Genomic DNA, 55,606 nt, shown 5'->3' on the forward strand with positions numbered 1-55,606 from the left:
GCCGAGCAGCGGGACACCCTCACCGCGATGACCACCGCCTCCGACGGCCTCGCCCCGCTCCGCCAGGCGGTCATCACCCGCTCCCTCGGCTGGGACGCCGCGGTCGAGCGGTACACCGCCGCCATCGAGCCCTCGTTCGCCGTCGAGTCCGCGCTCACCGCCCTGCAGGCCGGCCGGCTCGCCCGCGAGGCCCAGGTGGTCGTGGAACTCGTCCGGGTGCGCGAGTTCGTCTCCCGCGAGGACGCCCTCGGCTCCGGCGCCCGGGCCGCCGGGTCCTTCACCCCCGCCCAGTTCCGCGCCTTCGCCGCCGTCGTCGAGGACCGGCGGGTCTTCCAGCGCACCTACGTCGCCGCGCTGCCCGCGGACTCCCGGGCCGGCTTCGACACCTTCGCCGCCGACCCGCGCTACACCGCGCTGACCGCCGCCGAGGACGGCGTCCTGGACGCCGGCGCCGACGCCGCCGGCCGCGCCGTCGACCGCAACGGCTGGCGCACCACCATGGACCCGGTCGTCCACCGCTACATGGAGCTGTGCAAGGAGGCCGCCCTCAACTCCGCCGCCCGCGGCCGCGCCTACGCCGGCGACCAGCTGCTGAAGGCCGGCCTGGCCGGCGGCGCCGGCCTGCTCGCCGTGGTGTTCTCCGTCTGGTACTCGGTGCGCACCGGCCGCCGGATCACCCGCCGCCTGACCCGGCTGCGGGTCGCCGCCGACCGGCTGGCCAACCGCCAGCTGCCGGACGTCGTCCGCCGCCTGGCCGCCGGCGAGACCGTCGACGTGGAGCGGGCAGCCCCGCGGCTCGCCTTCGCCCCGGGCGAGAACGACGACGAGATCGGCGACCTCGGCCGCGCCCTCAACCACGCCCGCCGGGCCGCCGTCGAGGCCGCCGTCGAACAGGCCCGCCTGCGGGCCGGCATCTCCGGCGTCTTCGTCAACATCGCCCGCCGCAGCCAGGCCCTGATCCACCGCCAGCTCAAGCAGCTGGACGCCATGGAACGCCGCGCCACCGACCCCGACGAGCTCGCCGACCTCTTCCGGGTCGACCACCTCGCCACCCGGATGCGCCGCCACGCCGAGGGCCTGATCATCCTCTCCGGCGCCGCCCCCGGCCGGCGCTGGCGCAAGCCCGTCCCGCTGGTCGAGGTGGTCGGCTCGGCGGTCGGCGCCGTCGAGGAGTACGAGCGGGTGGTCGTCCCGCCGATGCCGCAGGTCTTCGTCTCCGGCGCGGCCGTCGCCGACCTCGCCCACCTGGTCGCCGAACTCATCGAGAACGCCACCGCCTTCTCGCCCCCGCACACCCAGGTCACCATGCGGGCCGGCGAGGCCGCCCACGGCTGCGTGCTGGAGATCGACGACCGCGGCCTCGGCATGGACGAGGACGAACTCGCCGCCGCCAACCGCACCCTCGCCGAACAGCAGGAGTTCGACCCCACCCGCACCGAGCGGCTCGGCCTCTTCGTCACCGGCCGGCTCGCCCGGCGCCACGGCATCGAGGTGGCCCTGCGCCGCTCGCCGTACGGCGGCACCACCGCCGTGGTACTGCTGCCGAAGGCCGTCCTCGCCGAGGCGCCCGCGCCGGAGCCGCGACCGGTACCGGTGCCCGAGGCGCCGGCCGAGTCCGAGCCCGACCCGGTCGCCGACGCGCCCGCCGCCGCGGTGCTGCCGATGCGGCGCGCCCTGCCGACCCGGACCCGCCGGGCGCTCCCGGCGCCGGGGCCGCAGACACCGCCGCCCGCGGCCGACACGCCCACCGACACCCCCACCGACACCCCCGCCGGGTCGCCCGAGATCTCGGCCGAGCAGATGGGCGCCGTCTTCGGCGCGTTCCAGCGCGGGCTGGACCGCGGCCGCGGCACCCGCACCCCGCACCATCCGGAGGACGAACGATGAGCGCGACCGACACCACCGAACAGGCCGGCGGCGGCCTGGACTGGCTGCTGGAGGACCTGGTCGACAGCACCGAGCACGTCCGCCAGGCCGTGCTGCTCTCCTCCGACGGCCTGCCCACCGCCGCCTCCACCGGGCTGAGCACCGAGGACGCCGACCACCTCGCCGCCGTCTGCTCCGGCTTCCACAGCCTCGCCCGCGGCGTCGGCAGCCGCTTCGAGGCGGGCGGCGTCCGGCAGACCATGGTGATGCTGGAGGACGCCTTCCTCTTCGTCTCGCCGGCCGGCGAGGGCAGTTGCCTGGCCGTGCTCTGCGGGCCGCAGGCCGACGTCGGCCAGATCGCCTACGAGATGCAGATGCTCGTCCGCCGGGTCGGCCGCCACCTCTCCACCCCGATCCGGGCCGACTCAGACCCGGCGGCCGCCGGACGGGCGGCCACATGAGCGGGCACTGGTACGACGACGAGGCCGGCCCGATGGTCCGGCCGTTCACCCTGACGGGCGGGCGCACCCGCTCCGCCGAGGGCGAGCGCTACGACCTGCTGGCCGCGGTCTCGGCGGTGCCGGACGCCGAGCCCGCCGCCCACCTGGACCACGCCCGCAGCGCCCTGCTGGACCGGATCAGGGCCCGGGCCTGCCCGCTGGCCGAACTCGCCGCCGACGCCGACCTGCCGATCGGCGCCCTGCGGGTGCTGCTCGGCGACCTCGTCCAGGCCGGGCTCGTTCGGGTCGGCCAGAGCGCCGCCGAGGCCGGCCGGCCGGACGTCCGCCTGCTCCGCGAGGTCATCCGGGGCCTGCGGCGGCTCTGACCGGGGACGTCCGTCCGGGGGCGTCCGTCCGGGGGCGGGTGGCCCCCGGTCAGTCCGCGGCCCCCGCTCGGACCAGGCCGTTCTCGTAGGCCAGCACCACGGCCTGGACGCGGTCGCGCAGGCCCAGTTTGGCCAGGATCCGGCCGACGTGGGTCTTCACGGTGGCCTCCGACAGGGTCAGCCGGGCGGCGATCTCGCTGTTCGACAGGCCCTGGGCCACCAGCAGGAACACCTCCCGCTCGCGGTCGGTGAGCGGCTCCAGCACCGGCGATCCGGGCGCCGTCGACGGCGTCGGCAGCACCTGGGCGAAGCGGTCGATCATGCGCCGGGTGGTGGTCGGCGCGACCACCGCGTCGCCGCCGTGCACCGCGCGGATCGCCGCGACCAGCTCGGTCGGCGGCACGTCCTTGAGCAGGAAGCCGCTCGCGCCGGCCTTCAGCGCGGCGAAGGCGTACTCGTCCAGGTCGAAGGTGGTCAGGATGAGCACGTGGGGCGCCCCCGGCAGCGGCGTGCCGGAGTCGTCCAGGCAGATCCGCCGGGTGGCCTGGACGCCGTCCAGCCGGGGCATGCGGACGTCCATCAGCACCACGTCGACCTGCGTCCCGGCGAGCAGCTCCAGCGCCTGCGCGCCGTCGCCCGCCTCGGCGGCGATCTCGATGTCGCCCTGCGACTGCAGGACCATCCGGAAGCCCGTACGCAGCAGCTCCTGGTCGTCCACGAGCATCACGCGGATGGTCACGGTCGGTTCTCCTTCACCTGAGCGGTCGTGCCCCGGCCTCAGCCGGCGGTCTTGAGGGGGAGGACGGCCCGGATCCGGAAGCCGCCGCCCGGCCGCGGGCCGACGTCGAGGCTGCCGCTCACCATGCCGACCCGCTCGCGCATGCCGATCAGACCATGGCCGGGCCCGTCGCCACCACCGTCGATCTGCTCCGCGGTGCTGCCGCGGCCGTCGTCCTCGACCAGCACCTCCAGGTCGCGGTCGCCGAAGTCCACCGCCACCCGGGCCCGGGCGCCCGGACCGCCGTGCTTGCGCACGTTGGTCAGCGCCTCCTGGACGATCCGGTACACCGTCAGCTCCAGGCCGCGCGGCAGCTCCCGCGGCTCGCCCGAGGTGGCGAAGTCCACCGGCAGGCCGGCCGTGCGCACCTGCTCCAGCAGCTCCGGCAGCTCCTCCACGCCGGGCTGCGGGACGTACTCCTCGGCCGTCTCCGAGGTCCGCAGCACGCCGAGCAGCCGGCGCATCTCGACCAGCGCCTGGCGGCCGGTCGCGGCGATCGTGCCGAGGGCCTCCTTCGCCTGTTGCGGTGAGTTGTCCAGCACGTAGGCGGCCCCGTCGGCCTGAACGATCATCACGGAGACGTTGTGCGCGACCACGTCGTGCAGCTCCCGCGCGATCCGGGCGCGCTCGGCGGCCACCGCCACCTTCGCCTGGGCGTCCCGCTCGCGCTCCAGCCGGGCCGCCCGGTCCTCCAGCTCGACCAGGTAGGCCCCGCGGACCCGGGTCAGCCGGCCCCACGCCCAGCAGAGCACGAACGGCGTCGACATCAGCACCGCCACGAACACCAGCTGCCAGGTGCTCGGCCCCGGCGGCGGGGACGGGTCGTCCGGCAGCGGGTCGCCGCTGTTGTCGAACCGCCACAGCGTCAGCGGACCGGCCACCAGACCCACCGCGAGCACCAGCCGGGACGCCCACCGCGAGCCGAAGGCCGCCCCGGTGTACGCGAACACCAGGTAGCCGATGGACGAGGCGCCCGGGGTGACGTCCAGCACGAGCTGGCCCAGCCCGAGCGCGGTGCCCCCGGCCACGGCCAGGTCCGGGTACCGGCGCCGGACCACCATCAGCGCGGCGATCGCCAGCGAGAAGAACAGACCGCCGTAGAGCTGCAGGTCCGACTCCGAGAAGTCGGAGAGCGCGCCGAGCAGGAGGACCACCAGCGCCCAGGCGGAGTCGACCACCATCGGGTGACGGCGGAGCCAGGCGTTGAGTCGATGCACGCTCCAAGCCTAGGCAGTCGCACGGCACCCCCAGGTCCGCCGCGAGAGCGATCCGCCATCCGCCGCAGGGTGGAGACGGACCCCGCCGGGACACCCCCGCCGACCGGTAGCGTCGACCCACGTGACCTGGAAGCGGTGGCGGCCCGCCATGGAAGAGGCGCTGTACGGCGCGGACGGCTTCTACCGGGGACCGGAGGGGCCGGCCGGGCACTTCCGCACCTCCGTGCACGCCTCGCCGCTGTTCGCCGGAGCGGTCGCCCGGCTGCTCGCCGAGACCGACGAGGCGCTCGGCCGCCCCGAGCGGCTCGACCTGGTCGACGTGGGCGCCGGCCGCGGCGAGCTCCTGACCGGCGTGCTCGCCGCCCTCGACCCGGAGCTCGCCGCCCGGGTCCGCCCGTACGCCGTCGAGCTCGCCGCCCGCCCGGCCGGCCTGCCCCCGTCCGTGCTGTGGACGGACACCCTGCCGACCGGGCTGACCGGACTGCTCTTCGCCAACGAGTGGCTCGACAACGTGCCGCTCGACATCGCCGGACCCGACGAGGACGGCGCGCTGCACTACGTCGAGGTCGGCCCCGACGGCGAGGAACGGCCCGGCGGCCCGCTCGCGGCGGCCGACGCCGCCTGGGCCGCCCGCTGGTGGCCGGACGGCGAGCGGATCGAACTCGGCCGCACCCGCGACGAGGCCTGGGCCGCGGCCGTCGCCGCCCTGGACCGCGGCCTCGCCGTCGCCGTCGACTACGCCCACACCGCCGCCGACCGGCCGCCCTTCGGCACCCTCGCCGGCTTCCGCGGCGGCCGCGAGGTCCGGCCCGTCCCCGACGGCGGCTGCGACGTCACCGCGCACGTCGCCCTGGACTCGGTCGCCTCGGCGGCCGCCCCCGTCGTCCACAGCCTGTGGACGACGCAGCGGGCCGCGCTGCACGCCCTCGGCGTGCACGGCGGACGGCCCCCGCTCGCCCTCGCCTCCACCGACCCGGCCGGCTACCTGCGGGCCCTCGGCGGGGCCGGCGAGGCCGCCGAGCTGACCGACCCCGCCGGGCTGGGCGGCTTCGGCTGGCTGGCCCAGGCCGTCCGCATGCCGGTACCGCGGAGCCTGGAGGGACTCCCCGCACCCGCGGGGTGGCAGACTCTGTAGCCATGAGGGAGACCACGGTCGGCATCGGCGCGGGTGCGCAGCAGCTCACGGGCGAGCTGGGCACCAGCGACATGGTGCTCAACATCGGCCCGCAGCACCCGTCCACGCACGGCGTGCTGCGGCTGAAGCTGGTGCTGGACGGCGAGCGGATCGTCACCGCGGAGCCGGTCATCGGCTACATGCACCGCGGCGCCGAGAAGCTCTTCGAGGCCCGTGACTACCGGCAGATCATCATGCTGGCGAACCGGCACGACTGGCTCTCCGCCTTCTCCAACGAACTCGGCGTCGTCCTCGCCGTCGAGCGGATGCTCGGCATGGAGGTGCCCGAGCGGGCGGTGTGGATCCGCACCCTGCTCGCCGAGCTCAACCGGGTGCTCAACCACCTGATGTTCCTCGGCTCCTACCCGCTGGAGCTGGGCGGCATCACCCCGATCTTCCACGCCTTCCACGGCCGCGAGGAGCTCCAGCACGTCCTGGAGGAGGCCTCCGGCGGGCGCATGCACTACATGTTCAACCGGGTCGGCGGTCTCAAGGAGGACCTCCCGGCCGGCTGGCTCGGCCGCGTCCGGCAGGCCGTCGCCGCCGTGCGCAAGCAGCTCCCGGTGTACGAGGACCTCGTCCTCGGCAACGAGATCTTCCGCGGCCGGACGGCCGGGGTCGGCGTCCTCACCCGCGAGCAGGTCCACGCCTACGGCGTGAGCGGGCCGATCGCCCGGGCCAGCGGGGTCGACTTCGACCTCCGCCGCGACGAGCCCTACCTCGCGTACGGGGAGCTCGCCGACCTGCTGACGGTCGTCGTGCGGGAGGAGGGCGACTGCCTGGCCCGCTTCGAGTGCCTGCTGGAGCAGACCGCCAACTCGCTCGACCTCGCCGAGGCCTGCCTCGACCGGCTCGCCGGGCTCGCCCCGGGCCCGGTCAACCTGCGGCTGCCCAAGGTCCTCAAGGCCCCGGAGGGCACCACCTACGCCTGGACCGAGAACCCGCTCGGCATCAACGGCTACTACCTGGTGTCCCGCGGCGACAAGACGCCGTGGCGGCTCAAGCTCCGCTCCGCCTCGTACAACAACATCCAGGCCCTCACCGAACTGCTGCCGGGCACCCTGGTCGCCGACATGGTGGCCATCCTCGGCTCGATGTTCTTCGTCGTCGGCGACATCGACAAGTAGCAGTGTGCCCGGTCGCAGGGCTAGCTGTCCGCGGGGTGCGGGGCGAGCTTCTTGTGGCCCTCGGTGGCGATCCGCTGCTCGCAGAGGGAGGCCAGGACGGCGTACGCCTCGGGCCCCATCAGTTCGGTGAGCTCGGCGCGGTAGCTGACGTACACCGGGTCCGGGGCGTTGTGCGCCTCCGGGCTGCCGGTGCACCACCAGTGCAGGTCGTGGCCGCCCGGCCCCCACCCGCGGCGGTCGTACTCGCCGATGCTCACCTGCAGGTAGCGGGTGTCGTCGGGCCGGTCGATCCAGTCGTAGGTGCGGCGGACGGGCAGCTGCCAGCAGACGTCCGGCTTGGTCTCCAGGGGCTCGCGGCCCTCCTCCAGCGCCAGGATGTGCAGCGCGCAGCCCGCCCCGCCGGGGAAGTCCGGGCTGTTGCGGAAGAGGCAGGCGCCGTCGATCCGCCGGGTCTGCCGGTCGCCGTCCTCGTCGAGCATGGTGATGCCGCCGTCGAGGCGGATCCGGCCCTTGGCGTCGGTGCCGTGCGGGTGGTTCTCCCACATCTCGGGCGTGAGCCGGGCGGCGTGGCCGGCGACCCGCTGCTCGTCGTCCTCGTCCGAGTAGTGGGCGCCGAGGGTGCAGCAGCCGTCGGAGGCGCCGCGACCCTCCTCGATGCCGTGGCAGCCCCGGCCGAAGATGCAGCCCCAGCTGGAGGTGAGCCAGGTGAGGTCGCAGCGGAACACCTGCTCCTCGTCGGCCGGGTCGGTGAACTCGGCCCAGGCGCGGGCGAAGTCCAGCGGGACCTCGGGACGCACGGTCGGCATCGCGAGGTCGACCACCGTCGAGGCCGGCTTCGTGCCGTTCTTCTTCGGCTTCTTGTGCTGTGCGGTGTCTGCTGCTGCCACGCTGCAAGGGTATGGCCTCGGGTGCCGTTTCCCGGCGGCGCCGGTGCCGCACACCGGCGGCGCACCCGCCCCGCACCCGTCCCGCACGGGCCGGGCACCGGCCGTGCGCACCCGTCCGCCGGGTCGTGAAGGCAGGGTGAAGAGGCTCACCGCGGCACGGGCCGTCCCGCCCGCGGGGCCTAGGATGGCGGGCTGCAGACCGCTGCGTACGGGGACGCGACGCGACGACGGGGGACGGGGATGGCCGACAGGGTTCTGTTGAAGCCTTGGGAACTGCACGGCGAGGGGCGGGAGTTCGAGACGGTTTCGAACGACTTCGCGCGGGCGGCGCTCGACCTGGAGAACGGACTGGCCGCACTCGGCACCCCCTGGGGACGGGACGAGCCGGGCCAGGGGTTCGGCGAGGCGTACGAGGGCGCCCGGGAGGGCGTGCTGGCCGGGCTGCAGGGCCTGGCCGACCGGCTCGGCGGCATCGGGACGGGCCTGCACACCATGGCCGACAACGCGGAGCAGAACGAGCAGGGCAACCGCGACGCCTTCCGGGCGATCGACCCGGGAACCGGCGCGGCGCCCACCGCGCTCTGAGTCGACGGACCGTCAAGCCGCACCACCGAAGGGGGACCACATGCCCAGGAACCTGCCCGAGGAGCTGGCCCCGGTCATGGCCCGGCTCGGCCGCCACTGGCCGGAGGCCGACGAGGACGCGCTGCGCCGCGCGGCCGGCCTGTGGCGCGAGTTCGGTGCCGAGGCCGAACGGCTCGGCCGGCGCGGCGGCTCGGCCGCCGAGCGCGTCACCGGCGAGAACTCCGGCCCGGCCGTCGAGGCGTTCGCCGACCACTGGCGCGGCTTCAGCGGCGGCGGCCGCGGCCACCTCGACGACGCGCACGGCGCCGCCGAGTCGCTGGCCGGGGCCTTCGACAAGGCCGCCGCGGCCGTCGACGACTGCAAGGCGCAGCTGGTCGCCGTCCTCACCGACCTCGCCGAGGAGATCGCGCAGGCCGACAAGGCGGAGGCCGCGGCCGCCGCGCAGGTGAAGGCCGCGCAGGCGGAGGGGGTCTCCGGTCTGGTCGGGCAGGTCGTCGGCACGGTGAAGGGCGTCGCCGCCGAGGCCGGCGAGGCGATCGCGGTCGAGACCGCGAAGATCAAGGTCGGTGCGCTGCTCGCGGAGCTCGGCCGGGAGATGAAGGACCGCCTGCAGGCGGCCCTCAAGGAGCCCGCCGTCACCGCCCTGGAGCGGATGGCGCAGGCCGACGGCGCCGGGAAGCACGGACAGTTCCGCACCCTCAGCGCCGCCCGCTCCGGCGGGGGGATCACCGGCGAACTGCTCGGCACCGCCGTCGGCGGGGCCACCGCGGTCGCCGGTGTCCGCGGGGTCTCCGCCGCGCTCAACCCGGACGGCACGGTCGCCACCGACGCGCAGGGCCGCCCGGTGCTGGTCGGTGCGGACGGCAAGCGGGTGCCCGCCGTGGACGGCGTCAGCGTGCAGGTCGGTGCGGACGGCAAGCCGGTGCTCGGCGACGACGGCAGGCCCGTACTGCTGGACGCCGCGGGCGCCCCGGTGGCCGGCCTCGCGCTCGGCGCCGACGGCAAGCCGCTCACCGACGCCCAGGGCAAGCCGCTGACGGTCGGCGCCGACGGCGCGGTCGGCGACACTGGCCTCTCGCTGGCCGTCGGCAAGGACGGCAGGCCCGTCCTCGACGAGCACGGCCGCCCGGTCATGGTGGACGCGGAGGGCAACCCGGCCGCCGGCCTCGCGGTCGGCAAGGACGGCAAGCTGCTCACCGACCCGGACGGCAGGCCGCTGGTCGCCGGGGTGGGCCGGGACGGCCGCCCGCTGGTGGACGCGGCCGTCGGCCCCGACGGCGTCAGGCTCGGCGCGGACGGCCTCCCGGTGGCCGCCGCCGACCTCGGCACCGGACCGGGCCGGCACGGCGCCCCCGGCACCACCGGTGACCCCGACGGCCTCGGCGGCCTCGGCGGCCTCGGCGACCGGTCGGCCGACGGCCCGGCGGGAACGACGAGGAGCGGCCCCGGCCGGACCGCACCGGTCCTGGACGTGGACCTGCAGGCCGCCCCCGCCGCGGGCGTCCAGGTGACCGCCGCCCCGCAGCAGGCCGTCCAGACCCCGCTCGCCGACGGCGGCGGCCACCGTGCCGCGTCCGGCGGCGGCGGCCCGTCCGGCGGATGGGCCGGCCCCTCCGGAGGCCACCAGGCACCGGCGGCGCCGGCCTACGAGCCGGACGGCTACGACCTGCCGCCCGCCGGGCCGCGGCCCGGCCCGATCTCGGTGCACACCGACTCGGTGGCGGTCGCCCCGCCGTCCCCGCAGACCTACGGGCCGCCCGCCGAGGTGCCGACCGGCGGCCGGCACGGCGGCGACTTCGCCGTCCCCGCCGCGCCGGCCAGCCCCGCGGCCGGCTCCGGTTTCCCGCTCGGCCCGGTCGGCGGCGGCCCCGCCGCCGGGGCGGGTCCGGTCGCGAGCACGCCGGCGCCGCCGGTCGCCGGCCCGGTGGGCGGTGCGGCGGGCGGTGCGGCCGCAGCCCCCGGCGCCGCCGGCACTCCGGCCGCCGGCGCCCCCGGTGCGGGCGCACCCGGTGCCCCCGGCACGGCGGCCCCCGGTGCCGCAGGACCCGGTGCGGCGGGGCAGCCCGGCGCGCAGGGCGGCTCGTCCGGTGTGGTCGGCGCGGTCGTCGGCACGCCCGGCGCGGTGCCGCGCACCCCGGCCGGCGGGCCCGCCGCCGGCGCCCCGGGCACCGGGACTCCCGGTGCGGGCGGCACGGCCCCGCTGCCGTTCCGGCCCGGCGAGAGCGGCGACCTCCGCCGCCGTCCCGAGCTCCTCGGCCTGGAGCAGCACACCGGTCCGACCGTCGTCCCGGTGCTGCACCCCGGGCAGGTCGCCGCCGCCTACCTGGCCGCCCGCGCCGGGCGGTCCGGGCAGGAGGCGCCCGCCGTCCCCGTTCCCGTCCGCGGCATCGCCGACGGCCGCCCCTACGGCCTGCCCGGCGGGCTCGGCCCGGTCGACCCGGCGCACCAGGCCGAGGTCGAGCGGCTGGTGCCGCGCCGCCCCGACGGCACGCCCGAGCTGCACCCCGACCCGGCCGGCGGCTGGACGGAGGCGCTCAACGGCGGCGGCCCGCGCGAGCCCGGCCGCGCCAACAACACCGTCGACGTCGCGCTCTCCTCGGTCGACACCTTCTCCGGCCTGCCGGTCTGCTCCGCCCCCCGGCTGCCCGACGGCCCGGCCGGCGAGTACGGCGGCCGCGACCGCGCGGAGCGCGAACTCGGCCGGGAGTTCCACGACACCGGCGCCGGCGAGGGCGCCCTCGCCCGGGTCGCCGAGACGCTGCTGCGCTCGGGCCCCGGCGCGCAGGCGGTGCTGCTCACCCTGGACGGGTTCCGGCGTCCGCACGTCTGGAACGTGGTCAACCACGGCGAGCGGCTCACCTGGCTGGACCACCAGACCGGCCGCAGCGGCCGCGAGCCGCTGTACGACGCCGAGCACGGCCTCTGGGCGATCGCCCTGGACGCCGAGTGCCGGCCGCTGGACATCGTGCCGCCGGCCGCCGTGAAGGCGGACGCCGGAGCCGCGACGGCAGAGGACCCCGCCGGGCCCGGGGCGGCGCCCGTCGCCGCGGCCCCCGCGGAGCCCGCCCCGGAACCGGCCGCCGAACCCGCCCGCCCCGCCGAGCCCGCCCCGCCGCGGTCCCGGCTCCATATCCACCGCACCGCCGCCGGGAGCGCCCGCCGATGACCACCCGCGAGCAGGCCCTGGAGGCCGCCCACCGCTGGATCAACGGCGCGCTCCCCGCGGAGGGCGCCCGCCCGGTGCACAGCCACGAGTTCGAGCACGGCTGGGTGGTGTGGCCCGAACCGGCGCCCGTCCACGTCAACCCGTTCACGGCCGTCCGGCGCGCCCCGGAGGAGATCGGCGCCGCCTGCGCGGTCGTCGACCGGCTCACCGGCGCGCTCACCGTCTGGCCCTCCGTGCCGGTGCCGGACGTCGTCCGGATGTACCGGGACTTCCTCGGCGCCGGCGACTACGACCCGGCGCTGCCGCCCGCCACCGGTCCCGGCGCCCGGGCCGCGCTCCGCTACCGGGACGCCCTCGGCGAGGTGCAGACCCTCGTGGTGCACTCCGCCACCGGCCTGCCGCACCCGGCGCTGCGCGCCGCCGAACGCCTCCGCGAGCAGGGCGTCCCCGCCGAGGACGTCCTCGGCCTGCACACCGACCTGCGGCTCGCCGCGCTGCCCGGCGGCTACGCCGGGCACGCCCTGGCCGCCGCCCTGCCGCACGTCCGGCCCACCCACGACCTGGCGTACGGGCCCTGGTTCGACGGGCGAGCAGAGGCCGTCCGGGCGGTGCCGCCGCAGGAGGGCGTGCGGCCCAACCGGGTGCCGTTCCCGCGTTCCGTGCCGCCGGCCCAGCCGGAGGGCGGCCGGGCGCTGGCGGAGCGCCTCGCGGCCCGGTTCGGACCGCAGGGCGTCCGCCGGTTCGACGCCGGGGCGGTCGAGCACGCCGACCTGCCGGAGGCGGTCGCCCGGCCGCTGCTGGAGGTCGGCCTGCCCGTCGCGGTCGAGGGCTTCTTCGCCCTGCACCACCCGGAGCAGGACGGCGTCCACGACGGCAGCGCCACCGACGCGGTGCTGCCCGACGCCGCCGCCCGCCTCGCCGCCCGCCTCGCCGCCCTCGGCGGAGGCACCCGGGCCACCGCCGACGCCCGGCAGGCACTGCTCGGGCAGGTGGTGCTGGGCACCGACGGCTGGGCGCTGATCACCGTCGACACCCTGCAGGGCCGCGTCCGGGCGGTCGACCCGCACACCGCCGCCGCCCGCTGGTGCAACGCCGACGTGACCGCCTTCGCCCGCTGCCTGGCGCTGCTCGCCGAACGCCTCCCGGCGCTGCGCGGCCTGCACCCCTACGCCGCCGGCCCCGCCGTCGCCGAGCTGCAGTGGGCCCTGGCCGCCGTCGACCGCACGGTGTTCACCGACCCGGAGAACTGGTGGGCGGTGATCGTCGAGCAGCTCTGGCACGGGCTGCTGTGACCGCACCCGGCCGGTGACGGAGGCCTCCGCCGGCGGCCTCGGAGACCGGCACGGGGGATCCCGGCAGGTGGGCGGCCGGCATCGCGTAGCGTGTTCCGCTATGCGACTCGGTGTTCTCGACGTGGGTTCCAACACCGTCCACTTCCTCGTGGTGGACGCGCACCCCGGTGCTGCCCCCCTCCCGGCTTACTCGCACAAGGCCGAACTCCGGTTGGCCGAGCTGCTCGACGAGGACGGCGCGATCACCCCGATCGGCGTCGACCGACTGGTCTCGATGGTGGCGTCCTCGATCGCCGTCGCCGAGGACAAGGGCGTCGTCGAGATACTGCCGTTCGCCACCTCGGCCGTCCGCGAGGCCGCCAACGGCGAGGCCGTGCTGCGGCGCGTCACCGACGAGACCGGCATCGAGCTGCGGGTGCTCTCCGGCCAGGACGAGGCCCGGCTGACCTTCCTGGCCGTCCGCCGCTGGTTCGGCTGGTCCTCCGGCCGGCTGCTCAACCTCGACATCGGCGGCGGCTCCCTGGAGATCGCCTGCGGCCTCGACGAGCAGCCCGACATCGCGGCCTCGCTGCCGCTCGGCGCCGGCCGGCTCACCGCCCGGCTGCCCGGCGACGTCGCCGACCCGGCGGACGTCCGCGAGCTGCGCCGCCACATCCGCGCCGAGATCGCGAACGTGGTCGGCGAGTTCACCAGACAGAACGCCCCCGACCACGCCGTCGCGACCTCCAAGACCTTCAAGCAACTGGCCCGGATGGCCGGTGCCGCCCCCACCGACGCCGGTCCGCGGGTGCCCCGGCGGCTCACCCGCAGCGGCCTCTCCGCCTGGCTGCCGCGGCTCGCCACCATGACCGTCGCCGAGCGGGCCCGCATCCCCGGCGTCTCCGAGGGCCGCGCCCGGCAGCTGCTCGCCGGGGCGCTCGTCGCCGACGCGGCGATGGACCTCTTCGGCCTCGACGAACTGGACATCTGCCCCTGGGCGCTGCGCGAGGGCATCATCCTGCGCCGCCTCGATGCCCTCGACACCCCGGCCGACCGGAGGCCCGCACTCACCCCCTGACGGCCCGCCGCGGGCCGCCCGCCGGGTGAGACGTGGCCCACGCTTCCTCCAGCTCTGCCCCATTCGTCCTCGCCGCCGCATACCCTGTGTCCCGTGGCGGAAGCACCGGACGACGACGCATCGCCGGCCGGCCGCGCGGCCGAGGACGGCGCGCGGCGGGCCTCCGGGCCGCGCCGGGCCGCGGCCGGCACCCCGCCGCGGCGCCCCAGCGACGACCGGGCGGGCACGCTCGGCGAGCGGGCCGCCGCAGCCTCCCGCACCGCCAAGGGCGCCGCCTCGCGGACGGCCAAGGGCGCCGCGACCCGCACCGCCCGCTCCGCGAAGTCCGTGCAGACCGCCACCGCGGCCCGCACCGCCGCCGTCGCCAAGGTGGCCCGCGCGGTCAAGGAGGCCCGCCGCAAGGAGCCGCAGCGCGCGCCCCTGCTGCGCACCACCGACCGGCTGGTGCTGCCGCCGCACCCCGCGGTGCACGTCCCGGACACCAAGGTCGCGCTCTCCACCGCCTCGGTGTACCCGTCGACCACCGAGACCGCCTTCGAACTCGCCGCCCGGCTCGGCTACGACGGCGTCGAGGTCATGGTCTGGAACGACCCGGTCAGCCAGGACGTCGAGGCGCTGCGCCGGCTCTCCGACGCCCACGCGATGCCGATCCTCGCCGTGCACGCCCCCTGCCTGCTGATCACCCAGCGGGTGTGGACCACCGACCCGTGGACCAAGCTGGTCCGCGCCCGCGCCGCCGCCGAGCGGCTCGGCGCGGACACCGTCGTTGTCCACCCGCCGTTCCGCTGGCAGCGGCAGTACGCCCGGGAGTTCGTCGCCGGGATCGGCCGGATGGCCGGCGAGACGGACGTCCGCTTCGCGGTGGAGAACATGTACCCGTGGCGGTACAAGGACCGCGAGATGCTGGCCTACGCGCCGGGCTGGGACGTCACCGAGGAGGACTACCGGCACTTCACCGTCGACCTCTCGCACGCGGCGACCTCCCGGATCGACGCCCTGGAGATGGCCGACCGGATGGGGGACCGGCTCGCCCACATCCACCTCGCCGACGGCTCGGGCTCCGGCAAGGACGAGCACCTCATCCCGGGCCGCGGCAAGCAGCCCTGCGCGGCGCTGCTGGAGCGGCTGGCCCGCAGCGGCTTCGACGGGCACGTGGTGCTGGAGGTCAACACCCGGCGCTCCGCCTCCGCCGCAGAGCGGGAGGCCGACCTCGCCGAGGCGCTCGCCTTCACCCGGCTGCACCTCGCCACCCCCGCCCGGGCGCGCCGGGGTTAGCCTGTCCCGGTACCGAGGGAGGCAGGACATGACAGACCTTCAGCAGCAGGCCCACGCACTCTCGTTCGGGCCGGTCGCGGCGCAGTACGACGCGGCGCGGCCCACCTACCCGGCCGAGCTCTTCGACGAGCTGGAGCGCCTCACCGGGCGCCCGCTCGCCGGGGCCGACGTGGTCGACGTCGGCGCCGGGACGGGCATCGCCACCCGGCTGCTCGCCGCCCGCGGCGCCCGGGTGCTCGCCGTGGAGCCCAGCGGCGGCATGGCGGCCCGGCTGCGGGCGGTGTCGCCGGAGATCCCGGTGGCGAAGGGCGTCGGCGACGACCTGCCCTGCCACGACGACTCCGCCGACCTGGTCACCTACGCCCAGGCCTTCCACTGGACGGACCCGGAGCGCTCGGTGCCCGAGGCCGTGCGGGTGCTGCGCCCCGGCGGCGCGCTCGCGCTCTGGTGGAACGTCAAGGACGAGACCGAGGGCTGGATCGCCGACCAGCAGCAGCGGCTCGGCCGGGCGCTGTCCTCGTACCACGCCTACCGCTCCACGCCGCAGGACCTCGCCGGACCGCTGGCCGCCCACGGCCTGCGGGTGGAGACCGCCCGGCTGCACTGGGCCCGGCGGGTGACGGTGGAGAGCCACCTGGCCGACCTGGAGTCGCGCTCCTACGTCGCGGTGCTGCCGGCCGAGCAGCGGGCGCCGGTGCTGGCCGCCGAACGGGACACCCTGCTGGCCGCCCACCCCGACGGCGTGCTGAACGAGCCGTACGTGCTCGACCTCTTCGTGGCCCGGACGGCGGCCTGACCCGTGGACGCGCTGACCGCATCGCGGACAGCGCGTCCACCGCCCGGACCGGGGGGCGTAACCTCGGTAGGACAGCGGTCCTGCACCCTCTTCCACCAGCGCAGCGGCCGCCCGCAGGCCCCGAAGGAGTGGAGCGCATGCCCGAGCTGAGGTCCCGTACCGTCACCCACGGCCGCAACATGGCGGGCGCCCGCGCCCTTCTCCGGGCCGCCGGCGTAGCCCGGGAGGACTTCGGCAAGCCGATCATCGCGGTCGCCAACTCCTTCACCGAGTTCGTGCCGGGCCACACCCACCTGCAGCCGGTCGGCCGGATCGTCTCCGAGGCGATCAAGGAGGCCGGCGGCATCCCGCGCGAGTTCAACACCATCGCCGTCGACGACGGCATCGCGATGGGCCACGGCGGCATGCTCTACTCGCTGCCCTCGCGCGACCTGATCGCCGACTCGGTCGAGTACATGGTCAACGCGCACTGCGCGGACGCCCTGATCTGCATCTCCAACTGCGACAAGATCACCCCCGGCATGCTGATGGCCGCGCTGCGCCTCGACATCCCGACGGTCTTCGTCTCCGGCGGCCCGATGGAGGCCGGCAAGGCCACCCTGGTCGACGGCACCGTCCGCAAGCTGGACCTGGTCGACGCGATCTCCCAGGCGGTCAACGAGAACGTCTCCGACGAGGACATCGCGATCATCGAGGAGAACGCCTGTCCGACCTGCGGGTCGTGCTCGGGCATGTTCACCGCCAACTCGATGAACTGCCTCACCGAGGCGATCGGCCTCTCGCTTCCCGGCAACGGCTCCGTGCTGGCCACCCACACCGCCCGCCGCGACCTCTACGAGCGGGCCGGCCGGACGGTCGTCGAGATCACGAAGCGGCACTACCACCAGGACGACGAGTCCGTGCTGCCGCGCAACATCGCCACCCGGGCCGCGTTCGAGAACGCCATGGCCCTGGACATCGCGATGGGCGGCTCCACCAACACGATCCTGCACCTGCTGGCCGCCGCCCAGGAGGCCGAGCTCGACTTCGACATGCGGGCCATCGACGCGATCTCCCGCAAGGTGCCCTGCCTCTCCAAGGTCGCGCCGAACGGCTCGTACTACATGGAGGACGTGCACCGGGCCGGCGGCATCCCCGCCATCCTGGGCGAGCTGTACCGCGGCGGCCTGCTCAACGAGGACGTGCACACCGTGCACTCCGACTCGCTCGCCGAGTGGCTGAAGACCTGGGACGTCCGCGGCGGCTCGCCCTCCGCCGAGGCCGTCGAGCTGTGGCACGCCGCCCCCGGCTGCAAGCGCACCTCCGAGGCCTTCGCGCAGTCCGAGCGCTGGGAGTCCCTGGACACCGACGCCGCCGGGGGCTGCATCCGCAGCGTCGAGCACGCCTACTCCGTCGAGGGCGGCCTCGCCGTGCTGTACGGCAACCTCGCCGAGGACGGCTGCATCGTGAAGACGGCCGGCGTCGACGAGTCGATCTGGACCTTCAGCGGCCCGGCCGTCGTCGTCGAGTCGCAGGAGGACGCCGTCGAGGCGATCCTCGCCAAGCGGATCAAGGAGGGCGACGTCGTCGTCATCCGCTACGAGGGCCCCAAGGGCGGCCCCGGCATGCAGGAGATGCTCTACCCGACCTCCTTCCTCAAGGGCCGCGGCCTCGGCAAGGCCTGCGCACTGATCACCGACGGCCGCTTCTCCGGCGGCACCTCCGGCCTGTCGATCGGCCACGCCTCCCCGGAGGCCGCGTCCGGCGGCACCATCGCCCTGGTCGAGGACGGCGACATCATCGCCATCGACATCCCCGGCCGGAAGATCAACCTGGAGGTCTCCTTCGAGGAGCTCCACGAGCGCCGGCTCACGCTGGAGGCCGAGGGCGGCTACCGGCCGAAGAACCGTCAGCGCCAGGTCAGCCAGGCCCTGAAGGCGTACGCGGCGATGGCCACCTCCGCCGACAAGGGCGCCGTCCGCGACATCAGCAAGCTGGGCTGAGGCCGCACCGACGGACCGGAAGGGCGTCGTACCCCGCGGGGTGCGGCGCCCTTCCGCCGTCCGGCGCCCCCGGCCGGGCGACAATGGGTGCCGTGAACCAGCGCACCCCGGGCAGGAAGCCCGCCGCAGGCCCCGAACCCGAGCCGATCCGGTTCTTCGGCACCACCTGGGTCGACCACGGCCGCGGCTACTGGCTCCGCCGGGTGGCGGTCTCGCTCGGCGCCCTGATCTGCACGGCCGCCGCCGCCCTGGTGCTGCGGTTCGCCGTGGCGGGGGTGGCGCTCTCGGACGCCGGCCGCTTCGTCGACGTGCTGCTGGTCGGGGCCGTCGCGATCTGCTCCTGCCTCGCGGCGATCCGCACCTGGAAGACCCTCACCGAGGGCCGCCACAGCCTCGACGGCTGGATGGCCGAGGACCGCTCGCTGGGCGCCGTCTGGCTCATCGGCGGAGCCGGCGCCCTCGCCGCCTACTTCTTCCGCAGCCTGGTCGAGGCCCCGGGGGAGGCGGTCCACCGCGCCGCCTACGAGAAGGCCCGCCGCGGGCGCCGCTGAAGCGCGGCATTGGCAGGGGCGCGTGGGAAGGTGGGGTTCGGATGCGGGTCGTCGTACGGATCACGGCCTGGCCGATGCCGCTACGACGCCCGTTCCCGGACTGCGCAGTTCCCCGCGCCCCTACGGGTGTCCCTACTTGCCGAAGGCGCGGGCGAGGTCGTCGAAGAGGTCCTCGGGCTCTTCCAGGCCGACCGAGAGGCGGAGCAGGGAGGGGTGCGGACGGGCCTCGGGGGCGACCGGGCGGTGGGTCAGCGAGGCGGGGTGCTGGATCAGGGTGTCGACGCCGCCGAGCGAGACCGCGTGGGTGATCAGGTCGCAGCCGGCCGCGGCGCGGGCCGCCGCCTCGTACCCGCCGCGCAGCGAGAAGGCGAGCACCGAGCCGGCGCCGGCCATCTGACGGCCGATCAGGCCCTGCGGGTCGCACTCCGGCAGGCCCGGGTAGTAGACCTGCTCGACCTCGGGGCGGGCGGCCAGCCAGGCCGCCACCTTGGCGGCGTTCGCCGCCTGGTGCCGCACCCGCAGCGGCAGCGTCTGCAGGCCCCGGTGGAGCAGGTAGGCGGCGAGCGGGTGCAGGATGCCGCCGGTCACCGCGCGGACCCGGCGCAGCCGGGCCGCCCACTCGGCGTCGGTGGCGACCGCACCGGCCAGGACGTCCCCGTGGCCGCCGAGGTACTTGGTGGCGCTGTGCAGGACGAGGGTGGCGCCGTGGTGCACCGGCTGCTGCAGGACGGGCGTGGCGAAGGTGTTGTCGACCAGCAGCGGCACGTCCCCGCACTGCGCGGCGACGGCGGACAGGTCGACCAGGTCCAGGGTGGGGTTGGCGGGGGTCTCGACGATCACCAGGCCGGTGTCCGGGCGGATCGCCGCGGCGACCTCGCCGACGGTCGCCCAGGTCACCTCGGTGCCGAGCAGCCCGGTGGCCAGTACGTGGTCGGTGCCGCCGTACAGCGGGCGGACGGCGACGACGTGCCCCTTGCCCTCGGCGCGGGCGGCCAGCAGGCAGGCGGCGAGCGCGGCCATGCCGGAGGCGAAGGCGACCGCCTGCTCGCAGTCCTCGAGTTCGGCGAGGGCCTGCTCGAAGCGGGCGGTGGTCGGGTTCCACAGCCGCTGGTAGACGGCGCTGCCGCCCTCGGGGAGCAGCCCGCCGGTGGCCAGCGCCTCGTAGCTGTCGCCGCCGGTCTCCACGTCGGGGAGGGGGTTGGTGGTGGAGAGGTCGATCGGCGGGACGTGGGTCCCGAGGCCGCGCAGGTCGGTTCTGCCGGCGTGGACGGCCCGGGTGTCGGCGTGGGGCATGGGTGGCCTCCTCGGCGGGGTGGGGGGGTGGCCCCATGGTGAAGAGTCCACGGGTCCACGGCCACAGTTCGGCAGAAGATTCGAATACCCGCCGGTAGGTCTTGCGGATGTTCGAGCCGCCGGACGATCGTGGGCCCCGTGCCGAAGAATCCGCAGCGCGACCTCGCCCCCGTCGACCGGGCCATCCTGCGGCTGCTGGTCGCCGACGCCCGGATGCCCAACAGCGCGATCGCGGAGGCGGTGGGCATCGCCCCGTCGACCTGCCTGGGCCGGATCCGGGCGCTGCGGGAGCGCGGGGTGATCCGCGGCTTCCACGCCGAGGTGGAGCCGGCCGCCGTCGGCCTCGGCATCCAGGCGATGATCGCCGTGCGGCTGCACGCGCACACCAAGGAGCAGATCGGCAGCTTCGCCGGCGGCATACCCCGGCTGCCGGGAGTGGTGGCCGCGTACCACCTGTCCGGCGCCGACGACTACCTGCTGCACGTCGCGGTCGCGGACACCGACGCGCTGCGCGACTTCGTGCTGGAGCACCTGACGGCGCACCCGGCGGTGCAGCACACCGAGACCAGCCTGATCTTCGGGCACGTCCGGGGGGCCGCCGGGGTGGCCGGCGACTGACCCCGGACGGTCCGTCAGCTCCGTGACAGGGTGTCGCAGCCCTCGCGGTCGTCCAGCTTCTGGTTCGGGTCGTAGGGGTCGACGGTCTTTCCGGTGCGCGGCTCGTCGGTGCCGAGGCCGAAGTCGACGCTGAAGTCCGTCTCCAGGTAGCCGCTGCCCGTGGTGCAGACGTTGTTGCCCAGGTAGGCGTACCACTTGTCCAGGAACAGCTTGCCGCGCTGCACCTTGTACCGGGCGGGGTCGTAGAACCGGAAGTCCTGCTGGCGCCGGACGATCTCGCGCTCCACCCGCGGGGCGGCGTCGGCCGTCAGGGCCACCGGTTTGGCCGTGCCGCCGCCGTTGCCGCCGCCACCGGTGCTCTGCCCGGGCCGCGGCACGCCGGCGTCCGGGCCGGGCCGCAGGGCGTACACGAAGATGTAGTCGGTGTGCACCAGCAGGCCGCGGTCGCCGTCGCCCTCGAAGGTCATGGTGCCCCGGGCCTTCACCACGTCGGTGACCGGCACCGCCCGGCGCGGGTCGAAGCGGCTCAGCCAGGTGGTGGCGTCCGCGTCCGCGGTGGGGTGGGCGAGCGCCTTCTCCAGGTCGGCGCGCGAGGTGCGGTCCATCATGGCGAGGGCCGCGGCCGGGGTCTCGCCGTGCAGGGTCTTCGGGTCGAGGTTGGTGAGGACGAGGTACTGCCGGACGCTGTCGAGCATGTCGGCCACCTCCTCCTTGTCGAACACGCCCTGGCCCTTCGCCTCCGGCAGGACCAGCGCGTCCGCCCCGGCCTTCCAGGCGTCGGCGGGCGAACCGGCCCAGGGGTGCTCGACGGTCGGGGTGCCCGGCTCGGCGGTCGGCGGCGCGGTCGTCGCCGGGGCGGGCGCCGGGGCGGTCGCCGGTCCCGTCGCGGGCAGCGCCGAGGACTCCTGGCCGCGGTGGTACCAGCCGTTCAGCCGGTCCACGTTGAGCGCGGCCAGGGTGACGGCGGCGGCGAGCACCACGAACAGCGGGGTCTGCCAGTTGCGCCTGCGGCGCCGGCCCCACGGGTCGACCGGCTTCGGCCGCCGCCCGAAGCGCCGGCGGGCCGGCGCGGGAGCGGGATCGGCGGAGGCCCGCCACGGTTCGGGCTGCGGCGGCTGCTGCTTCCACTTCGCGGCGAGCATCCGGGCACGCCCGGACTGCTCCTTCACCGCGGCGGAGCGCACGAAGTCCTCGTCGAGGACGACGCCCTCGAACGGGTCGTCGGGGCGCGGTGCGGGGTCGTCGGCTATCGGCACGCCGGACAGTATGCAGACGGCCGCCGACACGCCCGACGGCGGGGCGCCCCCACTCCGCGCCGGGGAGCCGGCCGCGCTGAACCGCCCGGACGCCGAACTCGAAGCGGCTGCGCGCGCCCAGGCGTTCCATCAGGTCGGTGGCCGACCGGCGGGCCGTCCGCGGGGAGACGCCGATCCGCTCGGCGATCGCCTCGTCGGTGAGGCCCTGGGCCGGCAGCCGGACGACGGTCGCCTCCCGGGGGGTCAGGCCGGAGGTGTCCCCGCGGCGGGGTGCCTCGCCCGGCGCCTGTGCGGAGGTCCAGGTGTTCTCGAACAGCGCGCAGAGCGCCGTCAGCGTGCCGGCGCCGGTGGTCAGCACCGCGGCGGCGGCCGCGTCCGTGCTGCTGACCGGGACGACGGCGGTCGCCCGGTCGAAGATCATCAGTCGGACGGGCAGCTCCGGCGTGGTGCGCACCTCGCCGCCGAGCTCGGTCGGCCAGGTCGCGCAGGCCACCGTGGGCCGGCTGTTGCGCACGCTGTCCAGGAACAGCGACCGCATCCGCACCCCGCGGTCCAGCAGGCGCCGGTCGTTCGCCTCGGACGCCTCCAGCGTCTCGCCCCCGGTGGCCGCCACCGGGGGCGAAGGCCATCAGGTCGGTCTCCGCGGAGACCACGGCCTGGGAGTGAACCCGGCCCGGGCCGCGCCGGCGGTCCCGGCGGGTGCACGCCGTCAGCCGCGCCGGCGGGCCTGCTTGACCGAGCCGACCACGCCCGCGACCGCCAGCAGCAGCCCGGCCGGCAGCAGCGAGGTGAACAGGGCGGCGAACAGCCCCGAACTGCCGAGCAGGGTCATCGCGAGGGTGTTCAGCACCCACAGCGCGCCGGCCGCCGGCAGCGCCGACTGCCAGGGGTGCTCGTCGGCCCAGCGCTGGAGCCGCCGGTCGCCGGTGTCCCGGCGCAGCCGCCCGCCGACCGTGCCGACGAGGAAGAAGAAGAACAGACCGAGGCCGACCGGGCCGGCCAGGATGTCCATGGACCAGTTCCCGGTGACGATGTCCACCCCGAGGGCGGCGCCGCCGACCACCGTGCCGACGGCCGCGGCCGTCCGCCACGGGCCGAGAGTCGCCGCGGCGACGGCGACCTGACGGCTCTCACTTCGCGACAAATCTCCGTTTCCCATACCTCCACCGTGCTCCCGGGGGTCCCTGGAAATCCATAGGGGTGATCCCCGAGTTTCCCCCGAGGACGGGCCCGCCCGGCCCGCGCCGGACGTGCGGGAGGGGCGCCGTCCGTGAGCGGGTGCTGACGCACCGTCGGCGGTCTCCGGCAACCATATGAACATCATTTGAATACGGTCTCCCGGAGGGGTCCGGCTCCCTATGCTGCGGCCGTCCCGTCCGTCCACCGAGAGACCCCAGATGCTGATCACCGCCGTCCTGCTCCTCCTCGTCGGCGCCGTCCTGCTCGTCCTGCGGTGGCGCAAGGCCACCGACTCCGGCGCGGCCACGGCCGCCGGCCTGGTGTCCGTGGGCCTCGGCCTGCTGGCGGGCCTCGCCACCGTCGTCCACGTGGTCGCGCCCTACGAGGTGGGCGTGCCCACCACCCTGGGCAAGGTCGGCGGCACCTGGCAGCCGGGCCTGCACCTGAAGTCGCCGCTGACCGACGTCTCGACCTTCTCGACCCGGCCGGTCGACCTCGACCTCACCGGCAAGGACACCGTCGAGGTCCGCTCCTCCGAGGGCGGCGTGCTCTACGCCGACATCACCGTGAAGTGGTCGGTCGACCCGAAGCACACCCAGAGCCTGTTCAAGCTGGCTGGCGACACCGACGCCGTCCAGAAGCGCCTGGTCTACCCGGACAGCCGCGAGATCGTCCGCAACGTCTTCGCCAAGCACACCGGCGTCGAGGGCTACAGCTCCGAGCGGGAGGCGATCAGCGCCGAGATCGAGCGGCTCGTGACCGCCCGGCTGGCGCCGCGCGGCATCCTGGTCAACGGCGTCAACCTGCGCAACGTGAAGCCCAGCGACAGCCTCCAGCACGCGATCGACCAGAAGATCCAGCAGGACCAGGCCACCGCCCAGGCCGAGGCCGCCGTCCGCACCGCCAAGGCCGAGGCCGAGAAGCGGAAGATCGAGTCGGAGAGCACCGCCGCGGCCAACACCGCCATCGCCAACTCGCTCACCGACAAGATCCTGATGAGCCAGTGCATCGAGGCCTTCAAGGCCGCCGCCGAGAAGAACCCGGTCTACGCCAGCCCCTGCGGGACCGGCGGCTCGCCGGTCATCGTCGACGGCACCAAGCGCTGACGCCCGGGTGCCCGGGGGCCGCCGCCCCCGGGCACCCGGCCCGGCTCAGAGCGTCCAGTCGACGGTGAGCACCGCACCCGACCCGCGCTGCAGGAAGACGTACGCGGTGGAGGCGAGCGCCTGGTCGAACTGCAGCCGCAGCTGCACCGTCGACCCGGGCCGGATCGCGGCCAGACCCGCCGCGGAGAACCCGCCGGACGTCCCGCTGCCCGAGGTGAACCGGGCCACCGTCGCCGCCGCACCCGCACCCGCGCTCGCCGGCGCCGCCCAGTCGTCGGCCCCGGTGGTGCAGGCCGCGCCGAAGCAGCCGTCGCGGACGTCGACCGTCAGCTGCGCCGCCGCCCACGGGTCCCCGCTGCCGCTGCCGTAGCCCAGGGTCAGCCGCGCCCCGGTGATCGTGGCGCCGGCCGGGACGGCCGAGGTGTCGAAGGAGAGCAGCGCCCGGTTCTGCCTGCCGTCGGTGCCGCGGCCCACCGCGAGGCCCAGGCTGCCGGCGAGGGTGCCGACCGCGGGCGAGCCGCCGTCCGCCGCGGCCTTCACGTAGCCGTCCCGTGCGGTGTCGTCGGTGAGCTGCGTACTGCCCGAGCTGCCGGAACTTCCGGACGGCGACGGGGACGGGGACGGCGACGGCGACGGGGACGGGGACGGGCTGGGGGAGGGCGAGGGAGCCGAGCCGTCCAGGCCCCAGAACCGGCCGATCCGGTAGGAGGCGCAGAGGTTCACGTCCAGCACGTACGCGCCGGCGGTGCCGCACTGCTCGGCGCCGCTGCCCGGGTCCACCGGCTGGCCGTGGTCCATGCCGGTGATCGAGTAGACCTCGACCCGGTCGGCGCCGGAGGCGTCCCGGTACACCTGGTGCGGGTAGCCCGCGACGGTGTCGTTCACCGCGGGCGTCTGGCCGGTGCCGGCCACGTCCGTCCACTGCTTCATCAGCTCGGTGAGGTTCACCGGCTTCACCACCGAGTCCGAGGACCCCTGCCAGAGCGAGACCTTCGGCCGCGCCCCGGTCCACGACGGGTACGCCTGCCGGACGAGGTCGCCCCACTGCTGCGGGGTCTTCGAGGTGCCCGTGGTCATGCAGTTCACCGAGGCCTCCACGGCCGTGGTGGCGCAGTGGTACGGCAGGCCGGCGACCACACCGCCGCCCGCGAAGACGTCCGGGTAGTCCGCCAGCAGCGCGGCCGTCATCGCACCGCCCGCCGACAGGCCGGTCACGTACACCCGGGCCGGGTCGCTGCCGAGGTCGGCGACGGTCTTCGCGACCATCTGGCGGATCGACAGCGCCTCGCCCGCGTCCCGCCCGAAGTCGCCCGGCTGGAACCAGTTGAAGCACTGCGAGGAGTTGTTGGCGGACTGCTGCTGCGGCATCACCACGGCGAAGCCCCAGGCGTCCGCCCAGTGCGTCCAGCCGGCCGCCTCGCCGTACGACGCCGTCTGGGTGCAGCCGTGCAGCGCCACCACCACCGGCCGCCCGGCGGCCAGCCCGGCGGGCGCGTAGCGGTACATCAGCAGATTGCCCGGGTTCGAGCCGAACCCGGTGACCTGGACGGTGCCGGCGGCCCGGGCCTCGCCGTGGCCGAGCCCGAGCACCGCCGCCGCGGCGACGGCGAGCAGCGCGAGCGCAGCCCACCACCGTCTCAAGGGCGTGTCGTACGTCATGGGGGAGCTCCTCTGGGGTGGGGGAGAGGCGACCGTACGGGCGGGGCGCCGCCGCCGGGCACGGTGCGGACGGACACCACGGAAGCTGCCGGGTGGCGGCACGCGCCATTGCAGGCCCCGCCGCGCGAGCGCGCCGGCCCGCCACGGTCCCGGCCCGCGGCCGCCCCCGCCCGGCCGCTCCCAAGGGCTCGTCCGGTCCGGCTGGACGCAACGGTCCAGGGCCCCTTCCGTCCACCCCGGAGCCCTTCCGCCGGCCCCGGGCTGCGACGAAGCTTGTGTTCGCCGGAAGGGGGACCGGCCGGCACCACCGGGAGGACGCGCCACCGCGGGGCGCCGGGCCCGGTGTCCCGCCCGGCGGCCGACGCCGCCGCGCCCGTCCGCACCGCCGACCGCTGCTCCTGCAGGGCAGCCGTCCGCTCCGGTGCGCCGACGAACCTCCGTCAGTGCTCTGACGACCCCTCATGCCTTCGACAGTCAGGAATGCCGCCGTGCCCGCGAACCGCACCTCCTTCGCCCGTCTGGCCGCCGCCGTTCTCGCCGCCTCCGGAGTCGCCGGAATGCTGGGCACCGGGGCCGCCCACGCGGTCGGCACCTCCTCGGTCGACGGCAGCATCACCCGCCCCGAGATCATCGCCCGGGCCCAGAACTGGGTCGCCAGCGGCGACCTGCCCGTGGTCGGTGACTGGGACGGCGACGGCAGCACCGATCGGCGTCTTCCGACCGGGCAATTACACCTTCTACTTCCGCGACGCCGACGGCGCCGTGCCCTCCGTCGCCTACGGCAACTCCACCTCGATCCCGGTCGTCGGCGACTGGGACGGCAACGGCACCGACACCCAGGGCATCGCCCAGAGCCGACCGGACCGGCCACGGCCCGCCGCCCGCCCGGCGGCGGGCCGGGGCCGTCCGGCCCGCTGCCCACCGTTCGGACGGCCCCGCCCGGCCCGTGCCGCCGGTGCGAGGATGGGCGGCAGCACCATACGAAGGAGCGGCTCCATGCCCAGCAGCGCATCCGGACAGAAGATCGCCTTCCTCGGCACCGGCAAGATCGGCGAGGCCCTGCTCTCCGGCCTGCTGCGGGCCGGCACGGACCCGGCCGACGTCCTGGTCACCGCCCGCCGACCGGAACGCGCCGCCGAACTCGCCGCCCGCCACGGCGTCACCGCCGTCACCAACGCCGAGGCCGCGAAGCTCGCCGACACCCTGATCCTCGCGGTGAAGCCGCAGGACATGGGCACCCTGCTGGAGGAGCTCGCACCGCACGTCGCCCCCGACCGGCTGGTCGTCTCGGCCGCCGCAGGCATCCCGACCGCCTGGTTCGAGGAGCGGCTCGCCGCCGGCACCCCGGTCGTCCGCGTCATGCCCAACACCCCCGTCCTGGTGGACGAGGGCATGAGCGTCATCTCCGGCGGCTCGCACGCCTCCGAGGCCCACCTGGAGCGCACCGAGGCGATCTTCCGCTCGGTCGGCAAGGCGATCCGCCTGCCCGAGGCCCAGCAGGACGCGGCCACCGCCCTCTCCGGCTCCGGCCCCGCCTACTTCTACTTCCTGGTCGAGGCGATGACCGACGCCGGCATCCTGCTCGGCCTGCCCCGGCAGGTGGCCCACGACCTCATCGTGCAGTCCGCGATCGGCGCCTCGATCATGCTGCGCGACTCCGGCGAACACCCCGTCAAGCTCCGCGAGGCGGTCACCTCTCCGGCCGGCACCACCATCGCGGCCATCCGCGAGCTGGAGAACCACGGCGTCCGTGCCGCGCTGCTCGGTGCCCTGGAGGCCGCCCGCGACCGCTCCCGCGAGCTCGCCGGCGGCGGCAAGTAGCCGCCGCGGCCCGGCACCGGAGGGCCGGTGCCGGGCCGGTAGGCTCGACCGGGTGAGCTACGACCTGGTGATCTTCGACAACGACGGGGTGCTCGTCGACAGCGAGCCCATCTCCAACCGGGTGCTCGCCGAGTACCTCACCGAACTCGGCTACCCGACCACCGTCGAGGACTCCTACCGGGACTACATGGGCACCGCCGCCCACCGGGTCCACGACGTGATCCTGGAACGGCACGGCGACCAGCTGCCCGAGGGCTTCGACGACCTCTTCCACGGCCGGGTGTTCGCCGCCTTCGAGGCCGAACTCGGCCCGGTCGCCGGGGCCGAGACCCTGCTCAAGACCCTGCAGCAGTCCGGCGTCCGGTACTGCCTCGCCTCCTCCGCGCACCACTCCTGGATCCGCACCGCGCTCGACCTCACCGGCCTGCGCGGGCACCTCGCGGAGGAGCTGATCTTCAGCGCCCAGGACGTCGGCGTCGGCAAGCCCGCCCCCGACCTGTTCCTGCACGCCGCCCGCACCATGGGCGTGCCGCCCGAGCGCTGCCTCGTCCTGGAGGACAGCCCCAACGGCGTGCTCGCCGCCCGCGCCGCCGGCATGGACGTGCACGGGTACGCCGCGCTCACCGACCCCGCCAAGCTCACCGCCGCCGGCGCCACCGGCCTCTTCACGAGCCTCACCGAGGTCCCCGCCCTCCTGGGCCGCTGACCGGTCCCGTTCCGATCGGTCCCACCCCCTCCCGGAACGGGCCGCCAGGGCCTACGCTCGGCCACCACACGTCGGTACCCACCAGTAGCGGGGGCCCATGGCCGAGACCACCCAGCGGCTGCGGCAGGCGCGCGCCGCGCTGGCAGCGAGCTTCCTGCTGCAGGGCGCCACCTTCGCCCTGCTGGTCAGCTGCATCCCGGAGATCCAGCGGCGGTACGGCCTCGACGACTCGCTGCTGCCGGTCTTCCTCGCCGCGGTGCCGATCCTCGCCGGTGCGGGCTCGATCGCCTCCGAGGCGCTGGTGCGGCGCAGCAGCCCGCGCGCCGTCCTGCGGGTCGTGCAGCCCGCCGTCTGCCTCGCCCTCGCCGCCGTCGGCGTCGGCACCGCGCTGTGGCAGCTCGCCCTCGCGCTGGCCGCCTTCGGCCTGCTGGTCGGCGCGCTGGACGCGTCGATGAACATGCTCGGCGTCGGCCTCCAGCACCGCTACGGCCGCAGCATCATGCTCGGCTTCCACGCCGCGTTCAGCCTCGGCGGGATCGCCGGTGCCGCCGTCGCCGGCCTCGGCGCCCACCACGGGACACCGCTGAGCGTGCTGTTCGCCGGCTCCGCGGCCGTCCTGATCCCGGCCGCCCTGCTGGTCGGCACCCGGTTCGCCGGCCCGGCGGAACTCGGCGACGCCGTCGAGCAGGCCGCCCGCGCGGCCGGCCGCGCCGTCCCCTGGCGGCCCCTGCTGCCGCTCTGCCTCGCCATGGCGGTCGCCTACATCGCGGACGCCTCGGTCTCCAACTACAGCGTCAAGTACCTCACCGACACCCTGCACAGCCCCGACGACGTCGCCAAGCTCTCCTACCTCGGCTACATGCTGGCGATGCTGGTCGGCCGGGCCCTCGGCGACCGCGGGGTGCAGCGCTTCGGCGCGGTCGCGGTCGTCCGGGTCGGTGCGGCGACCGCCGCCCTCGGCTTTGCCGCCGCCGCGGCCGCCCCCGCGCCGTGGGCCGGGATCGCCGCCTTCACCCTGCTCGGGCTCGGCATCTGCGCGATCATCCCGCAGGTCTTCGCGGCGGGCGGGCGCCTGATGCCCGCCGACTCGGACGCCGCCGTCGCCCGGCTCAACCTCTTCAACTACGTCGGCTTCCTGGTCGGCTCCCCGCTGGTCGGGGCGATCGGCGACGCCGGTTCCTACCGGGCCGCACTGCTCGCCCCGATGCTGCTGGTGCTCGTCGTGCTGCCGCTCGCCCGCCACTTCGCCCCCGCACCGGCCCGGGAGGCCAAGGAGCCCGTCCAGGCGCACTGAACCCCCTGCGTCCCGCCCCCGCCCACCCACTACGGTGGAGGCATGCCCGACGCCGAGCGCGACGACGCCCCCTGCGGCCTGCACCTCTTCTGGGACGACGCGGTGACCGCGTACGACTTCGGCGCCGGCCATCCGATGGACCCGACCAGGCTCGCCCTCACCAAACACCTGGTCGACGCCTTCGGGCTCGACCGCGGCCCCGGCGTCACCGTCCGCTCGGCCCCCGCCGCCGGGGACTCCACCCTGCGGCTGGTGCACACCGCCGAGTACATCGCCGCCGTCCGCAAGGTCGCCGCCGACCCGGACCTCGCCGACCTGCGGCACGGCCTCGGCACCGACGACAACTGGGCCTTCCCCGGCCTGCACACCGCCTCCGCGCTGATCGCCGGCCAGTCCGTCGCCGCCGCCGAGTCGGTCTGGCGCGGCGAGGCCCGGCACGCCGTCAACTTCGCCGGCGGGCTGCACCACGCCATGCCCGACCGGGCCTCCGGCTTCTGCGTCTACAACGACCCCGCGCTGGCCGTCGCCCGGCTGCTGGAGCTCGGCGCCGAGCGGGTCGCCTACGTCGACGTCGACGTGCACCACGGCGACGGCGTCCAGCAGGCCTTCTGGAACGACCCGCGGGTGCTCACCGTCTCGCTGCACGAGCACCCCGCGACGCTCTTCCCGGAGACCGGCTGGTCCACCGAGTCGGGCGGGCCGGACGCCCCCGGCAGCGCCGCCAACCTGCCGCTGCCGGCCGGCACCGGCGACGCCGGCTGGCTGCGCGCCTTCCACGCCCTGGTGCCCGAGCTGCTCGCCGCCTTCCGCCCCCAGGTGCTGGTCACCCAGCACGGCGCCGACACCCACGTCGAGGACCCGCTCGCGCACCTCGCGGTCAGCCTCGACGCCCAGCGCCTGGTCGCCGAGGCGCTGCACGGCCTCGCCCACCAGCACGCCGACGGCCGCTGGATCGCCCTCGGCGGGGGCGGCTACGCCGTGGTCGACGTGGTGCCCAGAACCTGGACGCACCTGGTCGCCACCGCGGCGAACCGGCCGCTCGACCCGACCGCCGAGACCCCCGAGGAGTGGCGCGCCGAGGTCTACCGCCGCACCCGGCAGCAGGCGCCGCTGCGGATGACCGACGGCGCCGACCCCGACTGGCGGGACTTCCACGACGGCTACGACCCCGCGTCCCGCCTCGACCAGGCGATCATCGCCGCCCGCCGGGCCGTCTACCCGCACCACGGCCTGCTGCCCTGACCTGCGGCCGGGCCCGGCGCCCGGTGCCGCGCCCCGCGCGCCGGGCCGGTGCTCCCGAGCGCCCCGTCGTCCCGGACCGGCCGGTCCGCCTGCGCCATACGCCTTTCGGCTACGTACTGCAATCGGGGGATGCCGCACCGTACAAGGACTCGGCATCCCCCTCTTCCCACTGGTACCACCCATAACTACTCTGGGCATACACGTGTGCCGGTTGAGTCACCGGAGGGGAAGCCGGTGCCTTGCACACGGGTAAGGGTCGGGTGATGGTCATGAGTTCAGGCGAACGCCCCCTGCAGGAAGTCGTCTTCCTGACCGTGGCCGAGGTGGCCTCGGTCATGAGGGTGTCCAAGATGACGGTGTACCGCCTGGTGCACAGCGGTGAACTGCCGGCGATCCGGGTCGGGCGCTCCTTCCGCGTCCCGGAGCAGGCGGTCCACGCGTACCTGAAGGAGTCCTACGTGCGGCTCGAGAGCGCGTAGGCCTGACACGGCAGGGCAGGATTACTGCTTACCCCGGGCGGACGGTAGGCTGGGCCCTCCGTCAGTCGTATGGACACCCGTCTCCCATGGACGGGGTCCGAGTGAGCGAGGTTTGTTCCGTGGGCTCTGTCATCAAGAAGCGTCGCAAGCGTATGGCCAAGAAGAAGCACCGCAAGCTTCTGAAGCGCACTCGCGTGCAGCGTCGCAACAAGAAGTAACCCGCGGCCGGACTACTTCCCGCTCACGCGGGGGGCCAGCCGCTGCACCGACGGCCGCCTCGCGCGCACCAGGTGTCCGAACTGCCCGCCCGGGCCCAGCCCGGGCGGGCAGTGGTGTCTGCGCACCCGGGGGCGGCGCCGCGGGCGTGGCGCCGGTACGGCCCGGAAACATCCGCACGGTACGGTGCAGTCAGGGCGACACGAGGAGGCCGCAGCAGCGTGGGCAGGACCGTACTCGTCACCGGTGTGGCCCGGCACCTCGGCGCCCGGTTCGCCGCCGACCTCGCCCGCGCCCGCGGGGTGGACAAGGTCGTCGGCGTCGACGTCCAGCCGCCCGCCGGGGACCTGCCGCCCGGGATCGACTTCGCCCGGCTCGACCTGCGCCGCCCGGCCGTCGCCCGGGTGATCGCCGAGCACGACGTCGACACCGTCGTTCACCTCAACGTCTCCGCGATGGGCCCCGGCGGCCGTTCCACGGTCAAGGAGACCAACGTCATCGGCACCATGCAGCTGCTCGGTGCCTGCCAGAAGGCCCCGGGGGTGCGCCGCCTGGTGGTGAAGTCCACCACCGGCGTGTACGGCTCCGCCCCCCGCGACCCGGCCGTCTTCCACGAGCGGATGCAGCCCAAGGAGCTGCCGGCCGGCGGCTTCGCCCGGGACGCCGCCGAGGTCGAGGGCTACGTCCGCGGCTTCGCCCGCCGCCGGCCCGACGTCGCCGTCACCGTGCTGCGCTTCGCCAACATCGTCGGCCCGGTCGGGGACACCCCGCTCTGTGCCTGGTTCTCCCTGCCGGTGCTGCCCACCGTGCTCGGCCGCGACCCCCGCCTGCAGTTCGTCCACGAGGACGACGCCGTCGAGGTGCTCCGGCTCGCCGCCCTGGACCCGCGCCCCGGCACCACCAACACCGGCACCTTCAACGTGGCCGGCGACGGCGTCCTGCTGCTCTCGCAGTGCGCCCGCCGCCTCGGCCGGCCCACCGTGCCGCTGCTCAGGCCCGCCCTCGGCGCGGTCGCCGGGCTCGTCCGGCAGACCAGGCTGGCCGACATCTCGCCCGAGCTGATCCAACTGCTCACCCACGGCCGGGTGGTGGACACCACCCAGCTCCGCGAGACCTTCGGCCACACCCCCCGCTTCACCACCGCCGAGGCGTTCGCCGACTTCGCCGCCGCCCAGCGGGCCGGCCTGCTGCCCCCCGAACGGCTCGCCGCCGTCACCGACCGGCTGGCCGCCCTGCTCGGCCAGGACGACCGCCCCACCCAGGAGCCGATGCCGCGATGACCGCAGCCCGCAGGACCGAGCCGGCCGACGCCAAGGTCATCCCGATCGAGTCCGCGCCCAGCTGGCACCCCGGGAGCCCGGACGGCGGCGGCTTCGCCGACCGGCTGGCCGGGGCCGTCGGCGGGGCGCTCGCCGGACAACTCGGCGCCACCGCCACCAAGGTCCTCGGCAAGGGCTGGGAGGACCGCGCCGCGAGCGGCCTGGCCTTCCTGCGGCGCCGGATCACCGGCGACTACGAGGTCGACGAGTTCGGCTTCGACCGGGAGCTCACCGAGGAGGTGCTGCTCTCGCTGCTGCGACCGGTCGCCGAGAAGTACTTCCGGGTGGAGGTCCTCGGCGTCGAGAACATCCCCGCCGAGGGCGGCGCGCTGATCGTCGCCAACCACTCCGGCACCATCCCGCTCGACGCGCTGATGACCCAGGTCGCGATCCACGACCACCACCCGCACCGGCGGCACCTGCGGATGCTCGCCGCCGACCTGGTCTTCGTCCTGCCGGTCGCCGGCGAGCTGGCCCGCAAGGCCGGCCACACCCTCGCCTGCAACGAGGACGCCCAGGCCCTGCTGGAGCGCGGCGAGGTGGTCGGCGTCTGGCCGGAGGGCTTCAAGGGGATCGGCAAGCCGTTCTCCGAGCGGTACAAGCTCCAGCGCTTCGGCCGCGGCGGCTTCGTCTCCTCCGCCCTGCGCGCCGGCGTGCCGATCGTGCCCTGCTCGATCGTCGGCGCCGAGGAGACCTACCCGATGATCGGCAACTTCCGCTCGCTCGCCCGGCTGCTCGGCCTGCCGTACGTGCCGATCACGCCGACCTTCCCCTGGCTGGGGCCGCTCGGCGCGATCCCGCTGCCGACCAAGTGGACGATCCAGTTCGGCGAACCGATCCCGACCGACGGGTACCCGCGGGAGGCCGCGGACGACCCGATGCTGGTCTTCAACCTCGCCGACCAGGTCCGCGAGACCATCCAGCACACCCTGTACAAGCTGCTCGTCCAGCGGCGGTCGGTGTTCTTCTGACCCCGTCGTCCCGGCGCCCACCCCGGCATCCCGGCGCCGACGCCGGAACCGGGAACGCCTGAGCGGCCGTGGGAGCTCGGGAATCCCACGGCCGCTCGGGCGGAGCCGGCCTCAGCCCAGGGTGAGACCCGGCAGCAACCCGGGGATCAGCGGCGGGATCGTGAGTCCCTGACCCTCCGGAGCCCCGGAGGCCGAGCCGCTCGGCGCGGGGGAAGCACCCGATCCGGTCGTGCCGCCGGTGGCCGGTGCGCCGGACTGCCCGCCGCCCAGGCCGCTGGTGAGGCCGTCGACCAGACCACCGACGCCCTGCGGGGCCGTGCTCGGCACGGCGCCGTTCGGCGCGGTACCGGTGCCGTGCGCCGTCGGCGCACCCGAACCGCCCTGGGTGGCGCCCTGGACGGTGCCCCCCGAGGCCTTGCCGGAGACCTGGCCGTCGTCCGACCCCGTGCCGTGCTGGCCGCCCTGACCGGGCTGCTCCAGGTGCAGGGGCGCGACGTCCTCGCTTATGTCGTCGAACAGCTCGTCGACCTTGTCGGCCTGCGGGCCGAGCTGGCCGGGCAGCCGGCCGTGCAGGCGCGTCCACCGGTCGTCCTGGCCCGAGGCGAACGTGGCGAGCTGGCGCATCGGGGCCAGCGAGCCGTTGCTCCGGTACACCGAACGCAGCAGGTCGCGGCCGCGGAGGGCCTCGGCGTGCATGTCGTCCAGTGCCTGCCGGACCTGCTCGACCGTGTCCGGGCTCAGCGTGTCCGGCGAACCGGACCGCTGGAGCAGGGTCTGCGCCTCGTCCAGCCGGGTGGTCGCCTGCTCCAGCAGCAGCGCGCCGCGCTCGGAGTCCGACCCCGCCCAGTCCAGCCGGAGGCCCTCCAGGCCGCGCTTCATGCCGTAGAGGGCGTCACCCGGCAGGGCCCCGCCGCTGGCGGCCGCGGCGCCGGCGAAACCGCCGACCGCGACGCCCGCCACCAGGCCGCCGATCGCGAGGCGGCGGCCCCAGCGGCCGCGGGCCGCCCGGGCGGCCCGGTGCCCGCGCTGCCGCGGTACCGCCGCGCCGCCGCCGCCCTCGGCGAGGGCCTGCTCGAACGCGGCCATCAGCTGGGCCCGTTGGACCGCCTTGGCCTCCGCGGAGAACTCCGGCACCGGCAGTTCCCCGAGGATGTCCGCCACGGCCAGCAGCTCGGCCATCGCGGTGGATCCGGCGCGGTGGGCACCGCCCGGTGCGTCTCCGTCGGAGCCGCCCCCGCCGGGTGAGTTGTCCGTCCGGTGGGCCTCCAATGCCTCGGCGAAGGCCTTCGCCCGCCGGTGCTCCAGCACGTTTGCCGTCACGGGCCGCACCTCCCTTCGTCGTTGTCGACACCGTGGCCAGCCGGGGGGTTGTCTCGGCGGGCCGAAACCACACCATCGGGTGATGCAGTCCGAACCTGCTTGACCGCACGCCCGTTGATGGTTTCCAGGCTGGCCAACGAGCGGTGCCGGGAGTCGGTTACGCACGACTGATCATGTGACCGCGCATTCACCCGCCCGTGTCGGAGCACGGGCCCGGGTGACGGTCCGTCGGCTATGGGCGTCACGGCAGCAGGCTCACCGCGCGTCCGGGGGCAGCAGGCGGGCCAGCGTCCGTACCGCGCGGTACTGCAGGGTCTTGATGGCGCCCTCGTTCTTGCCCATGATCCGCGCCGTCTCGGCGACCGAGAGGCCCTGCAGGAAGCGGAGGTTCACGCACTCCTGCTGCTGAGGGTTGAGCCGCCGGACGGCGTCCCGGAGGGCCGCGTTGGCCAGGGACTCCAGGACGGACTCCTCCGGGCTGCGCTCGCACTCGTTGGAGTCCAGCATCTCGCCGGTGGTGACCTCCAGCCGGAACCGGCTGGACTTGAAGTGGTCGGCCACCAGGTTCCGGGCGATGGTCACCAGCCAGGCGCCGAAGTCCCGCCCCTGCCAGGTGAAGGTGCCGATCCGGCGCAGCGCCCGCAGGAAGGTCTCGCTGGTGAGGTCCTCGGCGGTGGCCCGGCTGCCGACCCGGTAGTAGATGTACCGGTAGACGGTGTCCGAGTACTGGTCGTAGAGCCGTCCGAAGGCCTCGCTCTCGCCGGCCTGGGCGCGCTCGACCAGCTCCATCACCGGGTTGTGCTCGGTCTCGGTGCCGCGGTCGGTGCGCGGGCGGCTGCGGGCCGGGGCCCCGACGCCGCGGCGGGTGCCGGTCGTGGTGCCGCCCGCGGCGGTGCCGCTGGTGGCGGTGGAGCGGAGCAGGGTGCCGGGGGCGGTCGGGCGGGCGGCGAGGGCGGTGCGCGGGCCGGGCGCGACGGGGACGCCGGCACCGGCGAGGACGGGCTGGGGGACGAGCACCTGGAACTCGCGGACGGCGGCCCACAGCCGGTCCAGCCGGGCGCCGGTGCGCAGGGTGGCGGTCGACGGGCTGGAGGTGGTGGGCGCGTCGTTCCGGACGGGTGGGTACACGGGACTCCCAGAGGCAGAACTGTGGACGGGTTCACCTCCGCCTGCGCGGAGAGCACGCCTCCTGCCCCCGCCGGGGGACACGCAGGTGCCGTGCATCCAGGAGAGGATAACGCTTTGTGCAATGACGGCTACACCCTGTGGCGGAACTGGTCGTTTGGGATCCGGATGACGCGTATATTCAGCCGGTACTGATCGTCGGTGGCCGCCGGGATCGCGCTCTGGGTGATCGAATGTCGACGCAGTGTGACCGATTCCAGTGAGGGGCGGGCGCTTTCCCTGCCTCGCGGCCCGGTAACCCACAACTTTCCCGAGGTGTCGAACGATCGGATCCGGTCAACGGTGAAGCGGTGGCGACAGACTGTCGTCCGTACGATGTCGCCCGTAGGTGTGAGGAGTTGACGGGCCGCGGGTGGACGTCCCGGCAACCGCCCCGGACCAGGGCACATGTGACGGCGGGTCGGGTGCCGGCGGGCGCGGCGGCGGGCTCCGGACGGTGCGGTCCCGGCTCCCGTGCGGGTGCGTCCGGCGGCTCAGGCGGTGCGGCGGCGCCGGTGCGCGGCCAGTGCCGCGGCCGTGGCACCCGCCGCGACGCCGAGACCGGCGGCGGCCGGCAGCCCCACCCGGGCGGCCTTGCGGCCCGTCCGGAAGTCGCGGACCCGCCAGCCGTGCGTCCGCGCGTGCCGGCGCAGCGAGGCGTCCGGGTTCACCACGTAGGGGTGGCCGACCAGGCTGAGCATCGGGATGTCGTTGGCGGAATCGCTGAACGCCGCGCAGCGGGAGAGGTCCAGCTGCTCGCGGCGGGCCAGCGCCTGCACCGCGGCCGCCTTGGCCGGCCCGTGCAGCAGCCCGCCCACCAGCCGGCCGGTGTACTCGCCGTCCGAGGTCTCGGCGACGGTGGCCAGGGCCCCCGTCATGCCCAGCCTGCGGGCGATGATCCGGGCGATCTCCTGCGGCGCGGCGGTGACCAGCCAGACCCGCTGCCCGGCGTCCAGGTGCATCTGGACGAGCGCCCGGGTGCCGGGCCAGACCTTGTCCGCGATGACCTCCTCGAAGATCTCCTCGCAGATCTGCTCCAGCTCGGCCGTCCGCTTGCCGGCGACCAGGCCGAGCGCGGTGTCCTGGGCGTCCGCGATGTGCGCCGGGTCCTCCGAGCCGTGCAGCCGGAACCAGGTCTGCTGCCAGACGAAGCGGGCGACGTCGCGGCGGGTGAAGAACCGCCGCCGGTACAGGCCGACGCCGAGGTAGAACATCGCGGCGCCGCGCAGGATCGTGTTGTCGCAGTCGAAGAACGCGGCCGCCTGCGGGTCGCCGGGCGTCGGGGTGTGGTCCTCGGCGGGAGCCTTCCGGCCCCGACCCGCCTTCTCGGCCTTCTCCGTCTTCTCGGCCTTCTCCGACCCGTCCGCCCCGTCCGACCCGTCCGCCCCGTCCGACCCGTCCGCCCCGGTCCCGTCCGTGCGCCCCGCGGTGGCGGCGGCGCCGTTCCGCTCCGCGCGCTGCGCCGCGACGGCGAGCAGGTCGGCCTCGGCCGCGTCGGCGGCGGCCTCGCCCGCCAGCGCGGTCCGCTCGTCGGGGGAACGCCTTGCGAGGTGGAGCCTTCGTAGCGCGGCCATGGACCGAGCATAGCCAGCCGGGACGGGGTTCCCGTGACGCCCGCGTGCAGGACCCGTTAACGGTGCGCATCGGAGCCGTGACCCTTGCCACGGGCGCACAATGGCGGGGTGAGCCTGCTGCGACGCGACAAGAACAAGAAGCCCGCCGACCGGGTGGTCACCCTGATCGGCAAGCCCGGCTGCCACCTCTGCGACGACGCGCGCACGATCCTCGTCCGGGTGACCGGCGAGCTCGGCGCCGCCTTCGAGGAGAAGGACATCACCCAGGACGAGACGCTGTACCACCAGTACGCCGAGCAGATCCCGGTCACCCTGATCGACGGCCGCCAGCACGACTTCTGGCGGGTGGACGAGCGCCGGCTGCGCACCGCCCTCGGCGCCTGATCCGGCGGCCCTCCGCCCCGCCGCCCCGCCGCTGAGCCCACCGTGACCCCCGCCGATCGGCGGGGGGGGCGGGCTGAATCGTTGCCGACCCGATAGAGATCACCCGCCGAATCGGCGAATTCGTCGGCTTACGATCGAGCCTGTTTCGTGTCCGCCGGGGGCCGCAGGCGAAGGAGAGAGCGCGATGGGCGGCTATGCCGTCGTCGACGTCGAGGCCACCGGTCGCAGCCCCTGGCGGCACCGGGTCGTCGAGGTCGCCGTCGTCCTGCTGGACGAGGGGCTCCGCACCGAGGAGGCCTTCTCCACCCTGATCGACCCCGGAGGGCCGGTCGGGCCCACCCACGTGCACCGGATCACCCAGGACGACGTGGTCGGCGCCCCGCGCTTCCGCGAGGTCGCCCCGTACCTGCTCGACCTGCTCGCCGACCGGGTCATGGTCGGCCACCACGTCACCTGCGACCACGCCTTCCTGGAGCGCGAGTACGCCCGGATCGGGGTGCCGCTGCCGCCCGTCCCGCTGCTGTGCACCATGCGCATGGCCCGCACCCGGCTGCCCGCCGCCGCCGGCTGGGGCCTCACCGCCTGCGTCGAGGCGGCCGGCCTCGGCCGGTACCCGGCGCACACCGCGATGGGCGACGCCCGGGCCTCCGCCGACCTGCTCCGCCACTACGCCCTGGCCGGGGCGCTGCCGCCCGCCGACCGCCGGGAGCCGCCGCCGGACGCCGTCCCCGCTCCCTGGCCCCGGCTGGCCCGGGCGCGCTCGCTGGCGGGCGGCGAACTCGTGCCGCTGCCGCGCCGCGAGACCCCGCCCGGCCCGTGGCCGCAGGGTGCGGCCGGATTCGGGGCAGGTGTTCCGGTGGGCCCCGGAACGGCGACGGCCCCGCAGGGAGGCGAGTGATGCGCATCACTGTGGAGGGACAAATCGGACACCATCTTTGTGCACACGTTCACAAACGCATAGCCTGGCTGCCAAAGCCCAGCTTCACCCTCGGGAGCACCGTGGCAATCGGCCGACCCACCCAGAGCAGTTCGCAGGCGCCCGACACCGGCGCCGCGCGCCGACCCTCGCGTGCCCGGGGCATCCCGGAGGCGACCGTCGCCCGCCTCCCCCTCTACCTGCGGGCCCTGACCGCGCTCTCCGAGCGGTCCGTCCCCACCGTCTCCTCCGAGGAGCTGGCCGCCGCCGCCGGCGTGAACTCCGCCAAGCTCCGCAAGGACTTCTCCTACCTCGGCAGCTACGGCACCCGCGGCGTCGGCTACGACGTCGAGTACCTGGTCTACCAGATCTCCCGTGAGCTGGGTCTCACCCAGGACTGGCCGGTCGTCATCGTCGGCATCGGAAACCTCGGCCACGCCCTCGCCAACTACGGCGGCTTCGCGTCCCGCGGATTCCGGGTCGCCGCCCTGCTCGACGCCGACGCCGGCGTCGTCGGCACCACCGCCGCCGGCCTGCCCGTGCGGCACATGGACGAGCTGGAGTCCATCGTCGAGAGCCAGCAGGTCTCCATCGGCGTGATCACCACCCCGCCCGGCGCCGCTCAGCAGGTCTGCGACCGGCTGGTCGAGGCCGGCGTCACCAGCATCCTCAACTTCGCCCCCACCGTGCTGACCGTCCCGGACGGCGTGGACGTGCGCAAGGTCGACCTCTCCATAGAGCTCCAGATCCTCGCCTTCCACGAGCAGCGCAAGGCCGGCGAGGAGCCCGGCGGCGGCGACTCCGTCCTCGACCGGGCCCCCGGCCCGGTCCGCGCCGCGGCCGCCAAGCTGCGCCGCGCCGCCGGCGGCGCCACCAAGTCCGAGCCCGCCAAGGGCGCCGACCGGTCCGTCCAGGGCCGGGCCGCCAAGACCGCGGCCGGCGCCAACCCCGCCGCCGCGGGCGAGGGCGACCTCTCGGCGGTGATGCCGGCATGAGCCTGCTCGTCGTCGGACTGAGCCACCGCACCGCCCCGGTCGGCGTGCTGGAGCGCGCCGCCCTCACCGGTGAGGTCCCCACCCGCCTGCTGCACGACGCCGCCGCCTCGGCCACCGTCGCCGAGGCCGCCCTGGTCAACACCTGCAACCGGATCGAGCTCTACGCGGACGTGGACAAGTTCCACGCCGGCGTCGCCGAGCTCTCCCTGCTGCTCGCCCACCACAGCGGCGTCGACCTGGAGGAGCTCACCGCCCACCTCTACGTCCACTACGAGGACCGCGCCGTCCACCACCTCTTCTCGGTGGCCTGCGGCCTGGACTCGATGGTCGTCGGCGAGGGCCAGATCCTCGGCCAGCTGCGCGACGCCCTGGCCCGCGCCCAGGACGAGCACACCGCCGGCCGCGGCCTCAACGAGCTGTTCCAGCAGGCACTGCGGGTCGGCAAGCGGGCCCACAGCGAGACCGGCATCGACAAGGCCGGACAGTCCCTGGTCACCTTCGGCCTGGAGCAGGTCGCCGCCGGCGCCGGCGACATCGCCGGCAAGCGCGTCCTGGTCGTCGGCGCCGGCTCGATGAGCTCGCTCGCCGCCGCGACCCTCGTCCGCGCCGGCGTCACCGACCTGCTGATCGCCAACCGCACCGCCGAGCGCGCCGAGCGCCTGGTCACCATCCTCGGCACCGGCCGCACCGTGGACTTCGCCAAGGTCCCCGAGACGCTCGCCGACGTCGACCTGGTCGTCTCCTGCACCGGCGCGGCCGGCGTGGTCGTCACCGCCGAGCAGGTCGCCTCCGCGGTCGCCGCCCGCACCGGCGACGGCCCGCTCGCCTTCCTCGACCTGGCGATGCCGCGCGACGTCCACCACGACGTCCACGAGCTGCCCGGCGCCCTGCTGGTCGACATCGAGAGCCTCTCCCACGCGCACTCCGCCGCCGGACCGGGCGCCGCCGACGTCGACGCCGTCACCGGCATCGTCTCCGACGAGGTCGCCGCCTTCGGCGCCGCCCAGCGCGCCGCCCGGATCGCCCCCACCGTGGTGGCGCTCCGGTCGATGGCCTCCGACGTCGTCAGCGGCGAACTCGCCCGGCTGGAGTCCCGGCTGCCCGACCTCGACGAGCGCTCCCGCGCCGAGATCGGCCAGGCCGTCCGCCGCGTCGTCGACAAGCTGCTGCACGCCCCCACCGTGCGGGTCAAGCAGCTCGCCGCCGAGCCCGGCGGCGCGTCCTACGCGGACGCGCTGCGCGAGCTCTTCGACCTGGACCCGGCGGCCGTGCACGCGGTCTCCGGCACCCCGGCGGCCACGCCGGGCACCGGCCACGCCCCCCGCGGCGGAGCGGCCGGATGAACCCCCTCAACCCCCACCGGCACGACCTGGACGAGCACCCCATGAATGGTCAACTGAGCAGCCCCCCGGGCGCCCCCGAGCAGCCGCTGCGCCTCGGCACCCGACGCAGCGCCCTCGCCATGGCGCAGTCCGGCATGGTCGCGCGCGAGGTGAGCCGGGTCACCGGCCGCCCGGTGGAACTGGTCGAGATCACCACCTACGGCGACACCTCCCGCGAAGCGCTGGCGCAGATCGGCGGCACCGGCGTCTTCGTCTCGGCGCTGCGCGACGCCCTCCTGGAGGGCCGCATCGACCTCGCCGTGCACTCCCTGAAGGACCTCCCCACCGCCGCCCCGGCCGGGCTGCTGCTCGCAGCCGTCCCGGAGCGCGAGGACTCCCGCGACGCCCTGGTGGCGCGGGACGGCCTCACCCTCGGGGAACTCGTCGAGAAGCTCGCCGGCAGCGGTCGCACCGCCCGCGTCGGCACCGGCTCCCCGCGCCGGACGGCCCAGCTCAACGCCTGGGCCGCCACCCGCGGCACCGCCCTGGAGACGGTCGCGATACGCGGCAACGTCGACACCCGGATCGGCTACGTCGCCTCCGGCGAGCTGGACGCGGTGGTCCTCGCCACCGCCGGGCTCAACCGGCTCGGCCGCGGCGCCGAGATCACCGAGCACCTCGACGCCGAGCTGATGGTCCCGGCCCCCGGCCAGGGCGCCCTCGCCGTCGAGTGCACGGACGCCGCGCTCGCCGCGCAACTCGCCGCGCTCGACCACCGGCCCACCCGGGCCGCCGTCGTCGCCGAGCGCGCCCTGCTGGCCGCCCTGGAGGCCGGCTGTTCGGCGCCCGTCGCCGCGCTGGCCACCTGGGCCGGCACCGAACTGCGGCTGGAGGGCGTGGTCGGCACCACCGACGGCGCCACCCTGCTGAGAATGACCGCCACCGGCCCGCTCGTCCTGGACGGGACGGCCGAGGAGCAGGCGGCGGCCCTCGGCCGCGCGCTGGCTGCCCGGCTGCTCGACCAGGGGGCGGCCGGCCTGATGGGGGAGCGAAACCGATGAGCCCCACCGCCGCCACCAGCCCCTCCAACGGCCCGGTCCAGCCGACCGGCCGCTGCACCTTCCTGGGAGCCGGCCCGGGCGACCCCGGTCTGCTCACCCTCCGTGCGGTCGACGTGCTGGCCTCCGCCGACGTGCTGATCGCCGACCCGCTCACCGCGGCCGCCGTCCGCGCGCACTGCCCGGCCGGCGTCCAGGTGCACAACCCCGCCGAGGAGGCGGGCCTCGACGTCGCCAGGCTCGTCGCGGACGCCGTCCGCGCCGGCAAGCACGTGGTGCGCACCGTCGACGGCGACCCCGGCCTGGACGGCTGCGCCGCCGAGGAGATGCTCGGCTGCGCGGGCGCGGCGATCGCCTTCGAGGTGATCCCGGGCGTCGCCCAGTCGGTCGGCGTCCCGGCCTACGCCGGCGTCCCGCTGCGCAGCAGCCAGGGCGCGGACGTGCGCTTCGTCGACGCGGCGGCGCTGCTCGGCGGCGCCGGTGTCGACCTGGGCGCGCTGGAGACCACCCTGGTCGTCCGCACCACCCTCGGCCAGCTGCCGGCCACCGCCAACGCGCTGGTCGCCAACGGCCGCAAGCCGGAGGCCGCGCTCTCCGCGACGCTGTCGGGCACCACCACCCGCCAGCGCACCTTCACCTCCACGCTGGCTGGCATCGCCGCCGACCTGAAGGCGGCCCGGGTGCTGCCCTCCCCGGTGTCGGCCCCGGTCGACCCGGCGACGCCGGTGATAGCCGTGGTGGGCGAGCAGGTCGCCCACCGCTCCTCGCACTCGTGGTTCGAGACCAAGCCGCTGTTCGGCTGGAACGTCCTCGTCCCGCGGACGAAGGAGCAGGCGCACGGCCTCTCCGACCAGCTGCGCGGCTACGGCGCCGTCCCGCAGGAGGTGCCGACCATCGCGGTGGAGCCCCCGCGCACCCCGCAGCAGATGGAGCGGGCGATCAAGGGCCTGGTGACCGGCCGCTACGAGTGGATCGCGTTCACCTCGGTCAACGCCGTGAAGGCCGTCCGGGAGAAGTTCGAGGAGTACGGGCTGGACGCCCGTGCCTTCGCCGGCATCAAGGTCGCCGCGGTCGGCGAGACCACCGCCCAGGCCCTGGTCGACTTCGGCGTGAAGCCCGACCTGGTGCCCTCCGGCGAGCAGTCCGCCGCCGGCCTGCTGGAGGACTGGCCGCCGTACGACCCGGTCTTCGACCCGATCGACCGGGTGCTGCTGCCGCGCGCGGACATCGCCACCGAGACGCTCGTCGCCGGCCTGGTCGAACTCGGCTGGGAGGTGGACGACGTGACGGCGTACCGCACCGTCCGCGCCTCGCCGCCGCCGGCCGAGACCCGCGAGGCGATCAAGGGCGGCGGCTTCGACGCGGTGCTCTTCACCTCGTCGTCCACCGTGCGGAACCTGGTCGGCATCGCCGGCAAGCCGCACAACGTGACCGTGATCGCCTGCATCGGCCCGGCCACCGCCAAGACCGCCGAGGAGCACGGCCTGCGGGTCGACGTGATGGCGCCCGCGCCGTCCGCCGCCGCACTGGCCCAGGCCCTGGCCGAGTTCGGCGCCCGCCGCCGGGACACCGCGGTCGCCGCCGGCGAACCGGTCTACCGGCCGAGCGAGCGCCGCCCCGGGTCGCGCCGCAAGGCCGCCCGCTGAACCCCGCCGCCGGGGAGGCTCCGAGCCTCCCCGGCGGTCCCGTGTCGTACCGGAGAGAGAAGCAGCAGTTGTCCGCCGAATTCCCGACCGTACGCCCGCGCCGCCTCCGCTCGACCCCGGCGATGCGCCGGCTGGTCGCCGAGACCCGCCTGCACCCGGCCGAGCTGATCCTGCCCGCCTTCGTCCGCGAGGGCATCGCCGAGCCGAAGCCGATCACCTCGATGCCGGGCGTCGTCCAGCACACCCGGGACACCCTGCGCCGCGCCGCCGTGGAGGCCGCCGAGGCCGGCCTCGGCGGCATCATGCTGTTCGGCGTCCCCGAGGTGCAGGACGCCGTCGGCAGCGAGGGCACCAACCCGGACGGGATCCTGCAGCAGGCCATCCGCGACGTGGTCTCCGAGGTCGGCGACCAGCTGGTCGTGATGTCCGACCTCTGCCTGGACGAGTACACCGACCACGGCCACTGCGGCGTCCTCGCCGAGGACGGCTCGGTCGACAACGACGCCACCCTGGAGCGCTACGCCGAGATGGCCGTGGTGCAGGCCGACGCCGGCGTCCACCTGGTCGGCCCGTCCGGGATGATGGACGGTCAGATCGGTGTCGTCCGGCGGGCGCTGGACGAGGCCGGCCACCAGGACACCGGCATCCTCGCCTACACCGCCAAGTACGCCTCGGCCTTCTTCGGGCCGTTCCGCGAGGCGGTCGGCTCCTCCCTCAAGGGCGACCGCAAGAGCTACCAGCAGGACCCGGCCAACGCCCGCGAGTCGCTGCGCGAGCTGGAGCAGGACCTCGCCGAGGGTGCCGACATGGTGATGGTGAAGCCCGCCATGGCCTACCTGGACGTGCTGCGGCAGATCGCCGACGCCTCCCCGGTGCCGGTCTCCGCCTACCAGGTCTCCGGCGAGTACGCGATGGTCGAGGCCGCCGCCGCCAACGGCTGGGTGGACCGCGAGCGGATCATCCTGGAGACGCTCACCTCGATCCGCCGGGCCGGCGCCGAGCAGATCCTCACCTACTGGGCGGTCGAGGCCGCGGGGATGCTGCGCTAGGAGCTCCCTCCGGGGCGCTCGGGCGGGCGCCCCGTGCGGTGCACGCGAAGAGGCCGGGCCGCGGATGTCCGCGGCCCGGCCTCCGGTGCGTCTGCGACGGGTCAGCCGATGTGGGCCTCGCCGTCGGCACCGCCGCCGACGGCCGTGCTGGTGGCCCAGCCCCACTCCTGGCCGATCACGGAGATGTTGCTGGTCTCGGCCCAGCCGTGGCCCTCGCCCGCGACGAACGGGTCGTCGGCGGTGGCCACCAGGTGGGCGCCGCCGCCCGCGTCCACGTGCGCCTGGGCGGGCGCCGCGACGCCGGCCACGGCCAGCGCGCCGACGGCGGTCAGCAGGGCCTTGCCGAGCATGCTCTTCATGATGGAGAGGTCCTCTCTACGACGGTGATGCGGACTCAACTGATCACAACAAGCCGCCCCGGCACGGCAACCACGCGCCCGGTACGACACACCGTCACCCGTACGCCCCCGCCGGGACCGCTGTGCGGAGCGGACCCGGCGGACGGAGGGGGAGGGGTGGCGCGGCCCGGCCGGCGACGGCCGGCCGGGGAACGGCGACCGCCGGGCCCGGAGGAGCGGCTCCCCCGGGCCCGGCGGCAGATCGGACCGGCAGGATCAGCCGATCAGGTGGGACACGCCGCCGTCGCCGCTGCCCACGGTGTTCTGGCCCACCACGCAGGTCTGCTGCGGCTGGTTGTTGAGGACCGGGACCTCGATCGGCACGGCGAGGCCGACGACCGCGCCGACCGCGATGTTGTGGACCTCGGGCAGGCAGAGGTTCGGGTTGTCCAGCGTGTGGTAGTTCGGGCTGTGGTCACCGGTGGTGCCGGTGGCGTTGGTGCCGCCGTTGCCCTGGATGGAGGTGGCAGCACCGTCGGCGTCGCCGATCGCCATCGCGGGGGCGGCGGCCATGGCGACACCGGCGGCGGCGACGCCGGCGGCGGCGAGAGCCTTCTTGATCATTTCTGCGTTCCTTCGTGGGATCTTCGGTAGGGAGTGGAGCCTCGGCCCGGCGGGTGGCTCACGCCGGGCTTTCTGCGCCGGTGCGGCCGGGGGAGCGGCCGAACCGGGGGGTACGGGGCGGGGCGCACGGCCCCGGGGTGCAGCGGGCGGGCGTCAGCCGACGAGGTGGGAGACGCCGCCGTCGCCGCTGCCGAGGGTGCCCTGGCCGACCACGCAGGTCTGCTTGGGCTGGTTGTTGAGGGCGTCGACCTCGACCGGAACCGCCACGCCGAGCACGGCCACGCCGATGTTGTGGATCTCGGGGAGGCAGACGTTCGGGTTGTCGGCGAAGTGGAAGTTGGGGCTGTGGTTGCCCCAGGTGCCGGTGGCGTTGGTGCCGCCGTTGCCCTGGATCGAGCCGGCGGAGCCGTCCGCGTTGCCGATCGCGCCGGCCGGAGCCGCGGCGGTGGCGAGGGCGGCGGCCGCCAGGCCGAGGCCCGCGAAGGTCTTCTTCAGCATGGGAGATACCTCTCTGAAACGCTCGGGTGCGGCGGCTCGGCGGCCGTGCCCGGTGTCGGTGGAATCCGGTCGCGTCGCCGTCGAGCTGCGACATCCCATTCAAAGAATGACCGGCGGGAAAGTTACGCAGATTCTTCGCAGGCGTCTTATTGATCATCAGGTCGGCGGTATTCCAGTCCGACTATTAGCCCGTACTGGTTAACCGACGCAATCCCGCCGGTGGTCGGTCGTTGCGCAGATTGCTTTTCCGCAGGGCTCTTCCCGCGGAACCGCCCCGGTAGAACGCACTCGGACAGAACGGTGAATTGAATGAAGCTCTCCAAGCGGGCCACCGGCGCCCTGCTGCTCGCGGTCGGTGCCGGCGTCGTCTCCGCGCAGGGCGCGGCCGAGGCCCGCCCGATGACGCCCGGCGAGGTGGCGGCCGTCGAGAACGGCCTCGCGGGCAAGGAGGTGCCGTTCGACGTGCCGCTGCCGCTGCTCACGCAGACCGGCACGCTCTCCGGCGGACTGCCCGCCTCGCCGCTGCAGCCCCCGGTGCCCGAGGAGCACCCGGGCGCCCAGCTCGTCCCGGAGCGCATCGTCCCCGCGGTCAACACCGGCCGGGTCGGCCCGGCCGTCGACGCGGTGGTGCCGCTGCCCGCCGCCGACGAGAGCACCGAGCTCGGCCAGGCCGTCCTCAGCGTCCCGGCCGCCCCGATCCGGACGGCCGGCCCGGCCCTGGAGCTCGGCCAGCCGCTGCGCTACGCCACCGACCACAGCGGCGAGTTCGCGGACGGCGCGCTCTCCTTCGGCGAGCTCGACCCGCAGCTGGTCACCGCGCCGGTGCAGGCGGTGCCCGGCGCGAAGGCCTCGCTCGGCGGCGACGACCAGCGGGTCTCGGTCACCGACACGGTCGGCAACCTGACGGCGGCCGCCACCGGGGCGCTCTCCTCCGACGTGCTGGCGCAGCCCGCGTTCTGACCCGTGCGGCGGAACGACGGGAGCCCGACACCCCCCCCGAGGGTGCCGGGCTCCCGTCGTTCCGCCGCGTCCGCGGGCCGGTCGCGGCTCAGCCGGGCAGCAGGCCCAGCGCCGGGCCGACCACCGGCAGGCTCTGCGGTCCGCCGCCCGCGCTCAGCGGCGAGGTCAGCGGCGAGGTGCCGACCGTCGGCACCCCGTTGTCCGGCTGGACGGCGACGCCGTTGTTCAGCACGTCCGCGGAGGACTGCGCCCACGGGTCGAGCCGCAGGTTCTTCACCGGGGCCACCGCGTACCCGAGCGCGCCGGTCGTTCCGCCGACCACCTGCCCGGTGTCGGGGGTCTGCAACTGGGCGGTGGGCCGGGGCAGTCCGGCCGGGGCTGCCTGCTCGGCGGCGGCGGCCGGGCCGGCCGCCGCGCCCACCGCGGCGGCCGCGCCGAGTGCGGCCAGCAGGCCGGTTCGGGCCGTCTTCAGCACCATGGAGGATTCCTTCTGTCGGTGGGGTGGGTGGCCGCCGGCCGGTCCGCCGCGGCTACGCGAACTGCCCCCCGGCCGGCGGCCGGGGGGCAGACGCACGAGTCGTGCCGATCGTGGTGATCAGCAGTCCTCCTCCTGGACCTGCGGCGGCGCATCCACGTTGGCGCAGGTGTTGCCGAACGCCGGGTTCAGCAGGCCGACCACGTTGACCGAGTTGCCGCAGACGTTGACCGGGACGTGCACCGGGACCTGGACGAGGTTGCCGGACAGCACGCCGGGCGAGCCCGCCGCGACGCCCTGCGCGCCGGAGCTGGCGGCGGCGGCGCCCGCGCCGCCGAGCACGATGCCGGCCGCGGCGGTGAGAACGGCGGCCTTCTTCACGTTCTGCATGGGAGTCGATCTCCTAATCACACACGGGGAGGGTGCGCCGCACCCGGCGGGGCCGGGCGCGGCGCGGACACGGCGTCAGCCGACGGCTGGTCAGCCGACGTTGGCGCAGGAGTTGCCGAACGCCGGGTTCAGGGCGCCGATCACGTTGACGGTGTTGCCGCACAGGTTGACCGGGACGTGCACCGGGACCTGGACGAGGTTGCCGGACAGCACGCCGGGGGAGCCGGCGGCGACGCCCTCGGCGCCGGAGCTGGCGGCGGCGACACCGGCGCCGGAGGCGACCAGGCCGGCGGCGGCGATGGTGAGGACGGTGGCCTTCTTGAACGTGCGCATGGGAATTGTCCTTAGGTTCGTGCCCGGATCTCCCTGGGAAGGGCCGGGCGCCGGGCGGATGGGAATCATCGCCCGGAATTTCCTGGGTGCTCCGTGATGGTCACTCCCCGCGGCCCGAATGGCGCCTGTCGCCCGTGGCTCGGGCGAGCCGTCGGCCGCATGCGGTCGTGCGCGCCGCCACCGGTTCCCGCACGGCCGGGAATTCGGTCGCACCGCGGCGCCGCCAGGAGGGCGCCTCGCGGCTCCTCCTGGGAGTCGTGGGGCCGGCCCGCGGGCCGGCGGGGGCCGCCGGAGGGCGGCCCGGGGATCAGATGTTGGCGCAGGCGTTGCCGAACGCGGGGTTCAGCAGGCCGATCACGTTGACGGTGTTGCCGCAGACGTTGACCGGGACGTGCACCGGGACCTGGATCAGGTTGCCGGACAGCACGCCGGGGGAGCCGGCGGCGACGCCCTCGGCCGTCGCGCCCGAGGCGGACGCGGTGGCCGCGCCGCCGAACAGCATGGCGGCCGCGGCCGCGGTGCCGAGGGCGCCGAAGGCGATCTTGCGCATGGTGCAGTCTCTTTCTGTTCGCGTTCCCCGCGCCGGTCGTGCCGCGGGCCGTGGGGCGCCGCGGTCCCGCCCGGGCGGGAGGGGCCGGCCGGCCCGGGGTCCCCGGGCCGGACCGGTCGAGCCGGTACGCAGAGGAGAACGACCGCGGCCGCCGGGGGAAACGGGCTGATCCCACGATCACCCGAATGCCTTCAGTACTGCGTCCGGGTGAATGTGCCGGTCTGTTCGGTACCGCACCGAGCAGGTCTCGTTGGGCCCGGTGCACGCCCCGTGCCCTTCCGTGCGGAGCCCGAGCGGTCCACCCGAGCGGCCCATGGAAGACCTGAACTACGAGGAGACTCATATGAGCGTCAAGAAGGCCGCCGCTGTCGGCGTCGCCGTTGTGGGCATCGTCGCTGCCGGTGCCGGCACCGCCATGGCGAGCGCCGGCGCCGAGGGCGTCGCGGCCGGTTCCCCGGGTGTCGCCTCGGGCAACAACGTCCAGGTCCCGGTGCACGTGCCGGTCAACCTGTGCGGCAACTCGATCGACGTGATCGGCCTGCTGAACCCCGCGTTCGGCAACTCCTGCGCGAACGTCGGCTGACCGGGTCCCACGCCCGACGGCCGGTCCGCCGGCCGAGTCCGCACGCACCGGGCCGCCGCCCGCGCCCCTTCCTCCTGGGGCCGGGCGGCGGCCCGTTCCGTCGTGCGCCGGGCCTTGTTGGACGGGGTGTCAGTTCCTAGCATGTGAGCCAGGCTCATATTTTCCGCCCCGCACCGGAGTCCCGCGCCGCCGCCCCCACAGCCGCGCCGCGGGACGACGCCACCAGCACCGCGCGCACCGCCCGCACCACGCACCGCTCCACCGCCCGGCTCCCCGCCGGGCGGCCCCCACCCCCACAGGAGTCACGCGTGATCAGCCCACCCCTGTCCGGCCTGCGCGGCCGCCGCGCCGTCGGACTGCCGGCCGCCGCCCTGCTCGCCGCCGTCCTCGGCGTCGCCGGACTGCTGGCCGCCGCCCCCGCCCGGGCCGCCGACGGTGCCGGGGCCCGCCCCGCCGCGATCGTCGCCCTCGGCGACAGCGCCATCTCCGGCGAGGGCGCCGGCACCGACACCGGCGACGACTACGTGCCCGGCACCGACACCCCCGGCAACTACTGCCACCGCTCCACCAGGTCGGAGATCTTTCTCACCGGGCTCCCCGACCTCGTCCCGCTCGACCTCGCCTGCTCCGGGGCGCAGACCGGCGACCTGGTCAGCGACCCCGAGCTGGCGAGGATCACCGGCCCGGGCAGCGGCGACTTCGGCGAGCCCAAGCAGGACGTCCGACTCGCCGACGCCGCGGCGAAGTACGACGTGAAGATGGTGGTCGTCACGATCGGCGCCAACGACGACTTCGACTTCAGCGGCATCATGCTCGCCTGCCTCGGCCAGTACTTCCCGGTGCCCAAGTCGCAGGGCTGCCGGGACACCATCGGCACCGCGGAGATCGCCGCCCGCGCCGAGCGGGTCAAGCCGAAGGTCGCCGCCGCGCTGACGAACGTCCGGGCCACCATGCGCCGGGCCGGCTACGCCGACTCCTCCTACCAGCTGGTCTACCAGTCCTACTTCACGCCGATCACGCCCGACATCCGGCGCAACGACTACCTCGGCAAGATCGCGGACGGCTGCCCGGCCTTCCCCGAGGACCTCGCCTGGGGCCACAACCTGGTCGTCCCGGCGCTCAGCGACGCGCTGCGCGAGGCGGCCGGCCGGGTGCCCGGCGTGCGCTACCTCGACCAGCGGCGGGTCAGCTACGGCCACGAGGTCTGCGCCCGCTGGACGAGCTCGCCGTACGAGTACACCAACGGCGACGTCATCGACGTCTCCGAGCGCACCCGCAACGGCTGCGACCAGGAGATCGGGATCCCCGGGGTGTGCATGAACATGGTCCGGCAGTCGTACCACCTGCGGGTGGCCGGCTACCGCGGCGAGGCCGCCTGCCTCGCCCAGTTCTACCGCCGGCCCGGGCTCGACCAGGCCTTCTGCTCGCTGGACCGGACGAACACCACCTCGATCGCCCCGCTGACCGCCGGGCAGCCCTTCCCGGACACCCCCGAGGACGGCTCCTGGTACCGGCTCACCAACGCGGCGACCGGCCAGGCCCTCGACATCGCGGGCGGCGGCACCTACGGGGACGCCACCGACGGCCGGGCCGCCATCACCTACCGGCCGACCGGCGGCCTCAACCAGTCCTTCCTGCTGCGGGCGGCGGCCGGCGGCAGCTTCGAACTCGCCTCCACCGCCAACACGTCCATGTGCCTGGACGCCACCGGCGGTTCCACCGCGCCCGGCACCCGGCTCGTCCAGTGGCACTGCCACGGCGGCGGCAACCAGCACTGGCTGCTGCTGCCCGCCGGCGACGGCCGCTACCGGATCGCCGACTCCCAGGACCTGACGAGGCTGGCCACCGCCACCACCGCGCTCGACCCGCAGGGCAACCGCACCCTCGCCCTCGCCCCGGACACCGGCACCCCCGACCAGCTCTGGCAGCTCGACGAGCTCGGCATCTCCTACCTGCCGAACTGACCACCCCGGCGGGCGGGGCGCTGCCGCGTCCCGTCCGCCGCCGCCCGGCTCAGTGCCCGTCCACGTTCCACTCGTCCACCACGAAGGTGACGGGCTCACGGAGTTCGCCCGGTTCGCGGCCACCGAGCCGGGCGGCGAGGTCCGCCGCCGTCCGGGCGGGGACCCCGGGCGGCGCCGTCCTGGCCCGCTGCGCGATGTCGGCCGGTCCGGCGTACCGGTGGAGCCTGCCCATGACCGGCACCGCAGGTACGGCGGAGGCGCGGGCGCATCCGGAAATCCGGTGGCCTGGGCCGAGGGACGTGCCTAGGCTGCGGCGCACCACCGGTACGGCAGGGCGGGGAGCATGCTTTCGACCACGACGGTACGGGCCGTCAATTCGCTGACCGAGCGCTGGGCGCGCGGTGTTCCGACGGCCGGGGGCACGGTGTTCACCGCGGCCGGACTGTGGCCGCTGCTTGCGGCGCTCGCCTCCGGGGCGGACGGGGCTGCGGGCAAGGAGCTGGCCGACGCGCTCGGGGTGCCGGCCGGGCAGGCCGCCGAGCGGGCCCGCGAACTGCTGGGCGTGCTGGGCCGGTTGCCCGGGGTGGCCGCGGCGGTCGGGCTGTGGACGGTGCCCGCTCTGCAGGTCTCGCCGGAGTGGACGGCCGGCCTGCCGGCGCACCTCCACCAACCGATCACCGGCCCGGAGATCCAGCCCCAGCTGGACGCCTGGGCGGCCCGCCACACGAACGGGCAGATCGAGGAGTTCCCGCTCCGGGTCCAGCCGGACACGCTCCTGCTGCTGGCCTCGGCACTCGCCGTCCGCACCGACTGGATCCGCCCGTTCGAGCCGACGTTCTTCTCCGCCGAGACGGGCCCGTGGGCAGGCCGGGAGTTCGCCGGCCTCTACCGCCTCACCTCGTTGCTCGACAGGGTCGCCGTGGTCGAGACGCCCGCCGGGCCGGTCTCCGAACTGCGGGTGCTGGGCGGCGGCGGGATCGACGTCCACCTGCTCGTCGGGGAGGAGGGCGCCCGCCCGGGCGAGGTCCTCGCCGGTGGGCTCGGCATCCTGACCGGCCGGCACCGCCGGGTGACGGGCGGGCAACTGCCGTACGGCGAGGCCGGGCCCGGGGTCCGGGTCCGCGCCATCCGCAGCGAGGTTCCGCAGCACGAACTGCTGGCGGAGGTAGTGCAGTTCACGGTGGCGGCCGAGCACGATCTGCTGGCGGACGCGGACCGCTTCGGGCTCGGCACGGTGTCCCGGCGCGAGCCCGACGGCACTGGCCACCTTCCGGGGATCTGTGCGGATCCGCCACTCGAAGTCCGGGCGGCCGCGCAGTCGGCGACGGCGACCTTCGGCGCGCTGGGCTTCCGAGCCGCTGCGGTCACCGCCTTCGGGATTGCCGTGGGCTCTGCTCCGACGCCACCGCCGTACCGGGTCCGCCGGGTGTCGTTCACCACGGACCGCCCCTTCGGCTTCCTCGCCGTGCACCGGACCTCCCGGCTGGTGCTGGCGGCGGGCTGGGTGGACCGGCCGGACCCGTACGAGCGGGAGCCGGAGGAGTGGGACGAGGAGGAGTGAACCGGGTGGTGACGTGGGAGGAGCTCGGCGCGGGGGCGCGGGCCGAGGTGGACGGCCGGCTGGCCCGCGGGCAGGTCATCCATGCGATCAAGGCCGTCCGCGACGACTTCGACAACAGTCCGGGCCGGGAGCGCCCCGGGCTCCACGCGGCCGTGGACCTGATCGAGTCCCGTCGCCGGGAGCTCGGCATTCCGGTGTCCCGCTAGGGCCGGACAGGCGCCAGGGGTGTCAACCGACGGTTGACACCCCTGGACTGTCAACCTAGGGTTGACGCATGGTGAATCCGGTGCAGTTGACGCATCCCGTCCGCCTCGACGACCTCATCGAGGCCATCAAGAAGGTCCACCCCGGCGCGCTCGACCAGCTCGCCGACGCCGTCCTCGCCGCCGAGCACCTCGGCGAGATCGCGGACCACCTCATCGGCCACTTCGTGGACCAGGCCCGGCGTTCCGGCGCCTCCTGGACCGACATCGGCAAGAGCATGGGGGTCACCCGGCAGGCCGCGCAGAAGCGCTTCGTGCCCAAGGACCCGGGCGCCCCCTCGGACCTCGACCCGAGCCAGGGCTTCGGCCGCTTCACCCCGCGGGCCCGCAACACGGTGGCGGCCGCCCACGACGAGGCCCGCGCCGCGGGCAACGCCGAGGTCACCCCCGAGCACCTGGTGCTCGGCCTGCTCGCCGAGCCCGACGGCCTCGCCGTCCGGGCGCTCGCCGCCCAGGGGGTCACCGCGGAGGCCGTCCGCGAGGCGGCCGCGGCGGCCCTCCCGCCGGCCGCGGACGAGCGGCCCGAGCTCGTCCCGTACGACGCCCGGGCCCGCAAGGCGCTGGAGTTGACCTTCCGTCAGGCCCTGCGGCTGGGTCACAACTACATCGGCACCGAGCACATCCTCTTCGCCCTGCTGGAGCTGGAGGACGGCGCGGGCCCGCTCTCCGGGCTCGGCGTCGACCGGGCGGCCGCGGAGTCGCTGATCGCCGAGGCGCTCGCAGCCTTCGCCGCCGCCGCTCCGTCACCGGCCGAGGAGTAACGAGCGGCGGCGAGGAGCAGCACGGCCGCCCGCAGGGGGCGCGCAGAGGCATCACCCGGCTTCCGGGTGTCTCCGCGCGCCCCCTGTCGCATGCCGACGGACTGCGGGTGCTCGCGGGGAGGCATGCCGAGGGGCGGCCGGGCCCACCGGCCGGGGCCGGCCCCGGCCAGGAGCCGGCGGAGGGGGCCTACGGCCAGACCAGGCAGTACAGCTGGTGGCCGGCGTCGTGCAGGCGGTTGGCGAAGTCCTGCCACTCGTGCAGCATCTGGTAGATCACGAAGGCGTCGCGCGGGCCGCGCCGGTCCGGAACGGTCGACCAGATGAAGGCGGCGGCGCCGAGCTGGGTCTCGTCCGCCTTGCGCAGCGGCTCGACCACGTTGTGCGGCAGCTGCACGACCGCGTAGTCGGGGTGCAGCACGACCAGTTCCAGCGGAGGGACCTGGTGCAGCGGAACGCCCTGGATGCCGGTGAGCACCATCGCGCTCATCGTCTCGGGCTTGATCTTGGTGGAGAGGTGGCCGTTGAGCGAGCCGCTCGTCTCCATCAGGTCGCCGAGCCGGCCCAGCGCGCCGAGCTCCCCGGCGTCGAGGCCCAGGCCGCCGGGACCCAGCGCGGTGGGGACTCTCGCCGCGGTGGCCCGGTCGGGCGCGCCGAAGTACTTGTAGGTGACTCCCACGCGTCCCTCGCCCCGCCTTCCCCTGCCTGTACCCGTACCCCCGCCGTGCGCGGCCTCCGCGGAGGGACGGGTGCCACCCGTGGCCTCCTCGAAACCGTCCTGCGCCTCGGACACTCGGACCATCCTCACCGGAATTCGCCGGAATCGACAGACCCCCACACGCCCGGTGTCCCTCCGAACGTGCCACTTACCCGTCTCGTGCCGCCGTACACACCGCTGACCGCAACGCCCCGCGACCGCGTCGCCGCGGCCTTCGGGCCGGTTCGAACGGTCGCCCCCGGCGTCCGTCGGCCCGATCCGGGACGTGCGTCCCGCAGTGCCCAGGACCTCCGGCCCGCCGGCCGGACTCCTTCGCGACGGTCGCACGGACAACCGTACAGTCCGAACCCCCTGCCGAGGCAGCAGCACACGGATCATCGTTCCAGATGATCGGGTCGGGCATGCAGAGTGCAAGGACACGATTT

General features: G+C 75.2%; 55 protein-coding genes and 1 pseudogene (1 of these 56 running past the window's edge). 36 read left to right on the forward strand and 20 right to left on the reverse strand.

Translation table 11 applies throughout. The features are described 5' to 3' along the window. The 3 genes in view from IE98_RS0110760 to IE98_RS0110770 are tightly spaced (each overlapping or abutting the next) and all read left to right on the forward strand, a layout consistent with a single transcriptional unit that may run on beyond the window. On the forward strand, window positions 1-1,887 hold the 3' portion of the coding sequence (locus tag IE98_RS0110760; protein WP_063748901.1) for an ATP-binding protein. 363 nt of this gene lie to the left of the window's left edge; 1,887 of the gene's 2,250 nt are visible here — the last part of the coding sequence; its start codon lies off the left edge, out of view; the stop codon is at window positions 1,885-1,887. Next, the gene (locus IE98_RS0110765) at window positions 1,884-2,327 is read left to right on the forward strand and encodes a roadblock/LC7 domain-containing protein (protein WP_030267816.1); all 444 of its coding nucleotides are present in this window, start codon (window positions 1,884-1,886) and stop codon (window positions 2,325-2,327) included. The genes IE98_RS0110760 and IE98_RS0110765 overlap by 4 nt, the downstream gene beginning before the upstream one ends. After that, complete coding sequence (locus IE98_RS0110770; protein WP_030267817.1) at window positions 2,324-2,692, forward strand: DUF742 domain-containing protein; 369 nt, start codon at window positions 2,324-2,326, stop codon at window positions 2,690-2,692. The genes IE98_RS0110765 and IE98_RS0110770 overlap by 4 nt, the downstream gene beginning before the upstream one ends. Before the next feature lie 49 nt (window positions 2,693-2,741). On the opposite strand, the gene IE98_RS0110775 is transcribed toward IE98_RS0110770, so the two are convergent. Together IE98_RS0110775 and IE98_RS0110780 are read right to left on the reverse strand one after the other, a co-directional pair. Continuing rightward, on the reverse strand, window positions 2,742-3,431 hold the full coding sequence (locus IE98_RS0110775) for a response regulator (RefSeq protein WP_030267818.1): 690 nt from the start codon (window positions 3,429-3,431) through the stop codon (window positions 2,742-2,744). Between the two features lie 38 nt (window positions 3,432-3,469). Next, on the reverse strand, window positions 3,470-4,687 hold the full coding sequence (locus tag IE98_RS0110780) for a sensor histidine kinase (protein ID WP_030267820.1): 1,218 nt from the start codon (window positions 4,685-4,687) through the stop codon (window positions 3,470-3,472). 121 nt (window positions 4,688-4,808) lie between these two features. Here IE98_RS0110780 and IE98_RS0110785 point away from each other — a divergent pair, with 121 nt between their 5' ends. Both IE98_RS0110785 and IE98_RS0110790 read left to right on the forward strand, forming a co-directional pair. After that, window positions 4,809-5,822 carry an SAM-dependent methyltransferase gene (locus IE98_RS0110785; RefSeq protein ID WP_030267821.1) on the forward strand — a complete coding sequence of 338 codons (1,014 nt, stop codon included), beginning with the start codon at window positions 4,809-4,811 and terminating at the stop codon, window positions 5,820-5,822. A 2-nt stretch (window positions 5,823-5,824) separates the two neighbouring features. Continuing rightward, window positions 5,825-6,988 carry an NADH-quinone oxidoreductase subunit D gene (locus IE98_RS0110790; RefSeq protein ID WP_030267822.1) on the forward strand — a complete coding sequence of 388 codons (1,164 nt, stop codon included), beginning with the start codon at window positions 5,825-5,827 and terminating at the stop codon, window positions 6,986-6,988. Window positions 6,989-7,008: 20 nt separating this feature from the next. On the opposite strand, the gene IE98_RS0110795 is transcribed toward IE98_RS0110790, so the two are convergent. Continuing rightward, a complete protein-coding gene (locus IE98_RS0110795) occupies window positions 7,009-7,794 on the reverse strand; it encodes a hypothetical protein (RefSeq protein ID WP_030267823.1) in 786 nt (261 codons plus the stop codon). Window positions 7,795-8,115: 321 nt separating this feature from the next. On the opposite strand from IE98_RS0110795, the gene IE98_RS44455 reads away from it, so the two are divergent. From IE98_RS44455 to IE98_RS47835, 8 genes are all read left to right on the forward strand, one after another. Then, the gene (locus IE98_RS44455) at window positions 8,116-8,460 is read left to right on the forward strand and encodes a WXG100 family type VII secretion target (RefSeq protein ID WP_052390388.1); all 345 of its coding nucleotides are present in this window, start codon (window positions 8,116-8,118) and stop codon (window positions 8,458-8,460) included. 40 nt (window positions 8,461-8,500) lie between these two features. Then, window positions 8,501-11,626 carry a toxin glutamine deamidase domain-containing protein gene (locus IE98_RS51905; protein WP_030267825.1) on the forward strand — a complete coding sequence of 1,042 codons (3,126 nt, stop codon included), beginning with the start codon at window positions 8,501-8,503 and terminating at the stop codon, window positions 11,624-11,626. Further along, the gene (locus tag IE98_RS0110810) at window positions 11,623-12,918 is read left to right on the forward strand and encodes an SUKH-4 family immunity protein (RefSeq protein ID WP_030267826.1); all 1,296 of its coding nucleotides are present in this window, start codon (window positions 11,623-11,625) and stop codon (window positions 12,916-12,918) included. The genes IE98_RS51905 and IE98_RS0110810 overlap by 4 nt, the downstream gene beginning before the upstream one ends. A 100-nt stretch (window positions 12,919-13,018) precedes the next feature. Beyond that, window positions 13,019-13,975: a Ppx/GppA phosphatase family protein gene (locus IE98_RS0110815; protein WP_030267827.1), complete on the forward strand. Its 957-nt coding sequence runs from the start codon at window positions 13,019-13,021 to the stop codon at window positions 13,973-13,975. Between the two features lie 447 nt (window positions 13,976-14,422). After that, window positions 14,423-15,250, forward strand: a complete 828-nt coding sequence (locus IE98_RS0110825) for a sugar phosphate isomerase/epimerase family protein (RefSeq protein ID WP_043173934.1) — start codon at window positions 14,423-14,425, stop codon at window positions 15,248-15,250. Between the two features lie 28 nt (window positions 15,251-15,278). Next, window positions 15,279-16,046, forward strand: a complete 768-nt coding sequence (locus IE98_RS0110830; protein ID WP_030267829.1) for a class I SAM-dependent methyltransferase — start codon at window positions 15,279-15,281, stop codon at window positions 16,044-16,046. A gap of 137 nt (window positions 16,047-16,183) precedes the next feature. Beyond that, on the forward strand, window positions 16,184-18,028 hold the full coding sequence (gene ilvD, locus IE98_RS0110835) for a dihydroxy-acid dehydratase (protein WP_030267830.1): 1,845 nt from the start codon (window positions 16,184-16,186) through the stop codon (window positions 18,026-18,028). Window positions 18,029-18,120: 92 nt separating this feature from the next. After that, a complete protein-coding gene (locus tag IE98_RS47835; RefSeq protein WP_234443492.1) occupies window positions 18,121-18,579 on the forward strand; it encodes an EamA/RhaT family transporter in 459 nt (152 codons plus the stop codon). 132 nt (window positions 18,580-18,711) lie between these two features. Here IE98_RS47835 and IE98_RS0110845 read toward each other — a convergent pair whose 3' ends face one another. Beyond that, window positions 18,712-19,872, reverse strand: a complete 1,161-nt coding sequence (locus IE98_RS0110845) for a trans-sulfuration enzyme family protein (protein WP_030267832.1) — start codon at window positions 19,870-19,872, stop codon at window positions 18,712-18,714. Between the two features lie 138 nt (window positions 19,873-20,010). Here IE98_RS0110845 and IE98_RS0110850 point away from each other — a divergent pair, with 138 nt between their 5' ends. After that, the gene (locus IE98_RS0110850) at window positions 20,011-20,490 is read left to right on the forward strand and encodes an Lrp/AsnC family transcriptional regulator (protein ID WP_234443493.1); all 480 of its coding nucleotides are present in this window, start codon (window positions 20,011-20,013) and stop codon (window positions 20,488-20,490) included. A gap of 14 nt (window positions 20,491-20,504) precedes the next feature. Here IE98_RS0110850 and IE98_RS0110855 read toward each other — a convergent pair whose 3' ends face one another. The 3 genes and pseudogenes from IE98_RS0110855 to IE98_RS44460 form a co-directional block, all read right to left on the reverse strand. Next, on the reverse strand, window positions 20,505-21,746 hold the full coding sequence (locus tag IE98_RS0110855) for a hypothetical protein (protein WP_159400877.1): 1,242 nt from the start codon (window positions 21,744-21,746) through the stop codon (window positions 20,505-20,507). Window positions 21,747-21,855: 109 nt separating this feature from the next. Continuing rightward, window positions 21,856-22,284: pseudogene (locus IE98_RS52545) on the reverse strand (helix-turn-helix transcriptional regulator); the annotation flags it as partial. 171 nt (window positions 22,285-22,455) lie between these two features. Beyond that, the gene (locus IE98_RS44460; RefSeq protein WP_052390389.1) at window positions 22,456-22,890 is read right to left on the reverse strand and encodes a hypothetical protein; all 435 of its coding nucleotides are present in this window, start codon (window positions 22,888-22,890) and stop codon (window positions 22,456-22,458) included. Window positions 22,891-23,143: 253 nt separating this feature from the next. Here IE98_RS44460 and IE98_RS0110865 point away from each other — a divergent pair, with 253 nt between their 5' ends. Next, window positions 23,144-24,031, forward strand: a complete 888-nt coding sequence (locus tag IE98_RS0110865) for a prohibitin family protein (protein ID WP_030267836.1) — start codon at window positions 23,144-23,146, stop codon at window positions 24,029-24,031. A 45-nt stretch (window positions 24,032-24,076) separates the two neighbouring features. On the opposite strand, the gene IE98_RS0110870 is transcribed toward IE98_RS0110865, so the two are convergent. Then, complete coding sequence (locus IE98_RS0110870) at window positions 24,077-25,690, reverse strand: PHB depolymerase family esterase (RefSeq protein WP_078660915.1); 1,614 nt, start codon at window positions 25,688-25,690, stop codon at window positions 24,077-24,079. A 996-nt stretch (window positions 25,691-26,686) separates the two neighbouring features. On the opposite strand from IE98_RS0110870, the gene proC reads away from it, so the two are divergent. The 8 genes from proC (at window position 26,687) to IE98_RS0110905 (ending at window position 33,738) form a co-directional block, all read left to right on the forward strand. Further along, window positions 26,687-27,511, forward strand: a complete 825-nt coding sequence (proC, locus tag IE98_RS0110875) for a pyrroline-5-carboxylate reductase (RefSeq protein WP_030267838.1) — start codon at window positions 26,687-26,689, stop codon at window positions 27,509-27,511. 52 nt (window positions 27,512-27,563) lie between these two features. Next, window positions 27,564-28,217, forward strand: coding sequence for an HAD family hydrolase (locus tag IE98_RS0110880; RefSeq protein ID WP_030267839.1), 654 nt, complete (start codon window positions 27,564-27,566; stop codon window positions 28,215-28,217). 97 nt (window positions 28,218-28,314) lie between these two features. After that, on the forward strand, window positions 28,315-29,511 hold the full coding sequence (locus tag IE98_RS0110885; protein WP_030267840.1) for an MFS transporter: 1,197 nt from the start codon (window positions 28,315-28,317) through the stop codon (window positions 29,509-29,511). A gap of 42 nt (window positions 29,512-29,553) precedes the next feature. After that, on the forward strand, window positions 29,554-30,753 hold the full coding sequence (locus IE98_RS0110890) for an acetoin utilization protein AcuC (protein ID WP_052390390.1): 1,200 nt from the start codon (window positions 29,554-29,556) through the stop codon (window positions 30,751-30,753). A 269-nt stretch (window positions 30,754-31,022) separates the two neighbouring features. Next, complete coding sequence (locus IE98_RS0110895) at window positions 31,023-31,232, forward strand: helix-turn-helix domain-containing protein (RefSeq protein ID WP_052390398.1); 210 nt, start codon at window positions 31,023-31,025, stop codon at window positions 31,230-31,232. A gap of 119 nt (window positions 31,233-31,351) precedes the next feature. After that, window positions 31,352-31,450, forward strand: coding sequence for a 30S ribosomal protein bS22 (locus IE98_RS46160; RefSeq protein ID WP_003948845.1), 99 nt, complete (start codon window positions 31,352-31,354; stop codon window positions 31,448-31,450). A gap of 219 nt (window positions 31,451-31,669) precedes the next feature. Then, window positions 31,670-32,728, forward strand: a complete 1,059-nt coding sequence (locus tag IE98_RS0110900) for an NAD-dependent epimerase/dehydratase family protein (protein WP_030267843.1) — start codon at window positions 31,670-31,672, stop codon at window positions 32,726-32,728. Beyond that, window positions 32,725-33,738 (forward strand): lysophospholipid acyltransferase family protein, encoded by a 1,014-nt coding sequence (locus IE98_RS0110905; RefSeq protein WP_030267844.1) that lies wholly within the window; start codon window positions 32,725-32,727, stop codon window positions 33,736-33,738. The genes IE98_RS0110900 and IE98_RS0110905 overlap by 4 nt, the downstream gene beginning before the upstream one ends. A 111-nt stretch (window positions 33,739-33,849) precedes the next feature. Here the strand turns inward: IE98_RS0110905 and IE98_RS51910 are convergent, their stop codons facing one another. The 3 genes from IE98_RS51910 to IE98_RS0110920 all read right to left on the reverse strand — a co-directional run bounded on the left by IE98_RS51910 (window position 33,850) and on the right by IE98_RS0110920 (window position 37,796). After that, window positions 33,850-35,058 carry a DUF5667 domain-containing protein gene (locus IE98_RS51910; protein WP_030267845.1) on the reverse strand — a complete coding sequence of 403 codons (1,209 nt, stop codon included), beginning with the start codon at window positions 35,056-35,058 and terminating at the stop codon, window positions 33,850-33,852. 255 nt (window positions 35,059-35,313) lie between these two features. Next, window positions 35,314-36,186 carry an ECF subfamily RNA polymerase sigma factor, BldN family gene (locus IE98_RS0110915; protein ID WP_052390391.1) on the reverse strand — a complete coding sequence of 291 codons (873 nt, stop codon included), beginning with the start codon at window positions 36,184-36,186 and terminating at the stop codon, window positions 35,314-35,316. Between the two features lie 530 nt (window positions 36,187-36,716). Next, entirely contained in the window at window positions 36,717-37,796 is a 1,080-nt protein-coding gene (locus IE98_RS0110920) for an HAD family hydrolase (RefSeq protein WP_030267847.1), read from the reverse strand. A gap of 108 nt (window positions 37,797-37,904) precedes the next feature. Here IE98_RS0110920 and IE98_RS0110925 point away from each other — a divergent pair, with 108 nt between their 5' ends. The 7 genes from IE98_RS0110925 (at window position 37,905) to hemB (ending at window position 45,166) form a co-directional block, all read left to right on the forward strand. Continuing rightward, window positions 37,905-38,180: a glutaredoxin family protein gene (locus IE98_RS0110925; protein WP_030267848.1), complete on the forward strand. Its 276-nt coding sequence runs from the start codon at window positions 37,905-37,907 to the stop codon at window positions 38,178-38,180. A gap of 184 nt (window positions 38,181-38,364) precedes the next feature. Beyond that, the gene (locus IE98_RS0110930) at window positions 38,365-39,078 is read left to right on the forward strand and encodes a 3'-5' exonuclease (protein WP_063748902.1); all 714 of its coding nucleotides are present in this window, start codon (window positions 38,365-38,367) and stop codon (window positions 39,076-39,078) included. 101 nt (window positions 39,079-39,179) lie between these two features. Next, entirely contained in the window at window positions 39,180-40,091 is a 912-nt protein-coding gene (locus IE98_RS0110935; protein WP_030267850.1) for a redox-sensing transcriptional repressor Rex, read from the forward strand. Then, the gene (locus tag IE98_RS0110940) at window positions 40,088-41,434 is read left to right on the forward strand and encodes a glutamyl-tRNA reductase (protein ID WP_030267851.1); all 1,347 of its coding nucleotides are present in this window, start codon (window positions 40,088-40,090) and stop codon (window positions 41,432-41,434) included. Before IE98_RS0110935 ends, IE98_RS0110940 begins: the two co-directional genes overlap by 4 nt. Window positions 41,435-41,475: 41 nt before the next feature. After that, complete coding sequence (hemC, locus tag IE98_RS0110945; RefSeq protein WP_106976563.1) at window positions 41,476-42,474, forward strand: hydroxymethylbilane synthase; 999 nt, start codon at window positions 41,476-41,478, stop codon at window positions 42,472-42,474. Further along, a complete protein-coding gene (locus tag IE98_RS0110950) occupies window positions 42,471-44,117 on the forward strand; it encodes a uroporphyrinogen-III synthase (protein WP_030267853.1) in 1,647 nt (548 codons plus the stop codon). Before hemC ends, IE98_RS0110950 begins: the two co-directional genes overlap by 4 nt. A 68-nt stretch (window positions 44,118-44,185) precedes the next feature. Further along, window positions 44,186-45,166, forward strand: coding sequence for a porphobilinogen synthase (hemB, locus tag IE98_RS0110955; protein WP_030267854.1), 981 nt, complete (start codon window positions 44,186-44,188; stop codon window positions 45,164-45,166). 101 nt (window positions 45,167-45,267) lie between these two features. On the opposite strand, the gene IE98_RS0110960 is transcribed toward hemB, so the two are convergent. The 3 genes from IE98_RS0110960 to IE98_RS0110970 form a co-directional block, all read right to left on the reverse strand. After that, window positions 45,268-45,525, reverse strand: a complete 258-nt coding sequence (locus IE98_RS0110960; RefSeq protein WP_030267855.1) for a hypothetical protein — start codon at window positions 45,523-45,525, stop codon at window positions 45,268-45,270. 255 nt (window positions 45,526-45,780) lie between these two features. Continuing rightward, the gene (locus IE98_RS0110965) at window positions 45,781-46,128 is read right to left on the reverse strand and encodes a hypothetical protein (protein ID WP_030267856.1); all 348 of its coding nucleotides are present in this window, start codon (window positions 46,126-46,128) and stop codon (window positions 45,781-45,783) included. Between the two features lie 153 nt (window positions 46,129-46,281). Then, entirely contained in the window at window positions 46,282-46,626 is a 345-nt protein-coding gene (locus IE98_RS0110970) for a hypothetical protein (protein ID WP_030267857.1), read from the reverse strand. 309 nt (window positions 46,627-46,935) lie between these two features. On the opposite strand from IE98_RS0110970, the gene IE98_RS0110975 reads away from it, so the two are divergent. Continuing rightward, window positions 46,936-47,586, forward strand: a complete 651-nt coding sequence (locus IE98_RS0110975) for a hypothetical protein (RefSeq protein WP_030267858.1) — start codon at window positions 46,936-46,938, stop codon at window positions 47,584-47,586. Window positions 47,587-47,674: 88 nt separating this feature from the next. Here the strand turns inward: IE98_RS0110975 and IE98_RS0110980 are convergent, their stop codons facing one another. The 4 genes from IE98_RS0110980 to IE98_RS0110995 form a co-directional block, all read right to left on the reverse strand. Next, window positions 47,675-48,064: a hypothetical protein gene (locus IE98_RS0110980; RefSeq protein ID WP_030267859.1), complete on the reverse strand. Its 390-nt coding sequence runs from the start codon at window positions 48,062-48,064 to the stop codon at window positions 47,675-47,677. 117 nt (window positions 48,065-48,181) lie between these two features. Next, window positions 48,182-48,451 carry a chaplin gene (locus tag IE98_RS0110985; RefSeq protein ID WP_030267860.1) on the reverse strand — a complete coding sequence of 90 codons (270 nt, stop codon included), beginning with the start codon at window positions 48,449-48,451 and terminating at the stop codon, window positions 48,182-48,184. Between the two features lie 90 nt (window positions 48,452-48,541). Next, window positions 48,542-48,784 (reverse strand): chaplin, encoded by a 243-nt coding sequence (locus IE98_RS0110990; protein WP_030267861.1) that lies wholly within the window; start codon window positions 48,782-48,784, stop codon window positions 48,542-48,544. A gap of 307 nt (window positions 48,785-49,091) precedes the next feature. Continuing rightward, a complete protein-coding gene (locus tag IE98_RS0110995) occupies window positions 49,092-49,334 on the reverse strand; it encodes a chaplin (RefSeq protein ID WP_030267862.1) in 243 nt (80 codons plus the stop codon). Window positions 49,335-49,677: 343 nt separating this feature from the next. On the opposite strand from IE98_RS0110995, the gene IE98_RS0111000 reads away from it, so the two are divergent. Then, window positions 49,678-49,917 (forward strand): chaplin, encoded by a 240-nt coding sequence (locus tag IE98_RS0111000; RefSeq protein ID WP_030267863.1) that lies wholly within the window; start codon window positions 49,678-49,680, stop codon window positions 49,915-49,917. Between the two features lie 308 nt (window positions 49,918-50,225). Next, the gene (locus IE98_RS0111005) at window positions 50,226-51,881 is read left to right on the forward strand and encodes an RICIN domain-containing protein (RefSeq protein ID WP_234443494.1); all 1,656 of its coding nucleotides are present in this window, start codon (window positions 50,226-50,228) and stop codon (window positions 51,879-51,881) included. Window positions 51,882-51,930: 49 nt separating this feature from the next. Here IE98_RS0111005 and IE98_RS0111010 read toward each other — a convergent pair whose 3' ends face one another. Then, window positions 51,931-52,113, reverse strand: a complete 183-nt coding sequence (locus IE98_RS0111010) for a hypothetical protein (RefSeq protein ID WP_030267865.1) — start codon at window positions 52,111-52,113, stop codon at window positions 51,931-51,933. A gap of 111 nt (window positions 52,114-52,224) precedes the next feature. On the opposite strand from IE98_RS0111010, the gene IE98_RS0111015 reads away from it, so the two are divergent. The 3 genes from IE98_RS0111015 to IE98_RS0111025 all read left to right on the forward strand — a co-directional run bounded on the left by IE98_RS0111015 (window position 52,225) and on the right by IE98_RS0111025 (window position 54,466). After that, a complete protein-coding gene (locus IE98_RS0111015; protein WP_030267866.1) occupies window positions 52,225-53,442 on the forward strand; it encodes a serpin family protein in 1,218 nt (405 codons plus the stop codon). A 5-nt stretch (window positions 53,443-53,447) separates the two neighbouring features. Then, complete coding sequence (locus IE98_RS0111020) at window positions 53,448-53,648, forward strand: hypothetical protein (RefSeq protein ID WP_159400878.1); 201 nt, start codon at window positions 53,448-53,450, stop codon at window positions 53,646-53,648. 68 nt (window positions 53,649-53,716) lie between these two features. Further along, entirely contained in the window at window positions 53,717-54,466 is a 750-nt protein-coding gene (locus tag IE98_RS0111025) for a Clp protease N-terminal domain-containing protein (protein WP_030267868.1), read from the forward strand. A gap of 187 nt (window positions 54,467-54,653) precedes the next feature. Here IE98_RS0111025 and IE98_RS0111030 read toward each other — a convergent pair whose 3' ends face one another. Continuing rightward, window positions 54,654-55,142: a hypothetical protein gene (locus IE98_RS0111030; RefSeq protein ID WP_030267869.1), complete on the reverse strand. Its 489-nt coding sequence runs from the start codon at window positions 55,140-55,142 to the stop codon at window positions 54,654-54,656. Window positions 55,143-55,606 lie beyond the last annotated feature (464 nt).

Origin of the sequence: Streptomyces sp. NRRL B-24484 (assembly GCF_000717715.1) — a bacterium.
In the GTDB taxonomy this organism is placed as follows: Bacteria; Actinomycetota; Actinomycetes; order Streptomycetales; family Streptomycetaceae; genus Kitasatospora.

Excerpts from the sequence above, each read along its gene's own strand:
- IE98_RS0110765 (WP_030267816.1), top strand. The coding sequence starts at position 1,884 with ATGAGCGCGACCGACACCACCGAACAGGCCGGCGGCGGCCTGGACTGG.
- IE98_RS0110770 (WP_030267817.1), top strand. The coding sequence starts at position 2,324 with ATGAGCGGGCACTGGTACGACGACGAGGCCGGCCCGATGGTCCGGCCG.
- IE98_RS0110790 (WP_030267822.1), top strand. The coding sequence starts at position 5,825 with ATGAGGGAGACCACGGTCGGCATCGGCGCGGGTGCGCAGCAGCTCACG.
- IE98_RS0110795 (WP_030267823.1), bottom strand. The coding sequence starts at position 7,794 with ATGCCGACCGTGCGTCCCGAGGTCCCGCTGGACTTCGCCCGCGCCTGG.
- IE98_RS44455 (WP_052390388.1), top strand. The coding sequence starts at position 8,116 with ATGGCCGACAGGGTTCTGTTGAAGCCTTGGGAACTGCACGGCGAGGGG.
- IE98_RS51905 (WP_030267825.1), top strand. The coding sequence starts at position 8,501 with ATGCCCAGGAACCTGCCCGAGGAGCTGGCCCCGGTCATGGCCCGGCTC.
- IE98_RS0110810 (WP_030267826.1), top strand. The coding sequence starts at position 11,623 with ATGACCACCCGCGAGCAGGCCCTGGAGGCCGCCCACCGCTGGATCAAC.
- IE98_RS0110815 (WP_030267827.1), top strand. The coding sequence starts at position 13,019 with ATGCGACTCGGTGTTCTCGACGTGGGTTCCAACACCGTCCACTTCCTC.
- IE98_RS0110830 (WP_030267829.1), top strand. The coding sequence starts at position 15,279 with ATGACAGACCTTCAGCAGCAGGCCCACGCACTCTCGTTCGGGCCGGTC.
- ilvD (WP_030267830.1), top strand. The coding sequence starts at position 16,184 with ATGCCCGAGCTGAGGTCCCGTACCGTCACCCACGGCCGCAACATGGCG.
- IE98_RS0110845 (WP_030267832.1), bottom strand. The coding sequence starts at position 19,872 with ATGCCCCACGCCGACACCCGGGCCGTCCACGCCGGCAGAACCGACCTG.
- IE98_RS0110865 (WP_030267836.1), top strand. The coding sequence starts at position 23,144 with ATGCTGATCACCGCCGTCCTGCTCCTCCTCGTCGGCGCCGTCCTGCTC.
- IE98_RS0110870 (WP_078660915.1), bottom strand. The coding sequence starts at position 25,690 with ATGACGTACGACACGCCCTTGAGACGGTGGTGGGCTGCGCTCGCGCTG.
- proC (WP_030267838.1), top strand. The coding sequence starts at position 26,687 with ATGCCCAGCAGCGCATCCGGACAGAAGATCGCCTTCCTCGGCACCGGC.
- IE98_RS0110885 (WP_030267840.1), top strand. The coding sequence starts at position 28,315 with ATGGCCGAGACCACCCAGCGGCTGCGGCAGGCGCGCGCCGCGCTGGCA.
- IE98_RS0110890 (WP_052390390.1), top strand. The coding sequence starts at position 29,554 with ATGCCCGACGCCGAGCGCGACGACGCCCCCTGCGGCCTGCACCTCTTC.
- IE98_RS0110895 (WP_052390398.1), top strand. The coding sequence starts at position 31,023 with ATGAGTTCAGGCGAACGCCCCCTGCAGGAAGTCGTCTTCCTGACCGTG.
- IE98_RS0110905 (WP_030267844.1), top strand. The coding sequence starts at position 32,725 with ATGACCGCAGCCCGCAGGACCGAGCCGGCCGACGCCAAGGTCATCCCG.
- IE98_RS0110920 (WP_030267847.1), bottom strand. The coding sequence starts at position 37,796 with ATGGCCGCGCTACGAAGGCTCCACCTCGCAAGGCGTTCCCCCGACGAG.
- IE98_RS0110930 (WP_063748902.1), top strand. The coding sequence starts at position 38,365 with ATGGGCGGCTATGCCGTCGTCGACGTCGAGGCCACCGGTCGCAGCCCC.
- IE98_RS0110940 (WP_030267851.1), top strand. The coding sequence starts at position 40,088 with ATGAGCCTGCTCGTCGTCGGACTGAGCCACCGCACCGCCCCGGTCGGC.
- hemC (WP_106976563.1), top strand. The coding sequence starts at position 41,476 with ATGAATGGTCAACTGAGCAGCCCCCCGGGCGCCCCCGAGCAGCCGCTG.
- IE98_RS0110950 (WP_030267853.1), top strand. The coding sequence starts at position 42,471 with ATGAGCCCCACCGCCGCCACCAGCCCCTCCAACGGCCCGGTCCAGCCG.
- IE98_RS0110960 (WP_030267855.1), bottom strand. The coding sequence starts at position 45,525 with ATGAAGAGCATGCTCGGCAAGGCCCTGCTGACCGCCGTCGGCGCGCTG.
- IE98_RS0110965 (WP_030267856.1), bottom strand. The coding sequence starts at position 46,128 with ATGATCAAGAAGGCTCTCGCCGCCGCCGGCGTCGCCGCCGCCGGTGTC.
- IE98_RS0110970 (WP_030267857.1), bottom strand. The coding sequence starts at position 46,626 with ATGCTGAAGAAGACCTTCGCGGGCCTCGGCCTGGCGGCCGCCGCCCTC.
- IE98_RS0110975 (WP_030267858.1), top strand. The coding sequence starts at position 46,936 with ATGAAGCTCTCCAAGCGGGCCACCGGCGCCCTGCTGCTCGCGGTCGGT.
- IE98_RS0110980 (WP_030267859.1), bottom strand. The coding sequence starts at position 48,064 with ATGGTGCTGAAGACGGCCCGAACCGGCCTGCTGGCCGCACTCGGCGCG.
- IE98_RS0110985 (WP_030267860.1), bottom strand. The coding sequence starts at position 48,451 with ATGCAGAACGTGAAGAAGGCCGCCGTTCTCACCGCCGCGGCCGGCATC.
- IE98_RS0110990 (WP_030267861.1), bottom strand. The coding sequence starts at position 48,784 with ATGCGCACGTTCAAGAAGGCCACCGTCCTCACCATCGCCGCCGCCGGC.
- IE98_RS0110995 (WP_030267862.1), bottom strand. The coding sequence starts at position 49,334 with ATGCGCAAGATCGCCTTCGGCGCCCTCGGCACCGCGGCCGCGGCCGCC.
- IE98_RS0111000 (WP_030267863.1), top strand. The coding sequence starts at position 49,678 with ATGAGCGTCAAGAAGGCCGCCGCTGTCGGCGTCGCCGTTGTGGGCATC.
- IE98_RS0111010 (WP_030267865.1), bottom strand. The coding sequence starts at position 52,113 with ATGGGCAGGCTCCACCGGTACGCCGGACCGGCCGACATCGCGCAGCGG.
- IE98_RS0111015 (WP_030267866.1), top strand. The coding sequence starts at position 52,225 with ATGCTTTCGACCACGACGGTACGGGCCGTCAATTCGCTGACCGAGCGC.
- IE98_RS0111025 (WP_030267868.1), top strand. The coding sequence starts at position 53,717 with ATGGTGAATCCGGTGCAGTTGACGCATCCCGTCCGCCTCGACGACCTC.